The 44,132-nt window shown below is 63.7% G+C and carries 33 protein-coding genes and 4 pseudogenes; 19 read left to right on the forward strand and 18 right to left on the reverse strand.

The window, feature by feature from the left end; all coding sequences use genetic code 11:
* The 3 genes and pseudogenes from ACR652_RS00135 to ACR652_RS00145 all read right to left on the reverse strand — a co-directional run.
* The coding region (locus ACR652_RS00135) for a hydrogenase small subunit (protein WP_434504488.1) at positions 1–747 on the reverse strand (747 nt) is incomplete at its 3' end.
* 304 nt (positions 748–1,051) lie between these two features.
* Positions 1,052–2,775, reverse strand: a pseudogene (locus tag ACR652_RS00140) (AAA family ATPase).
* Complete coding sequence (locus ACR652_RS00145; RefSeq protein WP_434504489.1) at positions 2,772–4,382, reverse strand: SagB/ThcOx family dehydrogenase; 1,611 nt, start codon at positions 4,380–4,382, stop codon at positions 2,772–2,774. The pseudogene ACR652_RS00140 and the gene ACR652_RS00145 overlap by 4 nt, the downstream one beginning before the upstream one ends.
* A gap of 130 nt (positions 4,383–4,512) precedes the next feature.
* Between ACR652_RS00145 and ACR652_RS00150 the strand changes: the two genes are divergently transcribed.
* A complete protein-coding gene (locus ACR652_RS00150; RefSeq protein WP_434504490.1) occupies positions 4,513–4,842 on the forward strand; it encodes a hypothetical protein in 330 nt (109 codons plus the stop codon).
* A 20-nt stretch (positions 4,843–4,862) separates the two neighbouring features.
* On the opposite strand, the gene ACR652_RS00155 is transcribed toward ACR652_RS00150, so the two are convergent.
* The 3 genes from ACR652_RS00155 to ACR652_RS00165 form a co-directional block, all read right to left on the reverse strand.
* Positions 4,863–5,003: a hypothetical protein gene (locus ACR652_RS00155; protein ID WP_434504491.1), complete on the reverse strand. Its 141-nt coding sequence runs from the start codon at positions 5,001–5,003 to the stop codon at positions 4,863–4,865.
* A 66-nt stretch (positions 5,004–5,069) separates the two neighbouring features.
* Positions 5,070–5,648: a transcription termination/antitermination protein NusG gene (gene nusG / locus ACR652_RS00160; RefSeq protein WP_434504492.1), complete on the reverse strand. Its 579-nt coding sequence runs from the start codon at positions 5,646–5,648 to the stop codon at positions 5,070–5,072.
* Positions 5,649–5,810: 162 nt separating this feature from the next.
* On the reverse strand, positions 5,811–6,074 hold the full coding sequence (locus ACR652_RS00165) for a hypothetical protein (protein ID WP_434504493.1): 264 nt from the start codon (positions 6,072–6,074) through the stop codon (positions 5,811–5,813).
* Positions 6,075–6,491: 417 nt separating this feature from the next.
* On the opposite strand from ACR652_RS00165, the gene ACR652_RS00170 reads away from it, so the two are divergent.
* The 10 genes from ACR652_RS00170 (at position 6,492) to ACR652_RS00215 (ending at position 19,040) form a co-directional block, all read left to right on the forward strand.
* The gene (locus ACR652_RS00170) at positions 6,492–7,622 is read left to right on the forward strand and encodes a cobalamin-independent methionine synthase II family protein (RefSeq protein ID WP_434504494.1); all 1,131 of its coding nucleotides are present in this window, start codon (positions 6,492–6,494) and stop codon (positions 7,620–7,622) included.
* Positions 7,623–7,918: 296 nt separating this feature from the next.
* Positions 7,919–9,520 (forward strand): GMC family oxidoreductase, encoded by a 1,602-nt coding sequence (locus ACR652_RS00175; RefSeq protein WP_434504495.1) that lies wholly within the window; start codon positions 7,919–7,921, stop codon positions 9,518–9,520.
* On the forward strand, positions 9,517–10,476 hold the full coding sequence (locus ACR652_RS00180; RefSeq protein ID WP_434504496.1) for a CoA transferase subunit A: 960 nt from the start codon (positions 9,517–9,519) through the stop codon (positions 10,474–10,476). Before ACR652_RS00175 ends, ACR652_RS00180 begins: the two co-directional genes overlap by 4 nt.
* A complete protein-coding gene (locus ACR652_RS00185) occupies positions 10,473–11,336 on the forward strand; it encodes a CoA-transferase (protein ID WP_434504497.1) in 864 nt (287 codons plus the stop codon). Before ACR652_RS00180 ends, ACR652_RS00185 begins: the two co-directional genes overlap by 4 nt.
* On the forward strand, positions 11,336–12,250 hold the full coding sequence (locus ACR652_RS00190) for a DUF7714 family protein (RefSeq protein WP_434504498.1): 915 nt from the start codon (positions 11,336–11,338) through the stop codon (positions 12,248–12,250). Before ACR652_RS00185 ends, ACR652_RS00190 begins: the two co-directional genes overlap by 1 nt.
* A complete protein-coding gene (locus ACR652_RS00195) occupies positions 12,247–13,131 on the forward strand; it encodes a phosphosulfolactate synthase (protein ID WP_434504499.1) in 885 nt (294 codons plus the stop codon). The genes ACR652_RS00190 and ACR652_RS00195 overlap by 4 nt, the downstream gene beginning before the upstream one ends.
* Positions 13,128–14,642, forward strand: coding sequence for a lyase family protein (locus tag ACR652_RS00200; protein ID WP_434504500.1), 1,515 nt, complete (start codon positions 13,128–13,130; stop codon positions 14,640–14,642). Before ACR652_RS00195 ends, ACR652_RS00200 begins: the two co-directional genes overlap by 4 nt.
* A complete protein-coding gene (locus ACR652_RS00205; protein WP_434504501.1) occupies positions 14,639–16,000 on the forward strand; it encodes a class-II fumarase/aspartase family protein in 1,362 nt (453 codons plus the stop codon). The genes ACR652_RS00200 and ACR652_RS00205 overlap by 4 nt, the downstream gene beginning before the upstream one ends.
* A complete protein-coding gene (locus ACR652_RS00210; RefSeq protein ID WP_434504502.1) occupies positions 15,997–16,992 on the forward strand; it encodes a 1-aminocyclopropane-1-carboxylate deaminase/D-cysteine desulfhydrase in 996 nt (331 codons plus the stop codon). The genes ACR652_RS00205 and ACR652_RS00210 overlap by 4 nt, the downstream gene beginning before the upstream one ends.
* Positions 16,989–19,040 (forward strand): acetate--CoA ligase family protein, encoded by a 2,052-nt coding sequence (locus tag ACR652_RS00215; protein WP_434504503.1) that lies wholly within the window; start codon positions 16,989–16,991, stop codon positions 19,038–19,040. The genes ACR652_RS00210 and ACR652_RS00215 overlap by 4 nt, the downstream gene beginning before the upstream one ends.
* 23 nt (positions 19,041–19,063) lie before the next feature.
* Here ACR652_RS00215 and ACR652_RS00220 read toward each other — a convergent pair whose 3' ends face one another.
* Together ACR652_RS00220 and ACR652_RS00225 are read right to left on the reverse strand one after the other, a co-directional pair.
* Complete coding sequence (locus tag ACR652_RS00220; protein ID WP_434504504.1) at positions 19,064–19,537, reverse strand: type III secretion system chaperone; 474 nt, start codon at positions 19,535–19,537, stop codon at positions 19,064–19,066.
* A 49-nt stretch (positions 19,538–19,586) separates the two neighbouring features.
* Positions 19,587–20,063, reverse strand: a complete 477-nt coding sequence (locus ACR652_RS00225; RefSeq protein ID WP_434504505.1) for a type III secretion system chaperone — start codon at positions 20,061–20,063, stop codon at positions 19,587–19,589.
* Between the two features lie 446 nt (positions 20,064–20,509).
* Between ACR652_RS00225 and ACR652_RS00230 the strand changes: the two genes are divergently transcribed.
* Both ACR652_RS00230 and ACR652_RS00235 read left to right on the forward strand, forming a co-directional pair.
* Positions 20,510–20,752 carry a type II toxin-antitoxin system Phd/YefM family antitoxin gene (locus ACR652_RS00230; protein WP_434504506.1) on the forward strand — a complete coding sequence of 81 codons (243 nt, stop codon included), beginning with the start codon at positions 20,510–20,512 and terminating at the stop codon, positions 20,750–20,752.
* Entirely contained in the window at positions 20,752–21,177 is a 426-nt protein-coding gene (locus tag ACR652_RS00235; RefSeq protein WP_434504507.1) for a type II toxin-antitoxin system VapC family toxin, read from the forward strand. Before ACR652_RS00230 ends, ACR652_RS00235 begins: the two co-directional genes overlap by 1 nt.
* Positions 21,178–21,729: 552 nt before the next feature.
* Here the strand turns inward: ACR652_RS00235 and qhpG are convergent.
* The 4 genes from qhpG to ACR652_RS00255 are packed head-to-tail and all read right to left on the reverse strand — an operon-like array spanning position 21,730 to position 28,025.
* Positions 21,730–23,151, reverse strand: a complete 1,422-nt coding sequence (qhpG, locus tag ACR652_RS00240; protein WP_434504508.1) for a flavin-dependent monooxygenase QhpG — start codon at positions 23,149–23,151, stop codon at positions 21,730–21,732.
* Positions 23,114–24,490 (reverse strand): radical SAM protein, encoded by a 1,377-nt coding sequence (locus tag ACR652_RS00245; RefSeq protein WP_434504509.1) that lies wholly within the window; start codon positions 24,488–24,490, stop codon positions 23,114–23,116. The genes qhpG and ACR652_RS00245 overlap by 38 nt, the downstream gene beginning before the upstream one ends.
* On the reverse strand, positions 24,487–26,631 hold the full coding sequence (locus tag ACR652_RS00250; protein WP_434504510.1) for a hypothetical protein: 2,145 nt from the start codon (positions 26,629–26,631) through the stop codon (positions 24,487–24,489). The genes ACR652_RS00245 and ACR652_RS00250 overlap by 4 nt, the downstream gene beginning before the upstream one ends.
* Positions 26,632–26,645: 14 nt before the next feature.
* Positions 26,646–28,025 carry a ferritin-like domain-containing protein gene (locus ACR652_RS00255; protein WP_434504511.1) on the reverse strand — a complete coding sequence of 460 codons (1,380 nt, stop codon included), beginning with the start codon at positions 28,023–28,025 and terminating at the stop codon, positions 26,646–26,648.
* 661 nt (positions 28,026–28,686) lie between these two features.
* On the opposite strand from ACR652_RS00255, the gene ACR652_RS00260 reads away from it, so the two are divergent.
* The 5 genes and pseudogenes from ACR652_RS00260 to ACR652_RS00280 form a co-directional block, all read left to right on the forward strand.
* Positions 28,687–30,249 carry a GMC family oxidoreductase gene (locus tag ACR652_RS00260; RefSeq protein ID WP_434504519.1) on the forward strand — a complete coding sequence of 521 codons (1,563 nt, stop codon included), beginning with the start codon at positions 28,687–28,689 and terminating at the stop codon, positions 30,247–30,249.
* 87 nt (positions 30,250–30,336) lie between these two features.
* Entirely contained in the window at positions 30,337–32,115 is a 1,779-nt protein-coding gene (locus ACR652_RS00265) for a thiamine pyrophosphate-requiring protein (protein ID WP_434504512.1), read from the forward strand.
* A 44-nt stretch (positions 32,116–32,159) separates the two neighbouring features.
* Positions 32,160–33,440, forward strand: a complete 1,281-nt coding sequence (locus ACR652_RS00270) for a hypothetical protein (RefSeq protein ID WP_434504513.1) — start codon at positions 32,160–32,162, stop codon at positions 33,438–33,440.
* A gap of 164 nt (positions 33,441–33,604) precedes the next feature.
* Positions 33,605–35,932: an ABC transporter substrate-binding protein gene (locus tag ACR652_RS00275; protein ID WP_434504514.1), complete on the forward strand. Its 2,328-nt coding sequence runs from the start codon at positions 33,605–33,607 to the stop codon at positions 35,930–35,932.
* Positions 35,933–36,336: 404 nt separating this feature from the next.
* Positions 36,337–37,509, forward strand: a pseudogene (locus tag ACR652_RS00280) (IS256 family transposase); the annotation flags it as partial.
* 147 nt (positions 37,510–37,656) lie between these two features.
* Here the strand turns inward: ACR652_RS00280 and istB are convergent.
* The gene (gene istB, locus ACR652_RS00285) at positions 37,657–38,403 is read right to left on the reverse strand and encodes an IS21-like element helper ATPase IstB (RefSeq protein WP_434504515.1); all 747 of its coding nucleotides are present in this window, start codon (positions 38,401–38,403) and stop codon (positions 37,657–37,659) included.
* Between the two features lie 12 nt (positions 38,404–38,415).
* Positions 38,416–39,942 (reverse strand): IS21 family transposase, encoded by a 1,527-nt coding sequence (gene istA, locus ACR652_RS00290; protein ID WP_434504520.1) that lies wholly within the window; start codon positions 39,940–39,942, stop codon positions 38,416–38,418.
* Positions 39,943–40,300: 358 nt separating this feature from the next.
* On the opposite strand from istA, the pseudogene ACR652_RS00295 reads away from it, so the two are divergent.
* A pseudogene (locus ACR652_RS00295) lies at positions 40,301–40,489 on the forward strand (IS5/IS1182 family transposase); the annotation flags it as partial.
* A gap of 141 nt (positions 40,490–40,630) precedes the next feature.
* Here the strand turns inward: ACR652_RS00295 and ACR652_RS00300 are convergent.
* The 4 genes and pseudogenes from ACR652_RS00300 to tnpB all read right to left on the reverse strand — a co-directional run.
* Positions 40,631–41,113 (reverse strand): plasmid pRiA4b ORF-3 family protein, encoded by a 483-nt coding sequence (locus ACR652_RS00300; RefSeq protein ID WP_434504516.1) that lies wholly within the window; start codon positions 41,111–41,113, stop codon positions 40,631–40,633.
* Positions 41,110–42,258 (reverse strand): annotated as a pseudogene (gene tnpC, locus ACR652_RS00305) (IS66 family transposase); the annotation flags it as partial. The gene ACR652_RS00300 and the pseudogene tnpC (ACR652_RS00305), both read right to left, overlap by 4 nt.
* A 6-nt stretch (positions 42,259–42,264) precedes the next feature.
* Positions 42,265–43,794, reverse strand: a complete 1,530-nt coding sequence (tnpC, locus tag ACR652_RS00310; protein ID WP_434504517.1) for an IS66 family transposase — start codon at positions 43,792–43,794, stop codon at positions 42,265–42,267.
* 69 nt (positions 43,795–43,863) lie between these two features.
* Positions 43,864–44,132, reverse strand: a 269-nt coding sequence (gene tnpB / locus ACR652_RS00315; protein WP_434504518.1) for an IS66 family insertion sequence element accessory protein TnpB, incomplete at its 5' end; no start/stop codon positions are given.

Here is a 44,132-nt window from a genome sequence, read left to right on the forward strand (position 1 = left end):
GTCCTCGACGAACTGGCCGGCGTCGAAATGCGGCCGCCGGTAGCATTTGTCGTGGATGCGCTGGGAATAGAACATCTTGGGCCGGCCCTGGCGATCGAGTTCCGGCAGCCGGCCGAAGGTGGTGATGAAGGTGACGACGCCGGTCATCACTTCCGCGATCGGCGGACAGCCCGGCACCTTGATGATCGGCTTGTCGCGAATGACCTTGTCGATGGGCGTCGCCTGAGTCGGGTTGGGGGCGGCGGCCTGTACGCAGCCCCATGAGGCGCAGGCGCCCCATGCGATGATCGCCATAGCGTCTTCCGCCATCCACTTCAGCTTCTCGACAAAGGGCTTGCCGCCGTCGATGCAGAACATGCCGCCTTCGTTGAGAGGCGGATTGCCTTCAACGGCGAGAATATATTTGCCCTTGTACTTTTCCCTGGTCTCATGCAGGATTTCCTCCGCCTGATGACCGGCGGCGGCCATGATGGTGTCGTCGTAATCCAGCGAGATCATGGAGAGGACGACGTCTTTCACCAGCGGATGCGCCGAGCGAATGAAGCTCTCTGAGCAGCAGGTGCATTCGAGCCCATGCATCCAGATCACAGGCACACGCTCGTTCGTCTCGAGCGCATGCGCCATTTTCGCCGCCGCCACGGAACCCAGACCGAGACTCGCAGCCGTCAGGGAACAGAATTTGGTGAAGCTGCGTCGCGTAATCCCCTGCCGACGGATCACGTCATAAAATGATTCAACAGCGGACATGTTTCCCCTAAAGGTCTTCTTGGCGGCTTCGTTCGGCCGTCTGAAGTCGCACGTTAACATTCAGCCCGCTGTTTGCAATCAGCGGGCCAATGCGCGCCTGCGCGTCACCTGTGGGAGAGGAAAGACAAACGAAACAATCATTGTTTCATTTGTCTCATGAATGTCAGCTTTGTTACATAATTGTCCTGTTCCAGATGCTTTCCGTCGTCAGCGAACCCTCGCGAGACCGGCGCAAATTCGGAAAGGGGGAGAAGGTGTTGGCGACATCACACCGGTTGCGCGAGTTCGGCGGGCGAAGACACCCTCACGCCGGCAGGAGCGCGTCGCGCTCATCCTCCGCGAAGGCGGGGTCGAGGCCCCGGAACACCGCGCAGCGGCGAAAAACGGCAATATCTGGCGCGAGGTTCTTCTGATGACAGAATTTCGCGACCAGCTTGGCGAGGCCCTTGATGTCACGCCCGGTCGCCTGCGGAAACAGCTCCACAAGCGCGTGGATCAGGCCCTCGTCCATCGGCAGCTCAAATTGTTCCGCCATGACGCGCCAAATGCGTCGTTTGGCCGCAGCGTCAGGTGGATTGTAGCGGATCAGTGCAATGCAGCGTGAGACAATCGCCTCGTCAATGTCGTCGACGCGGTTTGTTGTCAGAAACAGCAGGCCATTGAAATATTCCAGCACGCGAAGAAAGACGCCCACAACGGCGTTCATCGCCATATTGTCGTCGCGGCGCTTGATATAGACGTCCGCCTCGTCGATCAACATCACGGCGCCCCAGCGCTGCGCGCGGGTGAGGATCTCCTTCAGCGCCGTCTCCATGGAGGCGACGTTGAGGCCGAGCTGGCCGGAGTGCACCCGGAAAGCGGCCGCTGGATGATCTCGGAATAGACTTCCGCCGTGAGCGTCTTGCCGACGCCGGGCGGCCCCGCGCAGAGCACAGTCGTTCCGCCGGACTTTCCCTGGACGATGTCGTCCATGAGCATGTCCATCTCGGCCGTCAGAATGTCGATGAGATCGGTCTGATCCGGCGGCAGGACGAGTTTCTGTTTCAACTCCGGCTGGTAGCGATAAGGCCGCATCTCGTCGACATGCACCCAGAGGTGATGATGCAGATCGAGGTGAAACATCAGAATATAGGGATGAACGGGAATCTGCGTGAAGAGCCCCTCCGGCACGTCCGCGCGCAATTGGGCGATTTCCTCCTCGCCGTCGAAGCGGTTGCTTTTGCCCGCCTTGGCGAGGAACCGTCCGACAATATCGCCCGGCGCTTCGAGCGTGAGGCTGCGGGCGGAGAGCACGCCTTCGTCATTGACGAGCCGCGCGTCGCTTCCGCTCGCTGAAAGAACGACAATGTCCTTGCGCGCCCAGTCCGTGTCGCGGTGAGTGGCGTTGGGGTCTTCCGCGTGGAAGCCGGTTCCCCGGCCAGTGAATTGCGCGCCATAGCGTCCGCGCCAGTCGAAATAGGTTTCACCCGCAGCGTCGAAGGCCTCGATGAGGTCTCGCGTCTCCCGCATGAATCCCTTTGCCGCGAGGATTTCGCCGAGCGTGCGTCCGGCGATATCGCCCGACATGATGCGCAGCACATTCGTTTGCAGCGCTCCCTTGGCGTTGGCCTTCATCTCGATGAGAATCTTTCCGGCCTCGTCATTGGACGCCGGAATGAAATCGAGACGGGTCACGACATAGGGCAAAGGCTTCGCGGCGACGCTGGCGGTGAACAACCAGCCTCGGATGGCGCTTGTCGTGAGATCGCGCAGCAGCGCCGGAAAGACGTCCTCCAGCTCGTTCGCCTCGAAGCGCCTGCTCTCGGCGGCAAGGGCGACGCGCACGGTCGCAAGCTGCGCGGCGCGGCTGCGCGATTCGGGGCCCGCGCGTCGGTAGGACTCCTCGAGAAAATCCAGTTCCTCGCCAGTGAGATGCGAAAGAGCGATCTCGACCCTGTCGCTGAATCGCAATTGCGCCGCGAGGCCCGCCCGGGCGGGAAAACGCGCCATCAAGGCTTCGGCGTAGGGTCTCTCGATCTCGATGTTCATGGGCGGCGCCGCCTTTCGTCGGGATAGGCCGGCAAGGTCAGGATTCGCGGATCCTCGACCGGCGCGCCGACCGTGAAATGATAAAGATCCTGAAAGCGCGTCTCGCCGGGCGCAAAGCCGAGGAGCGCATGAACCTCGTCGTCGAAGAAGCAGCCGATTCCCGTCCCCGCCAATCCCGCCGCGGTCGCCCAGAGATAGAGCGCCTGGCCGATCAGCCCGGCTTCCCAATGCAGGCGGCGATAGGCGAAGCCGCCCTCTTCGTTCAGAGTGCGTTCGAAGTCCGCGATCATGGCGACGCTGAAACAGCCCTTGCCCGCGATCGGCTGGAGGCAGGCGGTCCGGGTCGCTTCGCGCTCCTGCGGGCCGGGGCGCAGGCGATAGAACGGCGTCTCCCCGAACGCGCCCGACATCCAATCGAAGTCAGGCGACAGCGCAAGCCGCAACGCCGGCGCGTTCGTGGAGTCTCGCTCCAGCAGATAGACGCCCGGCTCCACGCCCTCGACACGGTGAATCAAGAAGACAAGGGCAAGACGCGGCGGCGATGGCAAGGCGCTCAGCAGAGGCGCGGCGCCCGGCCTCAAGGCCGCCAGCAGTGCGGCGAAGGTTTCCTTCGGGAAGACTGCGGCGCCGTCCATGCGCTGCGCGCTGCGGCGGCGCCGCACCACCGCGCCGATCTGCGCATCCACGCCCTGCGCCGCGCCAGCCGCGGTCTCTGCAAGGAACGCCGTCGGAGCCGTCCGCGACTTACGGCACAGCCGGACGGCGCGATCGACCAGCGGCCAGCCGTCATGGTCCTCGCTGAGCCTGTTGGCGGCGCCAAAGAACTGGCGCGGCGCCTCGATCAGCGGCGCGATGTCGATATGCGGCCTCTCGCCGGACTGCGTCTGAACCCACAGGAGCAGGTCGGGCTCTTCCTCCTCGCGCCGGCGCCACGCGTCGGTCCTGTCGAGGCCCAGCAGCGATGCAATCTCCGCGTCGCCGGGATGTGTGAGCGCGCTCACGCGCCAGCCCAGCCCGGCGCCCGCCTGCGCCGCCGCGCCAATCGCGTGGCCGGCGTCGAGTTGGCAATAGCGGAAGGCGCGCTCGCCATATTTCCACGATTCGCGCCAGGGGATCGAGGTGAGCGCCAGCAGGAAGCCGCCGGCGGGCAGCAAGTTTTCAACGTCGTACGCCGCGCGCTCTTCGAGCGCATGTTCGAGCGGGGCGTAATGATGGAGACCAGCCAGAGCAGAGACGGCCTCCATGGCGTTCATCAGCACATAGGCTTCGGTCGGATGGAGATTGCCTGACGACGGGTTGTTGCGGAGCGCCCAGGTCGCCCCTTCCGCGCTCTTCCAGGCGCTCAGACCAAACGCAAGCTCGAGGAACAGCCCGAGAGATGCGGCGTCGAGCGCCACGGCGTCGCCTGCGGGACCCGGAAAGGCTGCTGCCGGCCCATCGCCCAGCGGAAGCTCGACAAGACGTGCGCCCGCGAAGCGCCGGTAGGGCGAAGGTTGCGACGTCCAGTCGAGAAACGCGGGTCCGAGGGCGTAGCGCGACGGCGCGTGTTTGGTGCGCGCATGGTAGCCGCGAATGTCGTTCGGCAGTTCGTCCCTGTCTCCACTCATGCCGCCAACCCGTCTCCCGCGCGCTGGCGCGATTCTTGATCCCGCCCTGCGTCCCGCCGGGCCAGCACAATCAAGAAGCGCGCCTGATCGGAGACAGATGTAAAAACAACGGGTTGAAGAGGGTCAAGACGTGACGGCCACGAGCGCTTTCGAACTTTCCGCCTGTCAGCGGCGTGGATTTGGCGCTTTGACGACACTGCGCCTGCGCGGACAGCCCGACCGGCGCCTGACGTTGCAGGAGGCGTCGATTCTCGCGCGCGCGCTCGCCGCGCTCGCGGGCGGCCGAAGCCGGGAGCCACACATCTACATGAGCCCGATCGCGAGCGATCAGGATTTCGAGGCGCGCGCCCGGGCCGACGGCATCGTCATTGTCGCCGAAGGCCATGCCGGCGTCACGCTCGACTGGACCGAGACACGCGCCCTGGCGGAAGCGTTACGGACGCTCGCCGAAAGCGCCTGAGCGCGTGGCGAGCGGCTCTGTCAGCGGCTGCCACGTTCGCCGAAATAGGGCGCCTGCGGCGTGCAGTCCGGGGTCGCGCAGCGCGGCGTATAAGCATAGGGAATCATGGCGATGACGAACAAAGCAGCGCCCAGGACGATGATCGCAAGTCTGTAATTCATGACGGCCTCTCCTGAGCCTTTCAAGCAGGGAGAGGCCGCGTCGTCCGTGACTATGTCGCGTTCCGGCTAAACGGCCTCCAGCGATGCGCGGTCGAGCGTCGTCATCACCTGGCCGCCCAGCATTTCCAGAAGGACGCGAACACGGCCCTTGTCGTCGAGCGAGGCAAGTCTGCCGATGAGATCCGAGAAGGGGCCGGAGGTCACCCGAACGGACTGCCCTTCGACCAGATCGCGATCGAGACGGCAAAGTCCGCGCTCGTCCAGGTAATCGACGAGCCTTTCCACGATGCCCTGCGGAACCGGCAAGGGACGCTCCCCGGCCATGATCAGGCAGGATACGCCGAAGGTTCCGTTGATCGATCTCCAGCGGTGTCGCTGCACATCGACCGCCACGAAGACATATCCAGGAAAAACCGCTCGCCTCACCTGCATCAATTTGCGGGCGTGCTTCACGTTTTTCAGCTGCTGCGGAAGAAAGGTTTGAAAGCCCTGCCGCCGAAGTTGATTTTCCGCATGAGATTCGCGTGTGGCGAGGGTTTGCGCAACGTACCAGCGCTCCCCCGCGTTGAGGTGATAATGATTTTGCTCAGAGACGAGAGCCGCATTCTGCCGCAAAGCAATTTCTCCCCGATGATTTGATTGCAACAGTTAAGTTATTGGCGAATTGGAGAAAATACTCAAAAAAAGGCATTATCTTGATCGCCCGCCCCGATCGGGTTGCAGGCACCTTGTCGCAGGATCGTATGAAATTCGGCCGCTTTCCGCCGCAATCGACGCTCGGACAGACTTTCATGAGTCGCGGTTATGCTACGTCGCGAGCGCGCCCGCCGCCACCTTCATCTGGCTGATCAGCAGAAGCGTGGCCGCATGTTCCCTGGCCTCGAACGGCTCCGGACGATAGGCGAGGATGATGGCCTCCACCTCGCTGATCTGCGCCATGCCGGCGGCGAATGTTCGTTTCAGCCCCGACAGACGCGCGTGCTCCAGAAGCAGCACCGACTGGCGCGCGTTTCTATAGGCGTGAGACGCTTTCCTGGGGCCGGCTGTCTCCGCCAGTCGTCGCGCGGTCATTGAACTCGCTCCCTTTTTCCGCGCAGGCGCTCATGCCGCGGCGGTACGTACGGTCTTGCTTTCCCGGCATGCAGTGGTCGCGTCCGACGGTTAATAAAACGTAAACACCCGTCCGGACCATGCGCTGCTGCGACTGCGAAGGCGCCGGCTGCGTCGCATCAGGCGAGTGGTCGGCCGCATCCTGCCGCGCGGCGAGAGAAGAGGCAGAGCGCGGCGCGGGCCCATCACGACAACGTGATTTGCGTTCGACCGACATCGAACACGACACGTTACTGCTTCGGTCGTGATGGGCAGCGGCGCGGACATGCGTATGCTTGGAACGCAAACGCTCATCCGTGCGTTCAAATAAGCTGTCTTTGTGATTTGGATGAGGTGCGGCCCGGACCAAAGCTCGACAAGAAACTGAGGGAGGGGACCTTGAAGATTGCCGGACAGGAGATTTTGATTCCGACGAGCATGGTCGGCAATTACCCCAATCCGCGTTGGTGGGATGGGTCTTTCGCGCGCTTTTTCCAGGGGGACCGCGAGCCGCCGGACGCACTGAGCCGGGAGGCGCTGGAAGACGCGATCTGCGCCATCGCGCGTGATCAGGAGAGCGCTGGCCTCGATATTATCTCGGACGGGCGTGTGCACGGCGACAATTACGCCGACACGGCGGTGTATCACTATTTTCGCCGGCTCGGATATGATCTTCGCGGTGGACATCTTGGCTTCCCGATCTACAGCCGGCTCCACACGGGAACTGTAGAGCATGAGATCAAGCGTCGCGGCGCGATCATGGTCGAACAGGCCCGGGCGCTGAAACGCGCGACGCGCAAGCCCACGAAGGTGCAATACACGGGCGTACAGGTTCTCGCCCAATGCACGAATGACCTCTATTACAAAAGCTCGCGCGACAGGGCGCTCGCCATCGCGAAAGCGATCAACGAGGATATTCGTGAAGTCGACGCGCTCGGCGTCGATTTCATCCAGCTCGACGAATTCACCTGGCCCTATTTCTTCGAGGACTGGGCGATCGAGGCGTTCAACACCGCGGTGGAAGGCGTCAGGAATGCGCGCATCGTCGTGCATGTCTGCTGGGGGAACTGGGGCGGGACGCCGGCTTATTACGCCGATGAAACCGGCAAGCCCGGTGAAATTTACGATCTCACCAAACGCAAGGACAACGCCAAAGCGCCGGACGCGACGCGCGCGATCGTGCCAAAGGCCTATGAAGCCAGGATCGATGTGCTGAACCTCGAAAGCTGCGGCCGGCGAGTCGACGACATGTCGGGACTCGACACGTTCAGACAGTTCCCGCTTCCGGACAATGTCGATTTCTGGGCCGGCGTGATCGATGTGAAGAGCACGATCACGGAGACCACGGCGCAGGTCGCTGAACGCATCAATCACCTGCTCAAGGTCATTCCGGCGGAACGGCTCGGCGTGACGACGGACTGCGGCCTCATCCTTCTGCAACGCTACATCGCGCAGGACAAGCTCCACGCGCTGGCGGAAGGCGTGAAGCTGGTGCGCGAGCAGTCCAGACAGGCCGTCGCCGCCGAGTAACCGTGATCATCGGCGCGGCAGCCGTTGCCGCGCCGACAGCGACGCGGGAGCGGCCGCCATGCCCGTCTATGTCATGTCCTGCCCTGAGTGCGGGCGCGCCACGCGGACGCTCGTCCTCGACGGTTGCCGTACGCCAGCGGAATGGTTTTGCAGTCAATGCAAATCCCAGCATCCATGGCCCCAGTCCAGCCTCACGGAGAGCCATCCCTGGGAGACGCAGACGGCGGCCTGCCTCTGCTGCTGTCCGGGAAGCGGGCATGCGCTGAGCTGTTCGGCTGTCGAATAAGGGGCGCCAGATGCGAAGCCCGGTCTTCGACTACATCATTGTCGGCGCGGGTTCGGCGGGATGCGTTCTCGCCAGCAGGCTGAGCGAAGAGTCATGTCGCAAGGTTCTCCTGCTGGAGGCCGGCGGCGACACGTCCAGCGAGTGCCGAACGCCCGCCCTTTATGGCCGGCTGCAAGATGGTCCGTGCGACTGGAGCGACCGTTCCACGCCGCAGGCGGGCCTCAACGGCCGACGCATATATGTGCCGCAGGGCCACACGCTCGGCGGATCGAGCGCCATCAACTACATGATCTACATCCGCGGGCATCGCGCCGACTATGACGAATGGTCGACGCTGGGCGCGAAGGGATGGTCCTATCAGGACGTTCTTCCCCATTTCCGCAAGTCGGAAGGCAACCAGAGCATTCGTGATCGCTATCACAATACAGACGGCCCGTTGCGTGTCACGAGCCACCCCGCCAATCCGCTCGTGGAGCGCTATCTTGCAGCGGGGCGGGAAATCGGCCTCCCCGTCAATCCGGACTTTAACGGCGAAACGCAGGACGGTTGCGGACCTTTGCAGGCGACCGTGGCCGACGGCCTTCGATGCAGCGCCGCAGACGCTTTCCTTCAGCCCGCTCGCGCAAGACCCAATCTCGCAGTCATCACGCACGCCCGCGTGACTCGCCTTCTCTTCGACGGCAGACGCGCCGTGGGCCTCGATTATCTGAGGCTCGGAGACCAGCAGCGCGCCTGGGCGGATGGGGAGATCGTTCTCTGCGCCGGCGCCTTTCGCTCTCCCCAAATTCTCATGCTTTCCGGCGTCGGCGCGAAAAAGGAACTTTCGGCAAGAGGCGTGGAAACAAGGCTCGACCTTCCCGGCGTCGGCAAGAATTTGCAGGATCATCTCCACACGCGCGTCAGATGCGCGATCACCCGGCCGCTCACCTTCGCCGGCCTGTCGGAGGCGGAACGCGAAGCGGCGCGGCGCCAATATGACGCCGATCGCGGCGGGCCACTGGCTTCCAATTTTCTGGAAGCTGGAGCCTTCGTATATTCCGAGCCGGGCGAGACGCGCCCGGCGCTGCAATTGTTCTTCCTCACCCAGCTTGCTCCGGATTATCCCGAGGCCGGGCCTCCTGCGCGGCATGGCCTCACCTTCACCGCCTATATCAATCGCCCGCGCAGCCGCGGCGCGGTGACGATCGCCTCCGCCGATCCGCTCGCCCGGCCGGTAGTCGATTTCAATTATCTGTCGGACCCCCGGGATCTGCGCTGCGCCGTCGCCGGCGTGCGATGGAATCTCCGCCTGCTTTACGCGCGGGCGTTTGACGACATCAGAGGCGTCGAGATCGCGCCGGGCGTGGATCAAAGAAGCGACGCGGCGCTCGAAGCCTTCGTGCGCGCCACGGCCTCGACGACCTGGCATCCCGCAGGCACATGCCGCATGGGCGGCGACGACATGGCGGTCGTGGGTCCAACGCTGCGCGTGCACGGCCTCGACGGCCTGCGCGTCGTGGACGCCTCGATCATGCCCACACTTGTTGGCGGCAACACCAACGCGCCGGTGATCATGATCGCGGAAAAGGCCGCGGACATGATCCGTGGACGATCCGAAGGGCCCGCGCCATGACCGTCGCGCCCCGCCCGATTCATACCGAGACCGACAAGCGCAAAACGCTCGACGAACTCGCGGCGATGATCCCTGACCAAGCCGTCGTCGCGGTCGGCGGCGGCTTGTCCTCGCGCGAACCGCTCGCCCTTATTCGCGCGCTGTTGCGCAAAGGCGTCGCCGGCCTCACCGTCGTGGGCTCCGCGCATGGCATCGACATCGATCTTCTCTGCGCCGGCGGCGCCGTCGCGCGCTCGGCGGAGAGCTATGTCGGCTTCGAGCAGGATTTCGGCCTTGCGCCCAATTACAGGCGCGCGCTGGAGTCGGGCGCGGTCGAGACTCAGGATAGCTGCTGCTATACTCTGGTCCAGCAGTTGCGCGCGGCGATCCAGGGCCTGCCCTTCATGCCGCTGCGCTCCATTCGCGGCACGAGCTTCACAGCGCTCCATCCCGAATACAAGCAGATGATTTGCCCCTTCACGGGAGAGGAGCTGCTGCTCGCGCCGGCGCTCGCGCCCGATGTCGCCCTCCTCCACGCGCAATACGGGGATGCGAGCGGCAATCTCGTGATCGAGGGACCGCCTGTCGCCGATGTTCTCTTCGCCAGGGCCTCGCGCATGGTCCTTGCGACCATCGAGAAGCTGCTTCCGACATCGGCCCTGAGCGGCATAGGTGGGACGCTGATCCCCTATTTTTACATCACCGCCGTCAGCGAAGCGCCGATGGGCGCGCATCCCACCGCCTGCTATCCTTTCTATGCCTACGACCGCGCGCATGTCGCGCTTTATCACGCCGCCGCCCAGCAGGGCGCGCATGCCTTCGCGTCCCGCTATCTCGATGTCTTCGTCCATGGCGCGCCGCTCCATGAGGATTACCTGGAACTCATCGGCGGAGAGGCGACGCGCGCGCGTCTCGGGTCCTGGCGCGCAGGCGACGACGCATGGCTCGACCTCTATTGCGAGGAGCCGCCGCCATGACGACGACCTGCACGATCGGCGAAATGATGATCGCCGCTCTGGCGCGCACGATCCGCGACGGCGAACTGGTTTTCCATGGTTTCGGCTCGCCGCTGGCGCAACTCGCCATGCATGTCGCCCGGCGCACCACCGCGCCGCGCATGGTTCTAATTGCCGGCGCGACATATGGAATCAATCCCGACCCGCCGTTCCTCACGCCGACGACAAACGACTGGACGATGGATCGCGGCGCCGCCGGCTGGCTGAACATCGAGGAGCTGTTCGACCTTGCCGCGGCGGGCCGCATGGGACGGATGTTTCTCTCCGGACTTCAGATCGACAGATGGGGCAACTGCAACGTCACCGCGCTGGGGCGGCGCGGTCTGGCGATGAAATTGCCTGGCGGGGGTGGCGGCGGCAACCTGTCATGCGACGCGCGGCATGTCACGCTCTGGACCGCCGCGCATCGCGCCCTGCCCGACGCGGCCGGCCGGCGGCGATTTCGGCTCGTCGAGAGTTGCGATTTCATCACGAACCTCGGCCATCGAGACGCCAGCGGGACGTCACGACAGGCCTATGGGCATGTCGGCGGAGGGCCGGAAGCGCTCGTCACCGAGCTCGGGGTTTTCGATTTCGACGCCGACGGACACATGCGACTCAAAGGCCGATATGCCGACACGACGACGCAGGACATCGTGGACAGCGCGGGCTTCGAGCTGCGCGTCGCCGATGACATTGACGTCATTCCCGCGCCGGATCGTCGCGTCGTGGAGATCATCCGCCAGCTCGATCCGCTGAAAGTCCATGAGCGTGAAATACGGCCTCGGGACATGTCGCGCCGCTTCGACCTTGCTGAAATCGTTCTAAAAGAGAAGGTGTGATGTCCGTCACGCGCGAAGGCTATCGAGACAAGCTGAGTTTTGTCCCCCTCCCCTATCGCGGCGTCAGCGTGCAGCGTTACGACGGTCCGATGACCGAGGTGGCGCTGGTCTCCCATTTTCTCGGGCGCGAGACGTACAGGCGCACGGAATTCATCGTCCTCTGCGCGCCGGGCGGAGGCCATGCCGTCATTGCCGTGGAGGCGGCGGATCGCGGCCCGCTCTTTTCCCCCATCACACATGTCGACGTGCTCGCTTTGCCTGAACGTTGCGTCTATGTCCGCGATCCGCTGACCGACTGTGGCAACTGCTCCGCACTTGCCGCGCTCGCGCTCGCGCATGGAGTCGATCAAGATCGCACCCTCATCTGCGAGGGGAAATTCGACCATGTGAATTTCATCCACCGCCCCGAGCCGCTGATCGTGACAGTGGTTGAAGTGACGCCGCCGCATCCGCCGAAGCTCTTCGATCTCGTGCGCCACGTGCTGAGCTACGCCGACCTTCCCGCCATTGTCCCGAAGCTGGAACGCATCGACCTGCATCGCCTCGTGGCCGGACGACGCGCCGACGCGTTCCTTGTCCCCTGCCGCTCCGGCGGGCTGGAGGATCTCGGCGGCCCCGTTCACTATCTGGATGAACGCCCGCCGGAGCGCCTCGACTGGACGCTGATCGGCTGCGAGCGAAGCCTTCAGTTTCATCGCCACTATTATGGCGACGAGCCGCCGCGCGTCGAAATGTGCCCGCGCGTGATCGCCGGGCGCAGAGGCGAACCCACACTTCTCAAATGCTGCCTGCTGGAGTTCGACATCGAACAGGACGGCGAAATGGTGATCGTGCCCTGGGGCGCTGATCTGCCGATGGTCGAACGCGCGCTGCGGGTTCTGGCCGACAGGACGCGGAAGGAGCGGGCGACATGAATGGATCGGACTCGGCATGGCGCGGCGTCTGGTCGCTCGACGCCATGATCAATCGGCGCATTCGCCGCCCGCGCAGCAGCGGCGTGACGATGGTGATCGACACCGGCGTCGGCCTCTCCGCCATGGCGGATATTCTGGACCTCGCGGGCGACCATATCGACCACTGGAAATTCGGCTTCGGAACGACCGCTCTGATGCCGCGCGCCGCGCTGCAGGCGAAGCTTGCGCTGCTCCACGCGCGGGATATTCTCACCTATCCCGGCGGCACGCTGCTGGAAGCGGCCGTGGTGCAGGAACATTGCCGGGTCTTCATGACCCGGGCGGCGGAACTGGGTTTCCGCGCGGCCGAGATATCCGAAGGCACCATCGACCTCCCCGCCGAACGTCGCCGGCGAATGATCGACTGCGCGCGAAACGCGGGGCTTTTACCCATTACGGAAGTGGGACGAAAGGACCCCGCGCGGCAGCCCGAGGCGGCTGAACTCGCGGATCAGATTTTGCGTGATCTCGACTGGGGCGCGGCCTGGGTGATCATGGAAGGGCGAGAGAGCGGCAAAGGCGTCGGCATTTACGACAAGAGCGGCGGCATTCGCCAGAGCTTCCTCGATGCCGTCATTTCGTTGATCGGAGACGCCGCCGCGCGCCTGATCTGGGAGGCGCCGGATCGTGCGCAACAGGCGTATCTCGTATGCCGCTTCGGCGCGAATGTCAGCCTCGGCAATATTCCGCCGCAAGAATGTCTGGCGCTGGAGGCGCTCCGCTGCGGACTGAGATTTGAAACCTTCATGTCGATTGCCCGCAATTCGCAGGAAGCCGGACTGTGGGACCCGACGCGTGTGGAATCCCCTCAACCCGGCAACGTCGCGAGGACTGAAAAATGAAGCCGGATTCGCGCGCCGCCGCTCTGGAGATTGGCGAACGCCTGTTCGAGGGTCCGTCCAGACATCTCGTCGATATCGCCTTTGCCCGCGAACTGGATGCGCAGGCGCATTTTCAGGAGGCGGTCGGCTGGACCGATCTCGCGCATACGCTCACCCTGATGGAGAGCCGCGTGATCCCGCGCGAGGCGGGCAAAGAGCTTGTTGCAGCGTTGCTCGCGCTTCAGTCGGGGCCGGCGGACTTCTCGCTCGATCCGCAAAACGGCGACCTCTACACCAATCGCGAAGCCTGGCTGACGCGCAGAACGCCCGCGGTCGGCTGGCTCGGCGCCGGGCGCGCGCGCCGCGAGGCGCTCACGACCGCCTTTCATCTCACGCTGTGTGACGCGCTCTGCGGCCTCGCCGACGGCCTTGTGGCGGCGCTTGAAGCGCTCGCGGCCCTGTCCCTGCAATGCAAGGACAGCCTGATGCCGGATTACACTTATCTCCAGGCGGCGCAGCCGACGAGCTTTGGCCATTACCTCCAGACCTTCGCCTGGCCCATCCTGCGCGATCTCGACCGCATCGCGTCTCTTCATGCACGCGTGGATTTATGCCCGGCCGGCATTGGCGCCTGCAATGGCTCGACCCTTCCGCAGGATCGGTGGGCGCTCGCGAGACGGCTTGGTTTTCCCGCGCCTGTCCGACATGCGCGAGACGCCATGTGGCAGGCCGATCTGCCGATCGAAGCCTGCGCGATCGCCGTCGCCGCGACGATCAATCTCGACCGGCTGGCGGAAGACATGATGATCTTCGCCAGCGCAGAATTCGGTTTCGTGCGCCTTGCCGACCGTCATGCGCGCGCAAGCAAGATCATGCCGCAGAAGCGCAACCCCTTTGCGCTCGCCTTTGTGCGCGCGACCGCGAACCGGCTCATCGGCGCGCAGGCGGGCGTGGCCGCCGCGGGGCGCTCGCCCTCGGGCCAGATGGACAATCGCCTGTTCGTCTATGACGCGGCGCCGGACTCCCTTCGTGCGGCAGGCGACGCCGCGACCCTGTTCGCGGAGGTTCTCGCCGGAGTCGCCTTCGAAACAGACCGCGCTTTGGCGGCGCTCGCCGACAGATCGGTCTGCGCCGGCGATCTTGCCGAGCGACTCACGGCGCAAGCCGGGGTCGACTACAGGCGCGCGCATGGGGCCATCGGACAACTCGTCTCGCAACTGGAGGCGGAAGGACGGTCGCTGGCGCAGGTCTGCGTCAATGACCTCCGGTCGGCCTTGCAGCGCGCGGGGACGGATGCGGACCCTGATTGTCTCAACGGCGTTCTCCGGGCGGCGCTCGATCCCGCCCATTGCCTTGCCGCCCGATCGGATCATGGCGGCGCCGCCGGGCCGGAGGTGGCGGCGATGGCGCAGGACCTCCGCGCGGCCGGCAGTTTGCACAAACAGGGCGTCGCGGCTTTGCGCGCACGCCGCGCGGCCGCGATCGACGCGCTTCTCGCCGAAGCGTCCAATCTTGTCGCGAGGGAGGCATGACAGGCTGGTCTTTCGGCTCGTCGATCTATGGCGGCGCCTGGGCGACGCCGCAGATGCGCGCGCTTTTCGACGATGTTCCGCGCACGCGGCGCTGGATCGAGATCCTCGTCCTGCTTGCGGAGATCCAGGCGGAGCATGGCCTCATTCCCGAAGCGGCGGCCAGGGACATCGGGCGCGCCTGTGCGTCCCTCACTGTGGATGCGGCGTTTCTCGCCGAATGCCGGGCGGGCTATGAAGACACCGCTCACTCCACCACGGGCCTCATCGCCGCCGTGGCGCGGCGCGCCGGGCCGCTCGCGGGGGAATGGTTTTACTTCGGCGCCACGGTTCAGGATATCGCGGACACATGGCTCATGCTGGCGCTACGCGAGGCGCGCGGGCTGCTGATCGCCGACCTGGAGGCGGCCATCGCGGCGGCCGAGACCCATTGCCGGCGCCATCGCGACACGCTGGCGCCGGGGCGCACGCATGGGCAGCAGGGCCTGCCGATCACATTTGGATTCAAGGCCGCGAGCTGGCTCGCGGAAATGCGGCGCCACCGCGCGCGCTTCGATGAAGCCGCCGCGCGCATGGATGTTGGCCAGCTCGCCGGCGGCGTCGGCGCGCTCTCCGCATTGGGGCCGGACGCGCTCGCCATTCAGGCGCGCCTTTTCGAGCGGCTGGGCCTGCGCGCGCCAGACATGTCGTGGACGGCGAGCCGCGATATTCTGGTCGAATGGGCGCAGCTTCTCGCGCTTGCGACGGGAACGGCGGACCGCATCGGCCACGAGGTCTATAATCTCCAGCGCGACGAAATCGGAGAAGTGCGAGAGCCGGCGCTCGCGCATGGCGTCGGCAGCATCACCATGCCGCACAAGCGCAACCCGGAGACGGCGGAACATATCGGAACGCTGGCGCGCGTCGTGCGCGCCAATGCGTCGCTTCTCGCCGAAAGCCTCGTGCATGATCACGAGCGCGACGGCCGCTCCTGGAAAGTCGAATGGCACGCAGTTCCGGAACTGACCATGGCGGCGGGCAAGGCGCTGTCGCTGTTGGCGCGGCTTCTGGAACATCTGGAGATCGACGCGGATCGGATGCGCGCCAATCTCATGGCGAGCGGCGGCTTCGCGCTGTCGGAAGGCGTCATGCTGGCGCTTGCGCCGCGCATCGGCAAGCAGACGGCGCATCGCGTCGTTCAGACGCTCGCCGCCGCCGCGCGGCGGGACGGTGTCGCGTTCCCGGAGGCCGCCCGGCGTGACGAAACGATCCGCGCGCATCTTCCTCCCGATGAGATCGAGCGGCTGCTCGATCCCCGGGCGCAACTCGGACATTGTCAGGCGCTCGTCGACCGGCTGCTCGACAAGCGGTCTGCGTCATGACCGGCTGGGCGCAGAGGCTGGAAGCGCTGCCGCGTCTGGGCCTCGTCGTCGAGCCGACGCCGCTGCATCCAGCGCGGCGCCAGGGCGCCGGGGCGCGGCTGTGGTTCAAGCGCGACGATCTCATCCCGGCGGCCTTCGGCGGCAACAAGGTGCGGGCGCTGGACCTCGTCATGGCCGACGCTCTCGATCAGCGCGCCGATACGCTGATCACAGGCGCCGGACCGCTCTCCAATCATGTGCGCGCCAGCGCCGCCGTCGCGGCGCTCGCCGGACTCGCCTGCGTCGCGGTCTATTGGGGCGCGCCGCCGCCACGCGCCGAGGGAAACCAACGGCTGGCGCGGCTTTTCGGCGCGGAGTTGCTCTTCACCGGCGAAACCGCCCGCGACTCCGTCGACGCCGCGCTGGAGCGCGTCGCCGCGCAGACGCGCGCGCGTGGCGGCGCGCCCTATGTGGTTCCGCGCGGCGGGGCCTGTCCGCTGGCCGTGCTGGCGCATGTCCGCGCGGTGCGCGAGACTCTGGCGCAATGCGCGGCGCTGGGGATTGCGCCCGATTGCGTCGTCATGGCCGTCGGCGGGGCGGCGACGCTCGCCGGCTGGCTGCTCGGCTCGGCGCTGTTCGAGGCGACATGGCGCATCGACGCCTTCTCCGTCAGCCGGCCGGCGAGCGAGGCGCTCCAACGCGCCCGCCGCCTTGCGCAAGAGGCCGCGCAGGCCATCGGCGCGCCGGAGGCCATCGAGCAGGTGGAGCTGCGCCTTGTCGATGACTTCATTGGCGCGGGGTACGGCCTGCCCTCTTCCGAGGGACAGGAGGCGATCGCCGCAATGGCGCGCGAGGAAGCAATCCTTCTCGATCCCGTCTACACGGGCAAGGCGATGGCCGGGCGCCGCAGCCTGCTGGCGCGCGGCGCTTACGACGACTGCCGGGACATCCTGTTTCTGCATACGGGCGGGGCGCCCGCCCTGTTTACCGCCGCTGCGGAGATCATCCCATGAAAGACTGGCGAGACGCGCTCTTCAACCCGTCGCGCGTCGCCATCGTCGGCGCCTCCGCCACTCCGGGCAAGGCCGGCGAACTTTTTCTCCGCAACCTGACAAGGGATTTTCGTGGAGAAACCGTCGCTATTCATCCAACCGCGCATGAGCTTCTGGGCGTTCGTGCTTATCCGGCGCTCGAAGCCGTCCCCGCGCCGGTCGATCTTGCGCTTGTCGCGACGCCGCCGGCGTCCCTTCCCGCCGTCCTCGCGGATTGCGGCCGGGCGCGCGTTCCTGTCGCGGTGGTGGTGACCGGCGGCTTCGCGGAAACCGGCGCGGCGGGCGCGGCCTTGCAGCGCGCGGCGATGGAGGCGGCAAGGCAAGACAACGTGCGCCTTGTCGGCCCCAATTGCTTCGGCGTCGTCAGCGTCGCCTGCGGTCTCAACGCGTCCCTGTCCATCGGCCTGCCGCGAAAGGGCGGCGTTTCGTTGATCAGCCAGAGCGGCGCCTATGGCATGGCGGCCTATTCGCGCTCCATCGACGAGGCCATGGGATTCTCGAAGATTGTCGCGCTCGGCAACAAGGCCGATGTGGACGAGGCGGAGATGCTCGATTACCTCGGCCACGATCCGGACACGCGGGTCGTGGCTATGTTGCTGGAGTCGATCGCGAACGGCCGCCGCCTGTTCGAGGCGGTGGCGGCGGTCACGCCGAGAAAGCCGGTCGTCGTGATGAAGACCGGCCGCACTCCCGCCGCGCGGCGGGCCGCCGCCAGCCACACCGCCGCGCTCGCCACCGATGCGGCCATTGTCGCAGCGGCGCTGCGGCAGGCGGGAGCGCATGTGGTCGACGACGGCCTGACCCTGCTCGACGTCGCCAACGCTCTGGACTGGCAGCCGCCACTGCGCGGCAGGAGAATCGCCATCATCACCAATTCGGGCGGAACCGGCGTTGAGCTCACCGATCTTCTCGAAGCCCGTGGGCTCGACGTGCCGGAACTCTCCGCAAGCCTCCAGGCGAGCCTGCGCGCATTGTTGCCGCCGCAAGGCTCGCCGCTCAATCCCGTGGACGTGACGACGGACTGGGCGCGCTTCCCGCAAATGTATGGCGGCGCGGTGGAGGCCCTGATGTCGAGCGACGAAGTCGACGCCGTCGCGCCCGTGCTGCTGCAACGTTCGGCGTTGATCCCCGAGGTGAGCGACGCCGTCATCGCCGCCGGGGCGCGCGCCCGCGCGGCGGGATCGACAAAGCCGCTGCATGTCTGCTGGGTGGCGCCGCGAGCCGCCGACGCCAATCGCGCGCGTCTGCTCGAAGCCGGGATTCCCTGCCATCCATGGCCGTCCCGGACGGCGGCGACGCTCGCCGCGCTGTGGGCGCCTCCCGCCGAGACGCGTCCGCCGACGCCCTGCGCCGCGCCGCGCCCGCCTCTTTCGGCGGGCTGGGCGCCGAGCGCGACGGTGTTCTCTTTGCTCTCGCAGGCCGGCTTCCCCGTCTGCGCCTGCCATATGGCGGCAAGCGCAGCCGACGCAGCCGCCAGGGCCGAAGCGCTCGGATTTCCGGTCGTGCTGAAAGCCGAGCGCGCGGGTCTTGTTCACAAGAGCGACGCTGGCGCGGTTCGTCTCGGACTTGGCGACGGCGCCGCCGTCGCGGAAGCCTTCGACGCACTCGCTCGCGATCTTGGTCCGGGTCCGGCCCTCGTGCAGAAACAGGCGCGCGCGGGCGTCGAGCTCATGGTCGGCGCGCGCCGCGACCCATCCTTCGGCCCGGTCGTTCTCTGCGGTCTCGGCGGCGTCTGGGTGGAGGCGCTGAAGGATGTCGCGCTGCGTCTCGCGCCGGTTGGCGCGGATGACGCGCGCGCCATGCTCGACGAACTGAAAGGCCGCACGCTGCTGTCGGGCTATCGCGGCGCGCCGGCGCTGGACGCCGACGCCTTCGCGCGTCTTGTCGCCGACCTCTCCGCCTGGTTCGCCGCAGCGAATTGGGTCGCCGAGATGGACCTCAACCCGATCATCGCGCATGGCGGTTGCTTCGCCATCGCCGACGCGCGCATGTTCGTCGCGGGACCGTGAGGGCGGTCAGACCGGGAAACGCTCTACGCCTGCAGGAAATTTCCGCCCGTGTCGTCGCTGTCCATCTTTTCGCGATCCGCGCCGAGCAATTCCCAAACGCGCTCACGGCTCGCTTCGATCGTCTCGATGCAACGGTCGATCCACGGCAGTATCCCGTCGCTCTTCATGCTCCAGGCGTCGACGCGAAACAGCAGTGCGACCAGCAACGTTGTCTGATTATAGAGGATGCAGGCCTGCTCACGCTGGAACATCTCGGCGTTCAACGCCATCAGCCTGGCGAGACCTTCCGCGCCGAGCTGCCCCGGAAGCCGGTCGGCAAGCCCGAAAAGCGTCAAAGCGTCGACTTTCTCATCATAGCTCACGGTGACCATCTGCTCATTGAACGACAGGACGACCGATTTGTCCTTTTCAAAGGCCAACTTGGGGATTCCGACCTGCTGGCCCAAAGAGGTGATCAGGCTTTCGGCGTGCTGGCGCGAGTCGATGTTTCCACTCATTTTTCATAACCCCGGAATGACACGGATTGGCTTGGGCAGGCGGTCGCGATCAGGGACGGAAAAAGCTCATTTCTCCGGGATCCATAATTTCTTCTTCAGGCTCGGCGGCGAGAGCCTTCTGCACGGCGTCATGCGTTGTCTCGATCGTTGAAACACTGCGTTCCACCCAACTCAGGAAGCGTTCTTTCGAAAGATCGGCGGCGGTGATCCGGAACAACTGGAAGACCGCAAGTTCGTCCCGGTCATAAACGATGGCCGCCGCATCGTGGTTGAACAGGATCGCGTTCAAATCCATGACCCGCACCATCGCGGCGGCGTCGAGCGGCTCTTCGAGGCTTTGCAGCAAGGTCGAGATCACCAGCGCGCCCGACTCTTCATCGTAAGCCAGGGTGACGGCGATATCGTCGAAAGAAAGCCCGCAAGCGTCTTCCTCCTGCAACGAGAGATCGGAAAGCCCAACCGCTTCGCCCAGAGCGGCAATCAGCGAACCAACAGTTTCTCGTTCAGATCCCATATCACCTTGCATCGCTCTTCTCCTGTGGCCGTCTTCACGGCGTCCCGGCCGCCGCGGGCGCTGCGGCGAGGGACGCTGAATCGGGGGAAAATCGGCTCCGGGAAGAGGCTATTCACAAGCGCGGCGGCGGGGTGTCACGAACATGACAGGGAGAGGAAAAAACGTCTGCGCAGGAGTCTCTGCAAAAACTTGGACGTCGTCCTTCGCCCATGCGCAACGAAGCGCGACTCTCATATAACGATTCAACGTGCAGGCGCGGTCACCAGCGGCGCGCCAATTCACGCATTCTGCACAAGAGCAGGACACGAAGCGGCGATGACCTGCGCACGACGGAAAACCTCGTTCCCAGATCATGTCGCAAAGCTGTCGCCAGGTGAAAACATGCCGCATGGACATACCCTGCTGGAATTCTTAACTCCGATACGCTATATGACTATCTACATAGTCAGGAGCGCGGCATGAATGCGATCAATCTGGCAGACGCCAAAGCCCATCTCAGCGAGCTGGTCGACAGGGTCGAGGCCGGCGAGTCGATCGACATCACCCGTCGCGGCAAGCCGGTCGCGCGGCTCACCGCCGTGGCGAGGCCTCGCAAGCCAATTGACGCCTCGCAGCTTCAATCGCTGACGTCTGCGATGCGGCCTCAGTCTCAGAGCGCCGCTGATCTCGTGCGGTCGATGCGGGATGGCGATCGCTACTGATGCTCTATCTCGACACGTCTCTGATTGTCGCGGCGCTCTCAAAAGAAGCGGCGACGCCGCGTGTTCAGGCCTGGCTGGCGGTGCAGGACCCGGCGCAGCTTCTGATCAGCGACTGGACAATCACCGAGGTGTCGTCCGCCATGGCGATCAAGCTGAGAACTGGCCAGGTCAGCCTTGATCAGCGTGCCGCGGCTCTGGCCATGTTCAACAAGCTGGTTGCCGAGAGCTTCACCGTGCTGGGCGTGGCGGGCGGGCAGTTTCGGGCGGCGGCGAAGTTTGCCGATCAACACGCCCTTGGCCTCCGTGCGGGTGATGCGCTGCATCTCGCGGTCGCGTCGGAGCATGGCGCGACCTTGTACACGCTCGACCAGCGACTCGCCGAGGCAGGGCCAGCGCTCGGCGTCCCCGCGCAGTTGTTGGCCTGATCCGGGCCTTCTCCAGCGGCGCTGGCCTCTTTCGACTCTTAACCCGGCAAGCCCTCACTCCCACTCGATTGTTTGAAACCCGGCTAATGCGCTGTTCTACTTCGATCTTTCACCGCGTGCAGCTCAGCGAGCCGACGCTCAGTCCGTCAAAATCTTAGAGTTCTGATTTCAAAGGGACAATTTCCACGAAAATTTTTTTACGGTTTCGGCATCTATCGAGTCCGATTGCCTTGAAAACCCATCTTTGAAGTCTGACAGCCGCTCCGCCACCAGCAGGAAAAGTACCGTCATCCTCTTCATAGCAATTCTTCCCTCGTTGACGCGGAGATCTCAAACGGCTCCAGGCACGGTTCGGTGGCGCGTGCTTCGACCAACTCTCGAGCCGTTCGTCAAGTGAGTGATCGAGTAGGCGCATTTTCCGAATTCCGCGGCATAGAAGAGAGCCGACCTGATGATCGACTTGCGTGTGGCAGCAAATCAAATAAGTCATGGCGATATCGGCCCCAGGGAGCGTGGCATTATATTGGCGCAACCAAAGGTAATGATTTGGAGTTAATGCGCAGCCTCAATTACGCCGCGGGCGATGAGCCAGTCGAGAATCGCGTGCGCGCGTGCTGGCGGGATCCGTCGCGACCACTTTTCAATGAGCCGGGCGGGCGAGTCCGCGTACGCGAGGTCTTCGAGCAGCAATGCGAGTGCCGTGCCGCCTAGGTACGCGATCGGGCGGTCGAGGGCGGGGTGGTGCAGCGCGGGCACGAGGTCGACGAGGTCGTCGATGATACCAGGTATGGCGGTCACCGTCGCCGCGCGGGCGAGGGTTAGCGCGGCTGGACGCGCGACGGGCGATCCAGCTGACAGCGCAATCGGGGCAATCGGTGCGGGTACGAGCGTGGCCGTCCGCCGAAGCCAGAACGTGCCATTGAACGACTTGGCCCGCTCGGCATAGAGCCGCTTGGACCACGCCGCGTGGCGCGCAACTGATTCGTCGCACCGCCCGCTGTAAAACGCTAGTGCTGCGTCTGTGCGTGCTGAGGCCACGAGGATTGTGTGAACGACAATCGCAGCGTGTAGCGCCGTGCTGATCGCTGCCTGCACGCCCTGTGCCGACAGCGGATCAATCGTGAATGCGGCTTCGCCGATTCGCAGGGCGTCGCGCGCGACAACGGAGTCCCGTGCATGCGCGGTTGCATCGCGTACGACGACTGGCGCGAGGTCCGTCCAGCCGCAGGCGATCGGCGACGCCGCGAGGCGCGCGCGCAGTGCTCGGTCGCGCGCGTCAAGCGAGTGTGGCTCGTCGACGAACACCATGACGCTGGCGCGGCCGTCGGGGAGCGGCGCAGCCCATAGCCAGCCGTCGGCAAGTGCCTCGACGACGGGCAGCGTGAGCTTGGCGCCGCGCGCGTATGTGGTTAGCGCTAGCGTTCGGGCGCCTGATCGCCGCGGCGCGTCGCCGCCGAACAGTCCCCGGCGCCCAGTCGCTTCGCATACAAACCGCGCCTCCAGCTCGCACGTGCGCCCATCTGCACGTAACGGAACGCGCCATCTGTTGTTGGAATCGCGGCGCGCGGGGCGTTCGGCGGTCACAGGGCGCAGCACACGCACGCCCGCCCGCGCCGCCGTCGCGAGCAACGCTTCGTCGAGCCGCGACCGCTCGATTAGTAGCGCCGGATGAGCTACTCTTTCCGCCTCGGTCGTAGCCCACCGCACCACCGCGGCGGGCATGCGCAGTGGGCCGAGCTCCTCAAACGCGTCACGCACGCCCGCCGCGTCGAGCATCGGCACAACGCCCGGTGCGAGCGATTCGCCGGGCCGCCCGGCGCAGGACATGGCGCGTTCGACGAGGCACACGTCGTGACCAAGTATCGCGAGTCGCCGCGCGAGGATGGCGCCGCTAGGCCCCCCGCCGACGACGCAAACTTCGCACTCAAGGTCAGGCTCAGGCATCGAACGCCGCGGCGTCCGCAAGGCGAACATACGCACCGAGGCAGTAGTGCAACCAGCCGCGGATGTAGTCGCACGCGGGCCGCCCGCGGTGGATCACCTCATGGTGGCAGCCGCCGCCGCACATGTACCGCGCCCAGCAGCGCCGGCACGGTTCTTGGCGGTGCACGTGCCGCTCACCAAGCCAAGCGGCGCGCCGCTCGGCGTCGATACCTTCGGCGAGTGAGCCGAGTGCCCCAGCCGGATCGCCGATGAAGCGGTGGCACGCCGACAGATCGCCTGCCGCCGACACGCTCAGGTAGCCCGCCCCAGCGCCGCACGGGTACGGGCGGTGCGTGCCGCGCGCGAGTTCGCGCATCGCGTTCGTCATGTTGGCAAACGCGTAGCGCTGCCCGGCGCGCACGGCACGCTCGTAAGCGCGGCCACAGGAGATCATTTCCGCGAGCATCGTGTCAAGGTCCGGTGCCGCCAACTCCCCCGAGTTCGTCGGCGAAGCGAGCATCGGCGAGAAGCCCACGCTGTGGAAGCCGAGCGCAATTAGCGCGTCTAGGGAATCCCGGAGCGCGAGGTTCCGAGGCGTGACCGTGACGCGCGCGGAAACCTGCATGCGGCGCTGCATAGCGAGCAGCGGGGCGATCAAGTCGAGAATGCGCGCGTAACTTCCGCGGCCGCTCTTGAACGGGCGCTGGCGGTCGTGCACCTCGCCGATGCCGTCAAGGCTGACCGTCACCGCGAAGCCATAGCGCTCGAAGAATGCGCCGTCGTCGGGTGTGACGAGCGTGCCGTTAGTCGTAATCGAGAAGGTCACGACCACGTCCCGTGCAGCGGCCAACTCCGCCGCGCGCTCGGTCGCTGCGCGCAGCACAACGCGGTTCGCCAGTGGCTCGCCGCCCAGGAACGAGAGGTTGATGCGCTCGCCAGGCACCACGTCAGCGAGAAGTTTGTCGACCGCGGCGTGCGCCATATCAAGCGACATCGCCGCGGGCTCGCCGCCGAAGCTACCCTCGCGCGCGTAGCAGTAACTGCAGGCAAGATTACACTTCTGGGCCACGGCGAGCGATAGCGCCCGAACCGGCGGCGACGCAGGCGGCGCGTCGTCGACGAACGGGCTTCCCCCTGATGTTCTCGCGATGCCGAGCCGCGTGAGCTCGCGATCGACTGCGTCGTCACCCGCCGCGATCGCGCGTTCGAGCGTCGCGAATGCCCCCGCGTCGACGCCGAAAATCTGCGAACCTTCGACTACGAGCACGTGCGGCTGCGAATCCGCTTCAAAGAGGTGCACCGCCGCCGCGCGAGGGGCCGCCGCTTCGCCGATCGCTCGCCCGACGGGCGAGCCACGCCGCGCGCGCGCCGGCACGAGCGCGGTCGTCACTCCTCATCCTCACCGCCAATCACGAACGCAAGCTCCTCCCATCGCGTGAACAAATCGACGTGCGAGTATAGGCGCGAGTCAACCCAGTCGTCTATTACGTAAACCGCCGAAGCACCCCGCCCACGGCTCTTCTGCATCCAGTTATTGCCCGTGCTCGTGCCGTCGGGCAGCGCGTCGACGTTGACATAGTCGGGCCGGCTCGCGGCCCAGTAGAAGCACGCGCATTCGCGATAGTCGTTCTGCCATGGCGAGCACAGGCTCTGCGAGAGCGCACCGGGCTCCGCGAGGTTGCGCGCGATCACCGCCGTGCCGTCGGCGAAGAACCCCTGCACGCGCAGTTCGACTTCGAACTCGGGCCCCGGGCGTGCATGCAACGGCTCAGCACGGAACACGCAGCGCACGAGCTGCCCGGCCTTCGGCATGATCGCAGCGAGGGCATTTGACCACTCAAGCGCCATCACCGGCTTGCCTGTTGTGGTGTCGGGCAGCGGCACGCTCTCCGCGGCCCCAACGAGCGGTCCGGTCACCGGCACAGTAACTGGCATGCCGTCGACCGACTGCAGCCACATCCCCACAAGCCCCGCGGCGTCGGGCGGCGCGGCAGCGGTGACCTCGACCACGAGGTTTGCGGCTTCGTGCAACACAATACCTTCCAGCACGCGCTTCCACGCGTTACGGAAATCCATCTCAAGCCCTGGGTAAGAGTTTGATATCGCGGACCGGGGGTGCGCGCTTGGCGGATTGCCGGCAGCATCGTACGCGAGCTGCGCGGTTCGGTTTTTCGGCGCGATCGCTGGAAGGCGCGTTCTGTTCGGTGACGTTGGCGGCGCGGCGGCGAGCCCCTTGCCAGCGGCGACCTGCGCGGCGCCTCCGCGGATTAGCGCGACCTGCCTACGCGTCAGCGCGAGGTAGCGCCCATCGGCGCCGCGCATCAGCGCTGGCATCAAGCGGCGGCCGGCGTCCGACAGGTCGCCGACCGCGTCGTACTCGCGCAGCACCCGCGCGAACCACGCGAGCGTACCCGACTCAAGCGCGAGCAGCACGCGCTCGTGCCGGGCACGTACAGCGAGTGCGTCGACGACCGACGGATTCATGATCGGTTCGGGTGCGCGGGCGCGGTCGAGATAGTCCATGCGCGCCATTCCGACACCGCGCGTACTCCGCGACGCGCGATTCATAACCTCGGTGTTCATCAGCTTCACGGTTTCAAGCACGCGTCGTACGATGCCCGCGACCTCGGTGTCGGAAACGCGATCAGCAATGTTGGGGCCGAGCAGCGCTTGTACGAGCTCGTCGTCAACGGTGCGCACAGGCTGCGAATCTGGCGCGAACGTCGGCGGGCCGATCGCGATGCGCGCGAACGCTGAGTGCGCCGCTACCTTCACCTCGACGATGCCGTCGCACTCGTCGTCGAGGTAGCCGAGCGATGTCGACCCGTCCGACTCCGCGGCGTAGATCTCGCCGGGTATCGTGATGCGCGGATCGCTATCGTCGTCCTTGTAGCCTTTCCAGGTCCCGCGCGCCGCGTCGTAGACGTCGTCAGCAACGTGGGGGTTCCGGTCCGGGCCGTAGACCTTGCCCGCAGCTGGCGTGATGCGCAGGCGGATTCCCGGGACGGCTTCGGTCGGTCGGATGTACTGCGCGTGTCCGAGCGGAAGAACCTTGTCGGTCTTGAAATTACATGAGACCCCCTCAAGCGCGCGCCGATCATGGTCGGAAAACGGCCCGAGCTTTGCCTCGATGCGATCGTTCGGATCGCGCGTGCGGCGGAACGCTTTGTGGTTTGCAACATGCACGCTCCATTGTACGAAGTTCGGATTCATCCCTGCCTCGGCCAGATTCTGGATCGTCAGAGGGACGAGGTCGTCGCTATCGTCGAAACGCGCCCAAACTTCGAGGAACGGCGCGATTGGCCGGATGCGGCCCTGCTCGTCGCGGAAGCGCACGGGCGCCGGGGGCGTCGCAAGCGTCGCCTCCCCAGTGATCGTGTCGACGACTAGCGTCGGTGCGATGACGATCATCCTCGCGCCGACCGGGTTCGTGATCTCCAGCTTGTAGTTGTCCATCGGCGAGGGCGATGAGCCGAGCCGGCCGATGACGAACGGTGGCAGGATCCGGATCTCGACAAGTTGACGGGCCACGGGAACCCCTGCTGTCAGCGACCGATGGCGGTGGCGATGATGTCGAGCGCGCGCTGGTCGGCGGCGCGCATCGCAGTAAGGTAACGCGCATTCCTCGGATCCGCTGCAGCGAGGACCTCAATAAGGTTGCGCGCGGTCTGGAGTCCATCCCGGAGCATGCGCCAGCGATCTTGCTCCCGTCTGGGCAGCGCGAGGCTGTACGGGAGGTCGAACGGCAGACCGGCGGTCGCCTTCCTAGGGTCCTCGCCTGGACGCCTGGGCAACGCCGCGAGCACGTCGGCGACGGAGCGCAGGTGGTACATCTCACCGAACGCCCAGCTAATGAGCAACCCGCGGGACGACCGCTCGCCGGAAGCGACCGGAGACTCGATCGAGATTGCTTGCGACAAAAACTGGAGTAGCAGCGAATAGCGCACGTTACCCAGCTGCGCCCAGCGCTGCGCGACCGGGTCGGTGATGCGGTTCCCCTCGCGTGCGGGATCCGAGTCCGGCTTCGAACTCGCGGTCGGGTTCGTCGGCAGCGGGCGTGACGGCGCCCACGTGCCGTCGGCTGGGAGCTGGCGGTAGATCGCGAGGAAGCGCTGGAAGTGGGACGCGCCGGCTAACGGCAGCGACGGCGTCGTCGTGCCCTCGCCTTGCTGCGCGACGCGCGTTAGTGCGTCGATTGCGTCCTGCCGCTCGCGTGCCTGGAGGATGAGCACTTGGTCATCGCCGAGACCCCACTCGTCGGCACGGACCTGGTAGGCGACAGAATCCCCGACAAGGTCTGCGCTCTCGATTGACGTCGGCACATCCGTAGGCACCGACATTGGCATGGGTTTGAAAAGGTCGATCATCGCCTGGTAAAGCAGGCCGACGCGGTTAACCGTTCCTGCTTGCTTCGGGATCACGTTCTCGATCGCGTCGATCTCGGCGCGCAGCTCGGGAGCCATCGTTTCGCGCGCGGGCGCTTCGGCAAGCACGTATTTCGCGAGCGAAACGCGCGTCAGCGGCTCAAGCTCGAACGCGAACGGCGAGTATGGGCTCATGTTCGGGAAGTCGTCGCGGTCGAAGCACAACGCGCCACCTATGAACTGGATGATGTTCTCGACTGTCGCGAGGTGCCCCATCTCTTCTCGCGCGATCTCGGTGATCGACTTCCGCCACTCGTCAACGAGCAGCACGTTCTCCGCGGGCACCTGCGGGCCACCCAGCGAGAACGCGGCGTAGAGGTACTGGACCATCAGCGCGTGCTCTATTTCCGCCGCTGAGTATAGCAGATAGAGCGCCTTCGCGCGAGGCGGTAACGGCAGCTCCGTCGACGGAATGTTGACCCCAACGTCGAACGCCCCGCCGTCGCGGAGGCCGCTCGCGATCGCCGCGAGCGTTGGACCACGTTCCGGATCGCGGCGCACCCATACGAGATCTCTTGCAATTCTCGACGACACGCTAGTCCTTTCCGCAATACACGTTAATGCGCTCTCCGCCTTCCGGGATTATTCGCGATCGCACTGACGTTCGTCAATAAGAGCTTACCGGACGACGCCACGCGTGAGGTGGCCGCAATTTGTCGGCGAGCAAGCATCCCTTGCGCGAGACGGTGAAATGGTGCCGATCGGAATCGACAAGAGGTCATCCACGGCGAGGATTTTATACCGAGTGTCGCGACAAAGCGATTAGAAACATCTTCTCGTCCACCGGCTTAACGCGAAAATTAGCAAATCCGTCTCACGCCCCACCACCCGCGCCATCGAGCACTCCCAGCGTGACCGCAACCATGCTCTCCGCCTCTTTTCGGGAGTTCACTGAATGCCCAAACCGGAGCGCAATCAGCGAGAAGGCCAAACAAATGCTATCTCATGCTGTACGCCAGTGGCAACACTGATCGCTGAGCGCGTCTTTCTATTGACAAGGTGATAGCAAAGAGTTCACGATTCGAAAATTAGTTTGCGGGAGTGGCTTTGACGATTTCTTCATCGCGGCGTCAGGAGAAGACCGCCGACCAGGCAAGTCGCAGCGCACTACTGAATTAGATGATTGGTTGAGGGAGTCTTCGACGTGAGCGAGCACCAATTTATGACCGGGAGCGAGGCAGTTCTGGCCCGAAGTTACGACTTCGTTATATGCGGATCTGGTTCTGGCGGCTCGGTGGTAGCTCGTCGCCTAGCCGAAAATGCGGACGTGAGCGTACTTCTGCTGGAGGCGGGGGGCGATGATGATCGGCCGGAAGTTCTGGAGCCCGGAAAATGGACTTTGAATATCGGAAGCGAGAGGGACTGGAACTTCCGAGCAGATCCGTCTAGTGGCGTGAACGGCCGTGCGCTTCCCATCGGAATGGGCAAGGTCCTAGGCGGTGGGTCGAGCATCAACGCGATGACCTGGGCACGCGGGCATCAGAGCGACTGGGATTTCTATGCATCCGAAGTGGGAGACCCGGCGTGGAGCTATGCGTCAGTGTTGGACATCTATCGTCGGGTTGAAGACTGGCATGGCGTCCCAGACGCTAAGTACCGTGGAACAGGAGGCCCGATGTTTGTCGAGCCTCCTCAAAATCCCAGTCCTCTAGTTCCCTCTACGCTCGAAGGAGCGCGTTCAGTTGGAATACCCACCTTCGAGAGTCCAAACGGTCGGATGATGGAGGGAGCGGGGGGCGCTTCTATTATCGAAATGATTATCCGCAACGGCAAAAGGCAGTCGGTGTTCCGATCGTATGTCGCGCCCTATATCGGCAGGCCGAACCTTACGGTCCTCAAGCACGCCTTGGTCACTCGCTTGACCTTCGCCGGACGCCGAGCCAACGGTGTGGAGATTGTCCACCACGGTGACATTCATAGGATTTCCGCCGGGTGTGAGGTGGTTTTGTCGCTAGGAGCAGTTAACACCCCGAAGGTGCTGATGCTGTCGGGCATCGGTGATCAGGCCGAACTGAAAAAATTCGGGATCCCTGTCTTGCAGCACCTCCCGGGTGTGGGCCAAAATTTTCAGGACCACGTTGGCTTCAGCTGTGTCTGGGAGTATCGGGAAGCACTTGAGCCGCGCAACAGCATGACTGAAGCGACCTTCTATTGGAAGAGCAACGCTGAACTTGCCGTGCCAGATATGTTTGCTTGCCAACTCGAAGTCCCGTTTGCGAGTGCGGAGAACACTGCCAAGTTTAAACTGCCGGATGCTGGCTGGACAATGCACGGCGCTGTCGCCCAACCGAAGAGCCGTGGGCGGATTCGCCTAACGGGGTCTGAACCGCGGGATCCCGTACAGATCGAAGCGAATTTCCTGTCTCACCCGGACGATATGAAAGTTGCTGTAGCCTGCGTGGAACTTTGTCGCGAGATAGGTAACTCCGCCCCGCTTCGACCTTTTGTGAAGCGCGAAGTGATGCCGGGCAACCTGAAAGGCAGAGAACTAGAGAACTTTATCCGCGATGACACTATCACCTATTTTCACGAGACGTGCTCGGCTAAGATGGGTCGAGACGCTATGTCGGTCGTCGACGGCAGCCTCCAGGTTTATGGTGTTGAAAGCCTTAGCATTGCAGATGGGTCCATTTTGCCCCGCGTCACGACGGGCAACACCATGGCTCCGTGTGTAGTGATTGGGGAACGTGCAGCGGAAATACTCAAAGCAAAATACAAGCTCTAACGTGCCGTCGGGCAATCGAACTTTATTCTGATGGGTGCCGCTGAAAGTTATCTTAAAGGCTGAAATTCCGCTGTAAGGAGCGTCGTAATGGTCAAACATGAGAACTGCTCGGCGCAGAAGTCTGTTGAAGCCGAGACGGTTGCCCAAGCGTTTATCGAACTTCTAGTGGACCGCGGAATCGACCACCTTTTTGGAAACGGAGGCACGGACTTTGCACCTATTCTCGACGCATTAGCGTGGGCGAAGGCGCAGGGGAGACGCGGATTGGTCCCAGTCACTGTTCCCCATGAAATGGTGGCTGCGAGCATCGCCCACGGTTACTACCTTGTGACCGGGAAGCCGCAAGTCGTAATGACCCATGTCACCGTGGGCACTGCGAACGCTACGGCGGGAATAATAAACGCGGCGCGAGACAACATTCCTATCATATTTACTGCGGGTAGAACGCCGCTGACGGAGGCTGGGCGTCCCGGGTCGAGAGACACGCACATCCACTGGGCTCAAGAGTCCTTCGACCAAAGTGCCATGGTTCGTGAGTACGTGAAGTGGGATTACGAGCTTCGAAACGAAGAACAGCTTGAGACCGTAGTCGATCGAGCGATCGCCCTCGCGATGACCCCGCCGCGTGGGCCCGTGTATCTAACTCTTCCACGCGAAGTGCTGGCCCAAAAGCTATCCAAGCCCTTCTTTTACAGCTCTCCGATGCGTCAATCGCCCGTCATGGCGAACCGGCCAGATCCGTCCTGCATAGATGACGCGGCTTCCCTGCTCGCCGCCGCTGAGGCACCGCTTATCATCACCACATGTGCCGGCCGCTCGGAAGAAGCGTTCAATGGGCTTATCCGCCTCGCGGAACTCTGCGGTGCGCCAGTCGTCGTGAGCAAGAGCCGATACCTCAACTTCCCAACGGAACACCCGCTACACCTTGGTTTCGACCCCCACCCTTTCTTCCAGGCCGACGAGGACCTTTACGAGGCCGGCGCGGATGTTGTCCTAGTCATAGACTCAGATGTCCCGTGGTACCCGTCCCGCGGCCGGCCAAAGGAGAAGGCTCACGTCATACAGATGGCGCAGGATCCGTTTTACTGCCGTTACCCCATCCGCGGATTTCCTTGCGACGTCCCCCTCGCGGGGGAGCCCGCTCAGTCGCTCGGTCTCCTGGTTGAGGCGGTGAAAAATAAGGTCGACCCGAGAAAAGTCGAGGCGAGGAAGTGCCACCTTCGAACAATTCACGATGCGCAACGCGCGCGCTGGAAGGCTACGGTCGCCGACGCCGCGAAGGCGGAGGAAATCACGATGGAGTGGGCGACTCACTGCATCGACCAGGTGAAGGACAATGACACCATTGTGATCAATGAATATGACATGGTGGCTGAGCAAATGCACTTCAAAAAGCCGGGGACTAACTTCGAGCAGTCCTCTGCAGGCGGGCTTGGTTGGGCTTTAGGTGCCGCTCTTGGCGTAAAACTTGGAGCGCAGAGCCGCACCGTAATCTCGATCGTTGGTGATGGGAACTACATGTTCTGCGTCCCTACGTCCGCGCACTTTGTCGGGTCAGCTTATAATCTCCCTACGCTGACCGTCATTTTTAACAACCAGTGTTGGAACGCCGTCAGGAAAGCGAATCTCGGTATGTACAAGGGAGGCTGGGCGGAACGGACGTGTTATTTCCCTCTTAGTGAACTTTCCCCGTCCCCTCGATTTGAGCTCATCGCTCAGGCTTGTGGAGCCTACGGTAGGGCCGTCTCCGACCCCAACCTTCTTGAGGACGAGCTTCGCAAGGCCCTTGAGGTCGTTCGCATAGAAGGACGACAAGCGGTAATCAACGTCATCTGTAGACTCGAACCACAGGTGACTTGTACCTGACTCATTTATCCTCAGAGGCTAAGATCAACGGAGTTCGTAATCTCATGGCAAATGTCATTTTCTACTCCACGGGTGAAATTTTCTGGGTGAGTGATCCGCCGCCTGGCAAACCGCATATCGGGGTCAGCCAGATATTTCCTCCGGTACCCCCTGATCATTTCTTCACTTACTCGAGGGCTGCCCACGCTCTTGAGGAAGCAGGCCACACTATCATCGGAGCCTACGGCCGTCAGCGACGGGAAGTACGGGATTGCAATGGCTTGGGGAAAGTCGGCGGGCCAGATCCCCAAATCCTGGCATTGGGTGAACTTGAACAACCCGCTGACACGGTCCTTGTGCTCATCGCTACTGACACTGGGACTCAAGCCGAAGGTGGGGTCGATGTTTATCCTCAAATTCCGTTCACCGCGGAGGAGGTGGCAGCTGTCACTCGGTTCCGCGAACGGGGAGGTGGACTGTATGTAACCTGGGACCACGGCCCGCTTGGGTATAATCGACTCAAGGAGCTTGGACTGCACGAACCGTTGTCGCCCGAACCAGCAGAGCCATACCGTCCTAACGTTGAGTGGAGCAACGACAGCACAGGTGAGGCCAAGGTGCGCACCGAAGGCTTCCGCCGCCGCATGGATGGAAGTGTGGAGCCCGCGGATGTCTGGCTTTCGGTCGGGCCACCTGCCGGATATCTCCAAAAGATCGTTCCGGCCCAGATCGTTGGTCCTAAGCCCCAGCCTCCCCACCCAATCTTCAACGGCGTAGGAGGCTCGGATGGAATCTGGATACCCGCCCATATGCACGAAGGCAAACTAAAAGGAAAAGCGAGTCTCCGGGGCATCGACGAAACCGACCTGCCCCCGGGCGTCCGTTACCTGGCGCTGCACGTGCCATTCACCGAGACGACTTTCATCTCTTTCGGGGTGATGGCTTACCGCGACTCTGATCGCGCTAAGGGTTGTATCACCTCGGGGCGAGTTATATGGGACACTAGCTTCCACCACCTTGTAGACATCAATTGGGCGAAGGACGGCCTAGTTCCGTGGGATGCGTTCGCGCCATTCTCTGCTCAGGCTCTCTGGAAACAACAACTCCCCCCGGATCTATTCGAGGCCCGACTGGGACGAGGCATCAAGAGGCTTTTCGTCAATGCCGTGAAATGGCTCGCACACCAGTTGGGCGAACCGCCTCGCCTGCAGGCGATACAGGCCAAGCGGTCAGGCACGGCTCTCTCGTCTTCATTCGCCGCAACTGCGCCCAATATCGATGCGGAAGTCAACTCCACATTTGAGCCCCGCAATGATTACCCGCCGCCGGAAGGGTTAATTCACTGACTGTTTATGGGCTTGGTAAGAGCGCTCCCATGCCCTGGAGGCGCATCGGGGTTACCGAAGTTCGTGGACGGCAAGTCGGCTCACGTCCTGTGCAGGTGCGCCGCGTGTTCACTGACTAAGCGTTAAATTTGACGTACGTTCGCACCGCCATTGGAGGAACAGGAATGAGCGAGAATGGGCGTCACCTCATCATCGCGGTTGAAGAGAGTGACTCGACTGTCGGCTTCTACGACTCGGTTACCTTAAACGAGATTGGCCGCGTCGAGGTCGGATTCTGGCCGCACGAAATTGAGGTTTCCGCCGACGGGAAAACAGCTTACGTTACGAACTTCGGCGTGAAAGATTACGACGAGCAGATCGGCCGACCGGGGGCCAGTATCTCCGTCATCGACATTGAGAACCGGTGTGAGACAAGGCGACTATTCACTTTTCACGACGCGTATCAGTACCCGATTCGCCGGGCCCCTCACGGGGTGAAACTGAAGCCAGGGGGTAAATCGCTTTACGTGAACGTCGAAAAGGAGCAGACGATGCTCGTCTTCGACGTAACGGACCCGAAGCTCAATACACCAGTGAATAGTTTCGCCCTCGCCAAGACCGCTCGGGCACACGATGCGGCCTTTGTTAGTATTGAGCCCTCGCTGGAATACCCTATTCCCGAGGGCACTCACAACTTTCTCTTCAGCATTGATGGATCAACTCTTTTTGTCGTTTCCGGGATGGGAGGGATTACTGCTCTCGATCCGGAGAGCGGTGCGCTTCGCTACGAGAAACAATTTAGCTCTCCCGTCCGAGGGCTCACCTACGCCCCGGACGAGAAGTACCTTATCGCATCGCTACGAAACGAGATCAGATTACTCGAGCCGACCGAGAGACAGTTCCGGGAAGTGAAGGTGCTCGACAACGAGGGTAAGGGTTTCGGCGTAGGTCAGATCCTCTATTCAGAGCCGACTAGGCCGAATGCCGGCAACTACGAGATACTTGCGCCGGCAGTCTGGGAGAGTCAGGTACTCTTCGTCGACGCCGTAAGCGGCCGGGTCACCGGACGGGTGCACACGGGTCTTGATCCTATTCACATCGCCTTCGCCCCCGATGGGACTAAGGCCTACGTTACCCACGGTCGGAGTCGGTACATCTCTGTCATAGACGTAAAAAAGCGGGCGGTCGTTGACCAGATCCGGACGCGCGGGGGGCCAAATGGGATCGCGGTGGCTCCCTACTCCGTAGAGCCCGATCGGGGGAAGCTGGTCTTCGGGGCCTGCCTCCCCCTCTCGGGGCCGTTCGAGACCGAGGGACGAGAAATCCGGATCGGATACGAGTACTGGCGCGAGCGAGTGAACGCGGCGGGCGGGATACTCGTCAATGGGAAGCCGCATACGGTCGAGACAGCCTACCGGGATACCGGCCCGTTCCCGCCAAATTCGCCTGAAATTCCGAAGCTCGCGGAGGCCCTCATCAAGGAGGATGGCGCAAGATTCCTCTTTGGCACCTACCCGAGCCCGGCCCACGTAGAATACGCCAAGGTTGCGGAAGCAAACGAACTGCCCCTCGTCATCGCGACAGGTGCGGGAACCGAGATCTACAGCCCCAATTACAATTTTGTCTTCGGGATCATGTCCCCCGCGAGGCTCTATCTTGCTGGCACGGTGGAGGTGGTCCGGATGCTCGTGCCGAGCGATTCGCCCACCGTCGCATTTCTCTCATGCCAGGACTTCGCAGCATTTGAGGACGCGAAGGCTACTGCAAAGTTCGCGGTACAGAAAGGATTTGCCGTCAAAAGTCTAAAGACGCCTCCCGAGCTCCCAGCGGGATTCAAGAAGGAGTTTGTCAACGCGATGCCCCCCGGCGGGCCGGCTGTCCAAGTTGAGATCCTAACGTATCCGGATGGCCACAAGGAGTATGAGAATGTCCTTCAGCGAATGGCAGCCGAGCTCGACCTCGATCTTTGTCTCGCGACAGGGCACCTGGGTGAGAGTGTGGCCCTCGTAATTCAAGCCGCCAAGGAGCAGTTTCACCCAAGGGGGTTTGGATTAAGCGTCGGCCCGTCGCTTGCATCTTTCCGCGGCCAAGTGGCCGGCCAGGGCGTCTCGCCGGAGCACCTTTTCGGCGCAGCCCAGTGGACCGACCGAGCACCGGTTGTAGGGCAAGACATGTTTGTTACTCCGGGCGAGTTTGCCCGCGCATTCTTCGACCGGTTTAGCATGAAGGCCTCTTATTTTTCCGCCGGTGGGTTCGCCTGTGGCCTCGTCCTCCAGGAGGCTCTCCGTCGAGCAGGCACCGCCGATGGAAAAACAATAGCGGCCGAGGTCAGGAAACTCGACATCGAGACCTTCTTCGCGCGAATTCGGTTCGACGAGCGCGGTCTAAACGCTACAAAGCCGATGTACACGGTCCAGCTCCGCCAACACGGGGGTGAGTTCGAGGAGGTAATCCTCTGGCCCCCGCAGGGAGGAGTCTGGCCGAAACCTACTCCCCGTGGCGGGCCTAAATGAGAGGAGTTTGAACTGTGCCGGCCGAGCCGCTGCCTGTGCGGCGATTTTGTGCGGGCACGGCTCGATCAGATCGTCTACATGGCGCATCGGCTTGCGAGGCTAGCCGCGGCGACAGACTAATGCACATGCACAATCTGTCTGACGAGGCGCTATGCGAACCGCTGGCTGGAGAAAACCCTTGTTTTCAGCAGTTCTGGGGGAAAGAGTTTTTCGCGCATCGGCTTCCGTCGACCACCCGCTAGTGTCAGCGCACGGGCGAGGAGAAGCTCACGGGGCTGTTGGAGCCTGCAGGCTGCAGGAGAGCCTTTCGAGCTATGGCTGAAAATGGGTGATGAGGCCTGAGAAGGCGGCGTATCGTGGCGGGTGCTGAAGCCTGCCAGAGCCTCCAATGGAGCGATACGCCTATGAAGGACGATAGCACGATCATCCACCTGCGCCAGCCGGGCTTGGTTTCGGACCCGCTGACAGAGATCGCGAGAGAAGGCGCACAGCGCATGCTTGCAGCCGTGTTGAAGGCTGAAGCAGACAGTTTCGTCGAGATGTCCTCCCAAGAGCGCCTGCCTGACGGGCGCCAACGTGTTGTGCGGCATGGCGTCGGGCCGGAACGGGTCATTCAGACCGGGATCGGGCCAATAACCGTTCAGCGGCAAAAGGTACGGGACCGCGCCGACGATCTGCCGGCGTCGGCAAAAGTCCGCTTCAGTTCAAACATTCTGCCCAGATGGGCGCGCCGATCGCGCAGCCTCGACGCCTTGCTGCCGGTTCTTTATCTCCGGGGCGTCTCGATGGGCGACCTCCAGGAGGCGATGGCGGCCCTTCTTGGCCCAGACGCCCCGAACCTGTCGCCGAGCGTCATCGCGCGTCTTATCGAGGCCTGGCAGGAGGAGTATGACCGCTGGCAGCGTCGTGATCTTTCTGCCCGCCACTACGTCTACATCTGGGCGGACGGCGTCTATCTACAGGCGCGGATGGAGCCGCAGGCTGAATGCATCCTCGTCATCATCGGCGCCACGCCCGAAGGTAAAAAGGAGCTTCTCGGTTTCCACGTGGGCACCCGGGAAAGCGCGCAAAGCTGGCGCGAGTTGCTTATCGATCTCAAAGCGCGCGGCCTCACGATTCCTCCCCAACTTGCGGTCGGCGACGGCGCTTTGGGCTTCTGGAAGGCGATGGATGAGATTTATCCAGCCGCGCGGCATCAGCGCTGCTGGTTCCACAAGATCTCCAACATTCTTGGCAAGTTCCCGAAGTCTATGGCGGCGACGGTCAAAGCCGACCTGCAGGAGATCCATCACGCGGAAACCAAGGCCGCGGCGCGCGGCGCCATAGACGTCTTCAACAAAAAATACGGGGTCAAATACGCGCCGGCCGTCGCCTGCCTGACCAAGGATGAAGAAGCATTGCTGGCGTTCTACGACTTCCCGGCCGAGCACTGGGATCACCTGCGCACGTCCAATCCAATCGAGAGCGTATTCGCCACCGTCCGGCATCGAACCGTGCGCACGAAGGGCGCACTGTCGCAGAAGACGGTGAAGATCATGGTCTTCACGCTCATTCGGGCGGCGTCGAAAACCTGGCGTGCCGATTCCGACGAAGGCGCCCGTCTGTAACGGGATAATGCCGCCCCTGGATTCCGGAATAATGCCGCCCCCCTGTAACGGAATGATCCCGCCCGGGCGCCGGCGCCAGTTGGCTGTCGATTTTGTCTCACCTGTTCATGATTTCGGTCAAGCTGATTTCGCCTGTCTCCCGCGCGCCCGTCGCAGGCTCTCGCCGGCAAGTTCGATGCGGTGGGCGTTGTGCACGAGGCGGTCGAGGATTGCGTCGGCGTAGGTAGGATCGCCGATGATCTCGTGCCATGAGGTCACGGGAAGCTGGGAGGTGACGATCGTCGATCGACGGCCGTAGCGTTCCTCGAGGATTTCGAGGAGATCGTGCCGGGCGCTGGCGTCGAGCGGTTCGAGGCCGAAGTCGTGGAGAATGAGCAGATCGGCTCGGCCAAGGGATTTGACGAGGCGCGGATGACGGCCGTCGCCGCGTGAGAGGGTCAGTTCTTCACAGAGCCTGGGCCATCGATGATAGAGGACAGAGCGATTGTCGCGGCAGGCTTTCTGGCCGATGGCGCAGGCCAACCAGCTTTTGCCGACGCCTGAAGGACCAACCAGGGCCAAATTATCATGGGCGTCGATCCAGTCGCCGCCGGCGAGCTTTTGGAACAAGGCGCGGTCCAGACCTCGGGCGGTGCGATAGTCGACATCTTCCACGCTCGCCTGGTGGCGCAATTTGGCGGCGCGCAGTCGCGCCGTCAGCCGCTTATCCCGCCGCCAGGAGGTCTCCCGCTCGAGGAGCAAGGCGAGCCAGTCATGATGATTGAGTTCCTTCGCCTCGTTGGCCTCGGCGAGTTCGGTGAATGCCTTGGCCATTCCATAAAGGCCAAGGGCGTGAAGCTGATCGAGCGTTGGATGTTTGAGCAAGCTGTTGTCTCCTCAATGGTAGTAGCGAGAGCCGCGGATGTTGGGGTGGAGGATCGGGGCCGTCTCCGCGACGCGTTTTGGCGACGGCCGTCGATCGAGCTTGTTGTCGAGGATGGATTTGACCGAGCCGTAGGTCCGGGCGCCGATCTCGATGGCGCGCTCCGCCGCCGCCTCGACGCGGGCGGCGCCATAGGAGCCGACGAGGCGGACGATGCCGAGGCAAGCGCGAAAGCCCTGCTCCGGATGGGGCCTCGCCGCCAAGATCTGCTCGCACAGGGCCGCCGTCGCCGGGCCGATTTTGTGGGCGTCCTCCCGGATGCGCTCGATCGTCCAGCCCGCGTAGCGCCGGTGGCTGGACGGCATATGTTCGGGGATCGTCGTGTGCTTGCGGTTGCCGCTCTTCCGTAGATGGGCCGCGATGCGCTCGCCTTTGTGGAAAATCTCTACGCCGCGGGCAGTCAGGCGCGCATCCACCTCGGCCCGGGCAAAGCGGTAAGGGACGGAGTAGTAGTGGGCGTCGACCTCCACGTGATAATCGATCCCGACCCGGCGCAGCCGCCACTCGCAATATTCGTAAGGCTCGCTCGGCAAGGCTTTCAGTGCCGGACGGTCGACCTCCTCGAGTAATTGACGGCGCGTGACGCCGAGGCGACGAAGGACCTGCTTTTCGTTGAGTTGAACCAGCAACTCGCCGATTGCGTCGTCCACATCGGCGAGGCTGTAAAACGCCAGCCGACGCAGCCGCCCGAGCAACCAGCGCTCGACGATCAGCACCGCCTGTTCGACTTTCGCTTTGTCCCGGGGCTTCCTTGGACGCGCCGGCAGAATGGCGGTTCCGTAATGGGCCGCCATCTCGGCGTAGGTCCGGTTGACCTTCGGGTCGTAAAAGCAGGCCTTCACGACGGCGGTCTTGGCGTTGTCCGGCACGACGAGTTGCGGGACCCCGCCAATCGCCTCGAAAGCGCGTTCATGGGCGTCGATCCAGTCGGGCAAGGCCTGCGTCCAGGTCGCCTTGGCGAAGGTGAAGCTCGACGCGCCCAGCACGGCGACGAAAATCTGCGCCATGCGGATCTCGCCCGTCAGCCGGTCGATAATGACCGGAACGCCGTCGCCGGCGCAATCGACGAACAGACGCTCGCCCGCGGCGTGGGTCTGTCGCATGGTCACCGAGAGCGTCTTCTCGAAAGACCGATACAGCTCACAAAAGCGCGAGTAGCTGTAGCCGCCCGGGTTGGCGGCAATGTATTCGTCCCACAAGATCAGCAAGGTGACGTGCTTGCGCTTCAGCTCGCGGTGCACGGCCGGCCAGTCAGGCTCCTCGATGCGCCGATGGCCGCGCTTGCTGCGCCGATTGGCATAGAGCGCCGCCTCCAGCGCCGCGTCGCTCATATCCGCCGGCAAGGGCCAGGAGAGTCCGGCGCTCTCCGCCCGCTTCAACGCCTCCCGCACCGTCGAGCGCGCCATGCCGAGATGGCGGGAAATCTCGTGCGCCGAAACCGATGAAGATTTCAGTCGAATAATCTCGCGCGCATGGCGCATCGTAATCCGCTCCGCTGGCATTGATCGCTTCCCTGGATGCCCAAAGGAGGCGACCTGACAGGCCAACGGCGGCGCCCGCCACTGCTGGAAATCACCCGGGCGGGATCATTCCGTTACAGGGGGGCGGGATCATCTCGGAATCGGGGGGCGCGATCATTCCGTTATGGGGGGCGCCATCATCTCGTTTTAGGGGGGGCGCCATCAGTCGGAATCAGCACCTGGCGCAAACTGAAAGGAGCAAATCAGTTGCCTCGGCTCATCGAAGGCGTCAAATTCCTCGATGGTATCGCAAGCAGAGACGCCAAAGAAAATCGCGCCGCTTGATCAGCGCCCATCACCCAAATTCGGTCATAGCTCGAGCCTTTCCGTCGCGACTCGCACCGGTGCGGTGCGGCTCGCCGATTTTACAAAAGTGATCGTCAATACGGCGGTGCCGGAGAAGGCGGTCGCCTTTCCGACCGACGCGAGCTTGTGCATCAGGCGTGAACGGCTCGTCGCGATGGCCAAGAAGCATGGCGTGGCGCTGCGCCAGTCCTATGAGCGGATCGTAAGCCTCCGGTGAGACGGGCGGGTCAGTGGGGTGGCGGTTTTTTGGCGGTGGGCTTTCGGGACCAACGCTTGGCGAGAGCGTCGACTTCGGCTTGAGCGGCTCGGGGTCGAAGGCTTTTGGGTCGAAGTCCTCTCCGAGCTATTCGCGGATTTCATCGTGGCGCTCGTGCGTCTTGTCGCCAATCGCTTCCAGCATTTCGGCGTAGCCCCAGGGGCCGCCGACATCCTCTGGTGGACAGCATCCGGTCGCTTCAATGAGGCGTGGATAGATAACGCCGGGTTCGGCGTCATCGAGACGCTCGATTTTGATCGTGTGCTCCCAGCCGTCACCGAAGTCATAGAGGTAATGCAGCGTCTTCACGCCTGCGTCTTCCAGAATGTCGATGAGCTTCGCCTTGCGGGCGTCGAGCGGTCCGTCGGGCCAGTTGGGATCGGGCAGGCCCCATCCCGCATCGCCGGCGCGGATCTCGTAAAGATGGCTGTTCGTCCAGCCGAGCGCGGCCTGCAAGGTCAGATGCAGGCGATCGAGTTTTATCGAGAGCGGAACCTCGATGCAGCGCAGAACTTTCGGCTCCACGTCGTCGAGCGCGACTTTGAGGCGAACGATGGCGTTTGCGGTCATGCCGCGAGTTTACGGCCTTCCAGCGCCGCCGCCCAGCGCCACGGCAGCAGAGCGGCTAGGTCCGTGATCTTGTGATCGTTGATGCGGGCCAGCACGTCGGCGAGCCACGCCTGCGGATCGACGCCATTGAGCTTCGCTGTCGCAATCAGCGTGTAGATCGTCGCCGCCCGCTCCCCGCCACGGTCCGAGCCTGCAAAGAGCCATGATCGGCGCCCGAGGGCGACGGTGCGCAGCGCCCTTTCAGCGGCATTGTTGGTCAGGCAGATGCGCCCGTCGTCGAGGAAGCGTGCGAAGGCGCTCCAGCGCTTGAGCATGTAGTCCATCGCCTTGGCGACCTCGGCATGGCGCGACAGACGCGCCCGCTCGCGCTGCATCCAGTCTTCAAGCGCCGCGACGAGCGGCGCCACGCGCGCCTTGCGCACGGCCAGACGCTTTTGCGCGGAAAATCCGTTGACCTCGCGCTCGATGTCGAAGATCGCATCGATGCGCTTGACCGCTTCTAGGGCGAGCGGCGCAATCGCGCTTTGCTTGCCGAGCGCCTTGTTGCGCGTATGGCCGACGATGTCGGCGAGCACGAAGAACTTGCGCCGCGCATGGCTCCAGCACGCGGCCTCGACGATGTCGCCTGGCGATCGCCCCGGCGCGTAAAGCCGGTTGAACCCCGCATAGGCGTCGGCCTGAAGAACGCCGGCAAATTTTGAAAGATGGCGCTCGGGATGTTCGGCGGTGCGATCGCGCGAGTAGAAAAAGACCGCCGCCGGCGGATCGGCGCCGCCGAAGGGCGCGTCGTCGCGCACATAGGTCCATAGCCGACCGGTGCGCGTCTTGCCCCTGGCCAGAACCGGCACGGTCGTATCGTCGCCGTGTATGCGGGCGCCGGCGAAGATGTGATCGCGAATGAGGTCGTAAAGCGGGCGCAGCAGCAAGGCGCAGCCGCCGACCTGATCGGCGAGCGTCGAAAGGCTCAGCTCCACGCCTTCATGCGCATAGCGCGCCGATTGCCGGTTGAGCGGCTGATGCTGCCCATACTTCTCGAACAGGATCATCGCCAGAAGGCTCGGGCCGGCGAAGCCGCGCGGCAGCACATGGAACGGCGCCGGCGCCTGGGCGATTGTCTCGCAGTCGCGACAGGAGAACTGTAACCGCTGTTCTTAGGCCACGTCTTTGAGTTCGACCGGCGGCGCGTAGGCCCACGGCATGAGTTCGTCGAGCTTGCTCGCGAGATGGCCCTCGACGATTTTGGTGAGCACGTCGGTCATGTAGGCGAGCGGATCGACCCCATTAAGCTTGCACGTTTCGATGATCGAGGCGACGATCGCCCAGTTCTCGGCACCGCCGTCCGAGCCCGCGAAAAGCGCGTTCTTCCGATTTGCAATGGGACGGATCGCACGCTCCACGATGTTGGAGTCGATCTCGATGCGCCCGTCGTCGAGGAAACGCGTCAGGCCGTCCCAGCGCGACAGCGCATAGCGGATGGCTTCAGCAAGCTTCGTCTTTTGGCTGATGAGCGCGAGTTTCTCGCGCAGCCAGGGTTCAAGTTCCGCCAGGACCAGGCGGGATTTTTTCTGTCGCGCATCACGACGCTCGTCGCGACTCTGGCCGCGGATTTGGCTTTCAATGGAATAGAGCGCGCCGATGCGCTCGAGCGCCTCGCTGGCGATCGGCGCAGGCCCCGTTGCGGCGAGTTCATAAAAGCGCCGGCGGACATGTGACCAACAGAAGGCGAGCGACACGCTGTTCTTCTGCGCCAGCGCCCGATAGCCGGCGTAGCCATCAACTTGGACGACGCCCGCGAAGCCGGCCAGATGGGCGAGCGGCTGCTCGGATTTACGGTTTTGCGCATAGACATAGACGGCGAGTGGCGGGTCGGCGCCGCCCCATGGCCGATTGTCTCTCGCGTAAGCCCAGAGTTGGCCGGTCTTGGTGCGTCCGCGTCCTGGGTCGAGCACCGGCGCCCTCGTCTCGTCGGCGAAAATTTTCGTGGACGACCTGGTGTGTTCCAGGAGGCGCTCGTGCAGGGGCCGCAAGTGCCAAGCGGCGCGTCCGACCCAGTCGGCGAGCGTCGAACGATCGAGGGCGATCCCCTGCCGGGCGTAGATCTGAGCCTGGCGGTAAAGTGGAAGGTGGTCGGCATATTTGGAAACGAGCACATGGGCGACCGTCGCCTCGGTCGGCAGGCCGCCCTCGATCAGCCGCGCCGGAGCAGGCGCCTGAACCACCGCGCCCTCACAGGCCCGGCAGGCGTATTTGGGTCGGCGCGTCACGAGCACCCGGAACTGCGCCGGAACGACATCGAGCCGCTCGGAAACATCTTCGCCGATCTGGTGCAACAGGCTCCTGCAGCAGGGGCAAGCCTTGTCCTCGATATCGACGACGGTCTCGACGCGCGGGAGATGTCCGGGCAACGCGCCCCGGTTCGTGCGGCGCTTTCTGACCGCCTTCTCACGTTCAGGGGCAGAGCTGGCTTCTGCTTCCGCGGCCGCGACGGCTTCCGTCTGCTCGACCTCTTCGAGCGCGAGCAGCATTTGGTCTTCGGGGAGCGTCTCGGCGCGACGCCCAAATCGATGGCGCTGCATCTCCTTGATGATCTGAACGAGGCGCTCGTTGCGCGCCCGCTCAGCGAGAAGCATCGCCTTCAGCTCGTTCGGGTCGTCGGGAAGTTTCTCGATCGCCTGCGCCATGTGGGCAGAAGACCATATTTTCTGCCGACTTTCGACGATCTTCGACGCCCTGATTCACTGTGTCGCGGCTCATCCCGGCAATGACGGCGCCGGTGTATCCTTCGTATGCACGCGCTTCCAGTCGAGCCCCTCGAGCAGAGCCGAAAACTGCGTCGCGGAGAGTCGTATCGTTCCGTCTTCGATCTTCGGCCAGCGAAACTCGCCATCCTCGAGCCGCTTGGCGAAGAGGCAGACGCCTGTGCCGTCCCAGTAGACCAATTTGATCCGATCGGCGCGCTTGGCGCGGAAAACGTAGATGGCGCCGTCGAAAGGGTCCGCTCTTATCGTTTCGCGCACCA

The organism is Methylocystis sp., assembly GCF_051061225.1.
Classification (GTDB): domain Bacteria; phylum Pseudomonadota; class Alphaproteobacteria; order Rhizobiales; family Beijerinckiaceae; genus Methylocystis.

What these genes read in the sequence shown, in the direction of transcription:
- ACR652_RS00145 (WP_434504489.1), bottom strand. Translation starts at nt 4,382, where the DNA reads ATGAGTGGAGACAGGGACGAACTGCCGAACGACATTCGCGGCTACCAT.
- ACR652_RS00155 (WP_434504491.1), bottom strand. Translation starts at nt 5,003, where the DNA reads ATGAATTACAGACTTGCGATCATCGTCCTGGGCGCTGCTTTGTTCGTC.
- ACR652_RS00165 (WP_434504493.1), bottom strand. Translation starts at nt 6,074, where the DNA reads ATGACCGCGCGACGACTGGCGGAGACAGCCGGCCCCAGGAAAGCGTCT.
- ACR652_RS00175 (WP_434504495.1), top strand. Translation starts at nt 7,919, where the DNA reads ATGCGAAGCCCGGTCTTCGACTACATCATTGTCGGCGCGGGTTCGGCG.
- ACR652_RS00180 (WP_434504496.1), top strand. Translation starts at nt 9,517, where the DNA reads ATGACCGTCGCGCCCCGCCCGATTCATACCGAGACCGACAAGCGCAAA.
- ACR652_RS00185 (WP_434504497.1), top strand. Translation starts at nt 10,473, where the DNA reads ATGACGACGACCTGCACGATCGGCGAAATGATGATCGCCGCTCTGGCG.
- ACR652_RS00190 (WP_434504498.1), top strand. Translation starts at nt 11,336, where the DNA reads ATGTCCGTCACGCGCGAAGGCTATCGAGACAAGCTGAGTTTTGTCCCC.
- ACR652_RS00195 (WP_434504499.1), top strand. Translation starts at nt 12,247, where the DNA reads ATGAATGGATCGGACTCGGCATGGCGCGGCGTCTGGTCGCTCGACGCC.
- ACR652_RS00200 (WP_434504500.1), top strand. Translation starts at nt 13,128, where the DNA reads ATGAAGCCGGATTCGCGCGCCGCCGCTCTGGAGATTGGCGAACGCCTG.
- ACR652_RS00205 (WP_434504501.1), top strand. Translation starts at nt 14,639, where the DNA reads ATGACAGGCTGGTCTTTCGGCTCGTCGATCTATGGCGGCGCCTGGGCG.
- ACR652_RS00210 (WP_434504502.1), top strand. Translation starts at nt 15,997, where the DNA reads ATGACCGGCTGGGCGCAGAGGCTGGAAGCGCTGCCGCGTCTGGGCCTC.
- ACR652_RS00215 (WP_434504503.1), top strand. Translation starts at nt 16,989, where the DNA reads ATGAAAGACTGGCGAGACGCGCTCTTCAACCCGTCGCGCGTCGCCATC.
- ACR652_RS00220 (WP_434504504.1), bottom strand. Translation starts at nt 19,537, where the DNA reads ATGAGTGGAAACATCGACTCGCGCCAGCACGCCGAAAGCCTGATCACC.
- ACR652_RS00225 (WP_434504505.1), bottom strand. Translation starts at nt 20,063, where the DNA reads ATGCAAGGTGATATGGGATCTGAACGAGAAACTGTTGGTTCGCTGATT.
- ACR652_RS00230 (WP_434504506.1), top strand. Translation starts at nt 20,510, where the DNA reads ATGAATGCGATCAATCTGGCAGACGCCAAAGCCCATCTCAGCGAGCTG.
- ACR652_RS00235 (WP_434504507.1), top strand. Translation starts at nt 20,752, where the DNA reads ATGCTCTATCTCGACACGTCTCTGATTGTCGCGGCGCTCTCAAAAGAA.
- qhpG (WP_434504508.1), bottom strand. Translation starts at nt 23,151, where the DNA reads ATGTTCGCCTTGCGGACGCCGCGGCGTTCGATGCCTGAGCCTGACCTT.
- ACR652_RS00260 (WP_434504519.1), top strand. Translation starts at nt 28,687, where the DNA reads ATGACCGGGAGCGAGGCAGTTCTGGCCCGAAGTTACGACTTCGTTATA.
- ACR652_RS00265 (WP_434504512.1), top strand. Translation starts at nt 30,337, where the DNA reads ATGGTCAAACATGAGAACTGCTCGGCGCAGAAGTCTGTTGAAGCCGAG.
- ACR652_RS00270 (WP_434504513.1), top strand. Translation starts at nt 32,160, where the DNA reads ATGGCAAATGTCATTTTCTACTCCACGGGTGAAATTTTCTGGGTGAGT.
- ACR652_RS00275 (WP_434504514.1), top strand. Translation starts at nt 33,605, where the DNA reads ATGAGCGAGAATGGGCGTCACCTCATCATCGCGGTTGAAGAGAGTGAC.
- istA (WP_434504520.1), bottom strand. Translation starts at nt 39,942, where the DNA reads ATGCGCCATGCGCGCGAGATTATTCGACTGAAATCTTCATCGGTTTCG.
- ACR652_RS00300 (WP_434504516.1), bottom strand. Translation starts at nt 41,113, where the DNA reads ATGACCGCAAACGCCATCGTTCGCCTCAAAGTCGCGCTCGACGACGTG.
- tnpC (WP_434504517.1), bottom strand. Translation starts at nt 43,794, where the DNA reads ATGGCGCAGGCGATCGAGAAACTTCCCGACGACCCGAACGAGCTGAAG.